48 protein-coding genes and 2 pseudogenes are annotated in these 54763 nt (G+C 64.2%); 12 read left to right on the forward strand and 38 right to left on the reverse strand.

What is annotated here, in order from left to right; genetic code table 11:
• Positions 1 to 363, reverse strand: a 363-nt coding sequence (locus tag CON77_RS06685) for a hypothetical protein (RefSeq protein WP_157826860.1), incomplete at its 3' end; no start/stop codon positions are given.
• 93 nt (positions 364 to 456) lie between these two features.
• On the opposite strand from CON77_RS06685, the gene argA reads away from it, so the two are divergent.
• Entirely contained in the window at positions 457 to 1806 is a 1350-nt protein-coding gene (gene argA / locus CON77_RS06690; RefSeq protein ID WP_101048372.1) for an amino-acid N-acetyltransferase, read from the forward strand.
• A gap of 561 nt (positions 1807 to 2367) precedes the next feature.
• On the opposite strand, the gene CON77_RS06700 is transcribed toward argA, so the two are convergent.
• Both CON77_RS06700 and CON77_RS06705 read right to left on the reverse strand, forming a co-directional pair.
• Positions 2368 to 2871 carry a hypothetical protein gene (locus CON77_RS06700; protein WP_101048376.1) on the reverse strand — a complete coding sequence of 168 codons (504 nt, stop codon included), beginning with the start codon at positions 2869 to 2871 and terminating at the stop codon, positions 2368 to 2370.
• A complete protein-coding gene (locus CON77_RS06705; RefSeq protein ID WP_101048377.1) occupies positions 2864 to 4036 on the reverse strand; it encodes a JmjC domain-containing protein in 1173 nt (390 codons plus the stop codon). The genes CON77_RS06700 and CON77_RS06705 overlap by 8 nt, the downstream gene beginning before the upstream one ends.
• Before the next feature lie 14 nt (positions 4037 to 4050).
• Here CON77_RS06705 and CON77_RS06710 point away from each other — a divergent pair, with 14 nt between their 5' ends.
• Positions 4051 to 4554 (forward strand): FKBP-type peptidyl-prolyl cis-trans isomerase, encoded by a 504-nt coding sequence (locus tag CON77_RS06710; protein WP_101048379.1) that lies wholly within the window; start codon positions 4051 to 4053, stop codon positions 4552 to 4554.
• Positions 4555 to 4617: 63 nt separating this feature from the next.
• Here the strand turns inward: CON77_RS06710 and dut are convergent, their stop codons facing one another.
• The 7 genes from dut to xseB form a co-directional block, all read right to left on the reverse strand.
• Positions 4618 to 5067 (reverse strand): dUTP diphosphatase, encoded by a 450-nt coding sequence (gene dut, locus CON77_RS06715; RefSeq protein ID WP_101048381.1) that lies wholly within the window; start codon positions 5065 to 5067, stop codon positions 4618 to 4620.
• Between the two features lie 8 nt (positions 5068 to 5075).
• Positions 5076 to 6884, reverse strand: coding sequence for a TRAP transporter large permease (locus CON77_RS06720; protein WP_101048383.1), 1809 nt, complete (start codon positions 6882 to 6884; stop codon positions 5076 to 5078).
• Positions 6881 to 7483: a TRAP transporter small permease subunit gene (locus CON77_RS06725; RefSeq protein ID WP_101048385.1), complete on the reverse strand. Its 603-nt coding sequence runs from the start codon at positions 7481 to 7483 to the stop codon at positions 6881 to 6883. The genes CON77_RS06720 and CON77_RS06725 overlap by 4 nt, the downstream gene beginning before the upstream one ends.
• A gap of 155 nt (positions 7484 to 7638) precedes the next feature.
• Positions 7639 to 8766: a TRAP transporter substrate-binding protein gene (locus CON77_RS06730; RefSeq protein WP_101048387.1), complete on the reverse strand. Its 1128-nt coding sequence runs from the start codon at positions 8764 to 8766 to the stop codon at positions 7639 to 7641.
• Between the two features lie 158 nt (positions 8767 to 8924).
• Positions 8925 to 10817 carry a 1-deoxy-D-xylulose-5-phosphate synthase gene (gene dxs, locus CON77_RS06735; RefSeq protein ID WP_101048389.1) on the reverse strand — a complete coding sequence of 631 codons (1893 nt, stop codon included), beginning with the start codon at positions 10815 to 10817 and terminating at the stop codon, positions 8925 to 8927.
• Between the two features lie 31 nt (positions 10818 to 10848).
• The gene (locus tag CON77_RS06740; protein WP_101048391.1) at positions 10849 to 11763 is read right to left on the reverse strand and encodes a polyprenyl synthetase family protein; all 915 of its coding nucleotides are present in this window, start codon (positions 11761 to 11763) and stop codon (positions 10849 to 10851) included.
• Positions 11760 to 12002, reverse strand: a complete 243-nt coding sequence (gene xseB / locus CON77_RS06745) for an exodeoxyribonuclease VII small subunit (RefSeq protein WP_101048393.1) — start codon at positions 12000 to 12002, stop codon at positions 11760 to 11762. The genes CON77_RS06740 and xseB overlap by 4 nt, the downstream gene beginning before the upstream one ends.
• A gap of 208 nt (positions 12003 to 12210) precedes the next feature.
• Here xseB and CON77_RS06750 point away from each other — a divergent pair, with 208 nt between their 5' ends.
• The 3 genes from CON77_RS06750 to CON77_RS06760 are packed head-to-tail and all read left to right on the forward strand — an operon-like array spanning position 12211 to position 15158.
• A complete protein-coding gene (locus CON77_RS06750; RefSeq protein ID WP_101048394.1) occupies positions 12211 to 13362 on the forward strand; it encodes an aromatic ring-hydroxylating oxygenase subunit alpha in 1152 nt (383 codons plus the stop codon).
• Positions 13363 to 13410: 48 nt separating this feature from the next.
• Entirely contained in the window at positions 13411 to 14289 is an 879-nt protein-coding gene (locus tag CON77_RS06755) for a DMT family transporter (protein WP_101048396.1), read from the forward strand.
• Entirely contained in the window at positions 14286 to 15158 is an 873-nt protein-coding gene (locus CON77_RS06760) for a sulfurtransferase (protein ID WP_101048398.1), read from the forward strand. Before CON77_RS06755 ends, CON77_RS06760 begins: the two co-directional genes overlap by 4 nt.
• Before the next feature lie 4 nt (positions 15159 to 15162).
• Here the strand turns inward: CON77_RS06760 and CON77_RS06765 are convergent, their stop codons facing one another.
• From CON77_RS06765 to CON77_RS06775, 3 genes are all read right to left on the reverse strand, one after another.
• Positions 15163 to 15894, reverse strand: a complete 732-nt coding sequence (locus tag CON77_RS06765; protein WP_101048400.1) for a LuxR C-terminal-related transcriptional regulator — start codon at positions 15892 to 15894, stop codon at positions 15163 to 15165.
• A gap of 40 nt (positions 15895 to 15934) precedes the next feature.
• Complete coding sequence (locus CON77_RS06770; protein ID WP_101048402.1) at positions 15935 to 17038, reverse strand: nucleotidyltransferase family protein; 1104 nt, start codon at positions 17036 to 17038, stop codon at positions 15935 to 15937.
• A 94-nt stretch (positions 17039 to 17132) separates the two neighbouring features.
• Complete coding sequence (locus CON77_RS06775) at positions 17133 to 17693, reverse strand: cyclic nucleotide-binding domain-containing protein (protein ID WP_198552285.1); 561 nt, start codon at positions 17691 to 17693, stop codon at positions 17133 to 17135.
• Between the two features lie 145 nt (positions 17694 to 17838).
• Between CON77_RS06775 and epsA the strand changes: the two genes are divergently transcribed.
• On the forward strand, positions 17839 to 18651 hold the full coding sequence (gene epsA, locus CON77_RS06780) for an XrtB/PEP-CTERM-associated transcriptional regulator EpsA (RefSeq protein ID WP_101048405.1): 813 nt from the start codon (positions 17839 to 17841) through the stop codon (positions 18649 to 18651).
• A gap of 18 nt (positions 18652 to 18669) precedes the next feature.
• On the opposite strand, the pseudogene CON77_RS06785 reads toward epsA, so the two are convergent.
• From CON77_RS06785 to CON77_RS06890, 22 genes and pseudogenes are all read right to left on the reverse strand, one after another.
• Positions 18670 to 18756 (reverse strand): annotated as a pseudogene (locus CON77_RS06785) (hypothetical protein); the annotation flags it as partial.
• Between the two features lie 33 nt (positions 18757 to 18789).
• Positions 18790 to 19809, reverse strand: a complete 1020-nt coding sequence (gene galE / locus CON77_RS06790) for a UDP-glucose 4-epimerase GalE (RefSeq protein ID WP_101048407.1) — start codon at positions 19807 to 19809, stop codon at positions 18790 to 18792.
• 18 nt (positions 19810 to 19827) lie between these two features.
• Positions 19828 to 20226 carry a PIN domain-containing protein gene (locus tag CON77_RS06795; protein WP_101048408.1) on the reverse strand — a complete coding sequence of 133 codons (399 nt, stop codon included), beginning with the start codon at positions 20224 to 20226 and terminating at the stop codon, positions 19828 to 19830.
• 14 nt (positions 20227 to 20240) lie between these two features.
• A complete protein-coding gene (locus tag CON77_RS06800) occupies positions 20241 to 20489 on the reverse strand; it encodes an antitoxin (RefSeq protein ID WP_198552286.1) in 249 nt (82 codons plus the stop codon).
• A gap of 57 nt (positions 20490 to 20546) precedes the next feature.
• Positions 20547 to 21716, reverse strand: coding sequence for a nucleotide sugar dehydrogenase (locus tag CON77_RS06805; protein WP_101048410.1), 1170 nt, complete (start codon positions 21714 to 21716; stop codon positions 20547 to 20549).
• Positions 21717 to 21734: 18 nt separating this feature from the next.
• Positions 21735 to 23183 (reverse strand): mannose-1-phosphate guanylyltransferase/mannose-6-phosphate isomerase, encoded by a 1449-nt coding sequence (locus tag CON77_RS06810; RefSeq protein WP_101048412.1) that lies wholly within the window; start codon positions 23181 to 23183, stop codon positions 21735 to 21737.
• 92 nt (positions 23184 to 23275) lie between these two features.
• A complete protein-coding gene (locus CON77_RS06815) occupies positions 23276 to 24304 on the reverse strand; it encodes a glycoside hydrolase family 5 protein (RefSeq protein WP_101048414.1) in 1029 nt (342 codons plus the stop codon).
• Positions 24291 to 25544, reverse strand: a complete 1254-nt coding sequence (locus CON77_RS06820; RefSeq protein ID WP_101048416.1) for a lipopolysaccharide biosynthesis protein — start codon at positions 25542 to 25544, stop codon at positions 24291 to 24293. Before CON77_RS06820 ends, CON77_RS06815 begins: the two co-directional genes overlap by 14 nt.
• Before the next feature lie 53 nt (positions 25545 to 25597).
• Complete coding sequence (locus tag CON77_RS06825; RefSeq protein ID WP_157826861.1) at positions 25598 to 26641, reverse strand: acyltransferase family protein; 1044 nt, start codon at positions 26639 to 26641, stop codon at positions 25598 to 25600.
• A 93-nt stretch (positions 26642 to 26734) separates the two neighbouring features.
• The gene (locus CON77_RS06830) at positions 26735 to 27853 is read right to left on the reverse strand and encodes a glycosyltransferase (protein WP_198552287.1); all 1119 of its coding nucleotides are present in this window, start codon (positions 27851 to 27853) and stop codon (positions 26735 to 26737) included.
• A 44-nt stretch (positions 27854 to 27897) separates the two neighbouring features.
• A complete protein-coding gene (locus CON77_RS06835; RefSeq protein WP_101048422.1) occupies positions 27898 to 29733 on the reverse strand; it encodes a WecB/TagA/CpsF family glycosyltransferase in 1836 nt (611 codons plus the stop codon).
• A 3-nt stretch (positions 29734 to 29736) separates the two neighbouring features.
• Positions 29737 to 30639 (reverse strand): glycosyltransferase family 2 protein, encoded by a 903-nt coding sequence (locus tag CON77_RS06840; RefSeq protein ID WP_101048424.1) that lies wholly within the window; start codon positions 30637 to 30639, stop codon positions 29737 to 29739.
• A complete protein-coding gene (locus tag CON77_RS06845; RefSeq protein ID WP_101048426.1) occupies positions 30636 to 31919 on the reverse strand; it encodes an O-antigen ligase family protein in 1284 nt (427 codons plus the stop codon). Before CON77_RS06845 ends, CON77_RS06840 begins: the two co-directional genes overlap by 4 nt.
• A gap of 118 nt (positions 31920 to 32037) precedes the next feature.
• Positions 32038 to 32715: an exosortase-associated protein EpsI, B-type gene (epsI, locus tag CON77_RS06850; protein WP_101048427.1), complete on the reverse strand. Its 678-nt coding sequence runs from the start codon at positions 32713 to 32715 to the stop codon at positions 32038 to 32040.
• Positions 32712 to 33587: an exosortase B gene (gene xrtB, locus CON77_RS06855; RefSeq protein ID WP_232788430.1), complete on the reverse strand. Its 876-nt coding sequence runs from the start codon at positions 33585 to 33587 to the stop codon at positions 32712 to 32714. Before xrtB ends, epsI begins: the two co-directional genes overlap by 4 nt.
• Before the next feature lies 1 nt (position 33588).
• Positions 33589 to 34503, reverse strand: coding sequence for a chain length determinant protein tyrosine kinase EpsG (epsG, locus tag CON77_RS06860; RefSeq protein ID WP_198552288.1), 915 nt, complete (start codon positions 34501 to 34503; stop codon positions 33589 to 33591).
• Entirely contained in the window at positions 34500 to 35849 is a 1350-nt protein-coding gene (gene epsF / locus CON77_RS06865) for a chain length determinant protein EpsF (RefSeq protein WP_101048430.1), read from the reverse strand. The genes epsG and epsF overlap by 4 nt, the downstream gene beginning before the upstream one ends.
• Positions 35850 to 35852: 3 nt before the next feature.
• On the reverse strand, positions 35853 to 36749 hold the full coding sequence (gene epsE, locus CON77_RS06870; protein WP_101048431.1) for a polysaccharide export protein EpsE: 897 nt from the start codon (positions 36747 to 36749) through the stop codon (positions 35853 to 35855).
• A gap of 40 nt (positions 36750 to 36789) precedes the next feature.
• Positions 36790 to 37623: an EpsD family peptidyl-prolyl cis-trans isomerase gene (locus CON77_RS06875; protein ID WP_157826862.1), complete on the reverse strand. Its 834-nt coding sequence runs from the start codon at positions 37621 to 37623 to the stop codon at positions 36790 to 36792.
• 41 nt (positions 37624 to 37664) lie between these two features.
• A complete protein-coding gene (epsL, locus tag CON77_RS06880; protein ID WP_101048433.1) occupies positions 37665 to 38903 on the reverse strand; it encodes an XrtB/PEP-CTERM-associated polysaccharide biosynthesis outer membrane protein EpsL in 1239 nt (412 codons plus the stop codon).
• Positions 38903 to 40312, reverse strand: a complete 1410-nt coding sequence (locus CON77_RS06885) for an undecaprenyl-phosphate glucose phosphotransferase (protein ID WP_101048434.1) — start codon at positions 40310 to 40312, stop codon at positions 38903 to 38905. Before CON77_RS06885 ends, epsL begins: the two co-directional genes overlap by 1 nt.
• 121 nt (positions 40313 to 40433) lie before the next feature.
• Positions 40434 to 40886 (reverse strand): annotated as a pseudogene (locus CON77_RS06890) (FxDxF family PEP-CTERM protein); the annotation flags it as partial.
• A gap of 335 nt (positions 40887 to 41221) precedes the next feature.
• On the opposite strand from CON77_RS06890, the gene CON77_RS06895 reads away from it, so the two are divergent.
• Positions 41222 to 41905, forward strand: coding sequence for a hypothetical protein (locus CON77_RS06895; RefSeq protein ID WP_157826864.1), 684 nt, complete (start codon positions 41222 to 41224; stop codon positions 41903 to 41905).
• A gap of 25 nt (positions 41906 to 41930) precedes the next feature.
• Here the strand turns inward: CON77_RS06895 and polA are convergent, their stop codons facing one another.
• The gene (gene polA / locus CON77_RS06900) at positions 41931 to 44729 is read right to left on the reverse strand and encodes a DNA polymerase I (protein ID WP_101048437.1); all 2799 of its coding nucleotides are present in this window, start codon (positions 44727 to 44729) and stop codon (positions 41931 to 41933) included.
• Between the two features lie 56 nt (positions 44730 to 44785).
• On the opposite strand from polA, the gene CON77_RS06905 reads away from it, so the two are divergent.
• The 5 genes from CON77_RS06905 (at position 44786) to CON77_RS06925 (ending at position 51375) form a co-directional block, all read left to right on the forward strand.
• Positions 44786 to 45127 (forward strand): hypothetical protein, encoded by a 342-nt coding sequence (locus CON77_RS06905; protein WP_157826865.1) that lies wholly within the window; start codon positions 44786 to 44788, stop codon positions 45125 to 45127.
• 2 nt (positions 45128 to 45129) lie between these two features.
• Positions 45130 to 46083, forward strand: coding sequence for a homoserine kinase (locus CON77_RS06910; protein ID WP_101048439.1), 954 nt, complete (start codon positions 45130 to 45132; stop codon positions 46081 to 46083).
• A complete protein-coding gene (locus CON77_RS06915) occupies positions 46080 to 46862 on the forward strand; it encodes a BPSS1780 family membrane protein (RefSeq protein ID WP_101048440.1) in 783 nt (260 codons plus the stop codon). The genes CON77_RS06910 and CON77_RS06915 overlap by 4 nt, the downstream gene beginning before the upstream one ends.
• Before the next feature lie 101 nt (positions 46863 to 46963).
• On the forward strand, positions 46964 to 49123 hold the full coding sequence (locus tag CON77_RS06920) for a PhoX family protein (protein WP_101048441.1): 2160 nt from the start codon (positions 46964 to 46966) through the stop codon (positions 49121 to 49123).
• A gap of 134 nt (positions 49124 to 49257) precedes the next feature.
• The gene (locus tag CON77_RS06925; protein WP_101048442.1) at positions 49258 to 51375 is read left to right on the forward strand and encodes a diguanylate cyclase domain-containing protein; all 2118 of its coding nucleotides are present in this window, start codon (positions 49258 to 49260) and stop codon (positions 51373 to 51375) included.
• Here the strand turns inward: CON77_RS06925 and CON77_RS06930 are convergent.
• Both CON77_RS06930 and CON77_RS06935 read right to left on the reverse strand, forming a co-directional pair.
• Complete coding sequence (locus tag CON77_RS06930) at positions 51362 to 53809, reverse strand: UvrD-helicase domain-containing protein (RefSeq protein WP_101048443.1); 2448 nt, start codon at positions 53807 to 53809, stop codon at positions 51362 to 51364. The genes CON77_RS06925 and CON77_RS06930 overlap by 14 nt on opposite strands.
• 48 nt (positions 53810 to 53857) lie before the next feature.
• Positions 53858 to 54763 (reverse strand): OmpA/MotB family protein (locus CON77_RS06935; protein WP_232788431.1); only part of this gene is annotated, 906 nt, incomplete at its 5' end.

The following is a 54763-nucleotide window of genomic DNA, read 5'->3' on the forward strand; positions in this document are numbered from 1 at the left end:
CTCGGCGATGCGCGTGGCCACCGAACGGGCGGCGATGCGGCGAGGCGGGGTGGGGCCGATCAGCTGGGGGCGTGCGGGCCGCCCGCCGCTGCGTCCACCGCGCGCCCCCCGCGCACCGCCCTCGGCCTGGGCCTGGGCCGCCGCAGCCCCGGCCACAGCGCCCGCGCCCAAGGCCTGGCGCTGCGCCTGCCCGCCCCGCCCCATGGCCAGCGCAATCTTGGGCAACTGGGTGGTCTTGCCCGACCCCGTTTCACCGCAGACGATGACGACCTGGTGCTCACGCAGCGCGGCCTCGATCTCATGGCGCCGGCCAGAAACGGGCAAAGACTCGGGGAATTCGATCTTCAAAGCGGGAGCGGTCAAAGTGCAGCGGGGGTCGAAACCGAAAACGGCGGAGCTTGCGATTATCCTAGGGGTCCGGGCCACACCGTGGCCACACGATTTCCCCCACCGAACATGTCCACGGTTTTCAACTTCACCTTCGTGCCCTGGTTCCGCTCGGTCGCGCCCTACATCCACAAATTCCGCAACCAGACCTTCGTCGTCGGCATCCCGGGCGAGGCCATTGCCGCCGGCAAGCTGCCCAACCTGGCGCAAGACCTGGCCTTGATCCAGAGCATGGGCGTGCGCGTGGTGCTGGTGCACGGCTTCCGTCCCCAGGTGAACGAGCAGCTGCGCGCCAAGGGACACGAAGCGCGCTACCACCTGGGCACCCGCATCACCGATGGCGTGGCGCTGGACTGCGCCCAGGAGGCCGCCGGCCAGCTGCGCTACGAGATCGAGGCCGCCTTCAGCCAGGGCCTGCCCAACACCCCCATGGCCGGCGCGACGGTGCGCGTCATATCGGGCAACTTCATCACCGCGCGGCCGGTCGGCATCGTCGACGGCATCGACTACCAACACTCCGGCCTGGTGCGCAAAGTCGACGTGGCCGGCATGATGCGCGCCCTCGACATGGGTGCCCTGGTGCTGCTCTCGCCCTTCGGTTTTTCGCCCACCGGCGAGGCCTTCAACCTGGGCATGGAAGAGGTGGCCACCAGCGTCGCCATCGCCCTGCAGGCCGACAAGCTGGTGTTCGTGACCGAGGTGCCCGGCATCCGCACCCAGCCGCACGAACCCGAGGGCGAAGACAACCCCATCGACACCGAACTGCCGCTGGCCCAGGCCGAAAAGATCCTCGCCGGCCTGCCCCCCAGCCACCTGCCCACCGACACCGGTTTCTACCTGCAGCACTGCGTCAAGGCCTGCAAGGCCGGGGTGGAGCGCAGCCACATCATCCCCTTCGCGGTCGATGGCGCCCTGCTGCTGGAGGTGTACGTGCACGACGGCATCGGCACCATGGTGGTGGACGAAAAGCTCGAAAGCCTGCGCGAAGCCACCCCCGACGACGTCGGCGGCATCCTGCAACTGATCGAGCCGTTCGAGAAAGACGGCACCTTGGTCAAGCGCAGCCGCACCGAGATCGAACGCGACGTCGCCAACTACACCATCGTCGAGCACGACGGCGTGATCTTCGCCTGCGCGGCGCTCTACCCCTACCCGGAGGCGAAAACCGGCGAAATGGCGGCGGTCACCGTCTCGCCCCAGGCGCAGGGCCAGGGCGATGGCGAAAAGATCCTCAAACGCATCGAGCAACGGGCCCGCTACATGGGGCTGGAAAGCATTTTCGTGCTCACCACGCGCACCATGCACTGGTTCATCAAACGCGGCTTCCAGCCGGTTGACCCGGACTGGCTGCCCGAAGCGCGCAAGCGCAAATACAACTGGGACCGCCGTAGCCGCGTGCTGGTTAAAAAGCTGAACTGAGGCTGACACCCGAGCGGGACGCTCGGGCACTGCCCGGTGCCCAGGCGGGCCCGGGCACAAAAAAACCGCCCGGCGCGAGCGGGGCGGTTTTGGGAGGCGAGTGCCTCGGCAGAATTACTGCTTCTTTTCTTCGGCAGGAGCAGCGGGAGCGGCGGCCGGAGCAGCAGCGTCGGCAGCGGGAGCAGCGGCCGGAGCGGCAGCGGCGTCGGCCGGAGCAGCGGCGGGAGCGGCAGCAGGAGCAGCGGCTTCAGCGGCGGGAGCAGCAGCAGGCGCAGCGGCTTCTTCTTTTTTGCCACAAGCGGCCAGAACAGCAGCAGCCATCAGAGCGGCGATAACGAGAGACTTGTTCATTTTGATTCGCAGTAATTGGACCCGGGACCGTGTGCTTGCACCGCATACGCCAGCCCGATGGACGTATGCAGCGGAACCAATGCACCACAGTGACCTAGACATGCACCAGCTCGGAGCGCATCATAAAGCGCAAATCAGCAGGGGTTAACCCTGAAACCAATTTTTTTCAAACGGTTGCGATTCCGTTGCTGCGCAGCAACACCTCGTGGCTCACAAACCCAAGGTGGATGCGGGAAAGGCCGACACCGCGGCTTGCCACCAGGAATCCAGGGTTTGCTCGGTCTGGGCGCGGCGGGCGCGCTCGGTGCTGACGACGAAGACGCCTTGCTGGGCATCCAGCCGCAGCAGGGCGTGATCGCCCGCCAGCAGCACCGAAGGCAATTCGCTGGCGCGGGCCTTGCCGCAGGACCGGGCCTCGAAGCGGTGGTCCCATTGCCGGCGCCAGTGGACGAAACGGGCGCAGTGGGCCTGCACGCCCCGGAAATCACTGGCCAACATGCGCAGACGCCCTCCCCCCAGGGCCCAGGTGTGCAGGGACGCGACCACGCCCGGCTCCGTCAAGGGCCAGTCGGCAAAGTCGGGGTCGCACCAGAACATCTGCGGCACCCCCAGGGTGGCCGCGTGGGCGACCGTGGCGCGCACCGCCTGGCGAAAGGCCTCGCGCCCGTGCTGGCGCCCTTCTGCGGGCCAGGCGGTGGTCGGGGTGTCACTCACCGTCGGGCTCCGCCGGGTGCAACCAGCCGGCGTCGTGCCAGTCGGCCAGCAGGGCCTGCGCTTCCGCACTCGCCTGGTGCACCGCTTGGGCACTCAGGCCGCGCGCATCGGCCAGTTCGCGCATCAGGCGCGCGTCGCGGCCCCCGGCCCGGAAGGCCTCGCCGTTGATGAAGATGTGCCGCTCGTCGTAGAGCATGCGGGTGCGCCGGTCCAGGCGCACGGCACCGGGCGCCCAGTCCGTGTCGGGTTCTTCGAACCACACCTTGGGTTTGGGCTCGGTCAGCACCTCGCCCAGCACACAGCCCAGGGCTTGGTCGTCGGCCAGCAGGCGCTGCAGCCCTTCGCGGGCAAAGTCCAGCAAACCGGGGGGCACCGCGGCGGGCTGTTCGGTGGCGGGCTGCTGCGGGTCGCGGTAGAGCGCCTCGTCCTCGTGTTCGTCGGCCAGGCGCAGGGCCAGTTCGCCGGCCAGGCCACCGCGTTGGGGCGCCCGAAAGCCGACGGAATACGTCATGCACTCGCCCTCCACCGCCACGCCGTCGTGGGCCCATTTCGGCGGCAAGTAGAGCATGTCGCCCGGCTCCAGCACCCATTCCTCTTCCGGCTCGAAATGGCGCAGGATTTTCAGCGGCACGTCCTCCTGCAGCGACAGGTCTTTCTGCCGGCCGATGCGCCAGCGGCGCTTGCCCTGGGCCTGCAGCAGGAACACGTCGTAACTGTCGAAATGCGGCCCCACCCCACCGCCTTCACTGGCCCAGGAGATCATCAGGTCGTCCAGCCGGGCGTCGGGCACGAAACGGAAACCCTGCATCAGGCGGTGGACGGCGTCCACGTGCAGGTCCACCCCCTGCACCAGCAAGGTCCAGGCCGGCTGCTTGAAGGGCGGCAAGGCCTTGCGCGCCAGCGGCCCGTGGTTCAGGGTCCAGCTGCCGTCGGGGCGCTGGACGATCGCCCGCGACTCGACCCCTTCGCCACCGGCCAGGGCAAACAGTTCGCCCCGGTCCAGCAAGGGCTTGAAGTCGGGGATGGCCTGGCGGATCAGCAGGGGTTTCTTTTGCCAGTGGCGCCGCATGAACTGTTGCGGGGTCAGGCCACCCAGCAAGGGCAAGGGGGCATCGGCAGGGAGCCCGGTCGGGCCCGGGCGGTGGCGGGTTTGGGGGGAAGTCATGGGACAATTGTCCGATGAAAATCACCCCGCAATGCGTCGTCTCGCTGACCTGGACGCTGAAAGACACCCTGGGCGAAACACTGGACGAACTCGACGAGCCCACCGAGTTCCTGGTCGGTGGCCACGACCTGCTGGACCAGATCGACGAGGCCCTGCAGGGCCGTGGCGCGGGCGACACGCTGGAGCTGCACCTGGAGCCGGAACACGCCTTCGGCGACTTCGACGACCAGTTGCTCTACCTGGAGCCGCGCACCTGTTTCCCCGCCGAACTGGAAGAAGGCATGGCTTTCGAAGGCCTGCCGCCGGGCTGCACCGCCTCGGCCCCGGCCGACCGGCTCTACTTTGTGAGCGAAATCTACCCCGAGCACGTGGTGCTGGACGCCAACCACCCACTGGCCGGCATTGCCCTGCGCATCGCGCTGAAGGTGCACGCGGTGCGCGAGGCCACCCTGGAAGAGATTGGCCAGGGCACCCTGGGCACCGGCTTCTTCAAACTCGGCGGCCCCGCGGGCGATTGAGTGTCCCGGCACGGGCGCCGGGCCAGCGCGCACCGGGCCCTGTGTGCGGGGCCCGGCTCGGCTTCAGCACCGGCCGGTGGAGCCGTAGCCCCCCACGCCGCGCTCGGTGGTGCTCTCGAACGCCTCCACCCAGTTGAACTGCGCCTGCACCACGGGCACGATGACCAGTTGTGCGATCCGCTCCATCGGCTCGATGGTGAAGGCCACGTCGCTGCGGTTCCAGGCGCTGACCATCAGCTGGCCCTGGTAGTCGCTGTCGATCAGCCCCACCAGGTTGCCCAGCACGATGCCGTGCTTGTGACCCAGCCCGGAACGCGGCAGGATGAGCGCGGCATAGCCCGGATCGGCCAGGTGGATGGCCATGCCGGTGGGTACCAGCTGCCAGGCGTTGGGCGCCAGGGTCAGCGGCGCCTCCAGGCAGGCCCGCAGGTCCAGCCCGGCGCTGCCGGGAGTGGCGTAGGCCGGCGGCTGCGCACGCAGCCGCTCGTCCAGAATTTTCACGTCGATCTGCATGGGTGGCCTCAAGGTTTTCGCAGGGACTCTTGCAGCGCCTTCAGCGGGTCGATGGTCTGCTCCATCGGCGGCGGCTGGGTGCCGTCGGTGCCGGCCGGCGCGGGCGCGTCCGGGGCCACCGGATCGGCCGCCTCTTCACCCCAGGGCGAGGCACCGAAACCGCCACCCAGACCCGGCATGTTCTGCAACTGCTCCGTCACCGCGGAATTGTCCACGGCCTTGGCTGGCTTGAGCTGCCCGGTCACCAGGCTGGGTTGCCACATCAGCAAACCCACCATGATGAGCTGGAGCACGATGAAGGCCACCGACCCCTTGTAGATCTGCTGGGTGGTCACCGCCGGAATGCGCTGGCCGGTCACCTCGTCGGTGTAGTCCTTGCGGGCGGCCACGCTGCGCAGGTAGAACAAGGCAAAACCGAAGGGCGGCGTCAGGAAGGAGGTCTGCAGGTTCATCGCGATGATGATGCCGAACCAGATCAGGTTGATGTCGAGCTTCTCGGCCACCGGCGCCAGCAGCGGGATGACGATGAAGGCGATTTCAAAGAAATCGATGAAGCAGCCCAGGCCGAACACCAGCAGGTTGACCACGATCAGGAACCCGATCTGGCCGCCAGGCAGCTTGTCGAACAGGTGCTCCACCCAGATGTGGCCGTCGGCGGCGTTGAAGGTGAAGCTGAACACGGTCGAGCCGATCAGGATGAACAGCACGAAGATCGACAGCTTGGTGGTGTTTTCCAGCGCCTGCGTGAGCAGGCCCAGATTGAGGCGGCGGCGCGCCAGGGCCATGATCAAGGCCCCCACCGCCCCCATGGCACCGCCCTCGGTCGGGGTGGCCACGCCCAGGAAGATGGTGCCCAGCACCAGAAAGATCAACACCAGCGGCGGGATCAGCACGAAGGTGACCTGCTGCGCCAGGCGCGACACCAGGTTCAGGCGCAGGGCCTTGTTGAACAAGGCCAGCACCAGGGCGGCCAGCGCGGCCACCAGGGCCGCGACGATGAAGACCTCGTCCGCCGCGGCCTCGCCCGTGCGGCCCAGCCAGGCCTGCATCAGCCCGCTGTGCACCTGTGCCCAGCCATAGCCAATGCCCAGGGAAATGGCCAGCAGCACGAACAAGGAGGCGTGGCCGCTGCTGCCATTGGCCTCGTTGTAGATGCGCGCCTCCGGCGGCAGGGCCGGCACCCAGGCGGGTCGGACGAACGCCAGCACCACGATGAACAGCAGGTACAGGCCCACCAGCATCAGGCCCGGCAGCAGGGCCGCGGCGTACATGTCGCCCACGGAACGGCCGAGCTGGTCGGCCAGCACGATCAGCACCAGCGACGGTGGAATGGCTTGCGCCAGCGTGCCCGAGGCGGTGATGGTGCCGGTGGCCACGGCCCGGTTGTAGCCGTAGCGCAGCATGATGGGCAGGGAAATCAGGCCCATGGAGATCACGGCCGCGGCGACCACACCGGTGGTGGCCGCCAGCAGCGCCCCCACCAGAATCACCGCGATGCCCAGGCCGCCGCGCAGCGGGCCGAACACCTGGCCGATGGTTTCCAGCAGGTCCTCGGCCATGCGGCTGCGCTCCAGGATGATGCCCATGAGCGTGAAGAAGGGAATGGCCAGCAAGGTGTCGTTCTGCATGATGCCGAACACCCGCAACGGCAGGGCATTGAACAGCGTTTGCGGGAACAGGCCCAGCTCCATGCCGATGAGGCCGAAGAACAGGCCTGTGGCCGCCAGCGAGAACGCCACCGGGAAGCCAATCAGCAGAAAAGCCAGCAACCCCACGAACATGAAGGGCACGAATTGGGCGGTCAAGAGTTCGGTCATTTCTGGGCTCCTGCGGCGGCGGCCTGTTCGGCCGCGGCAATCTCTTTGGCCAGTTGTTCGGTTTCACTGGGACCCGTGTGGCTCAGCGGATCGGGGCCACCGCAGAACAGGAAGTCCAGGCGCTTGATCAGCTCGGACACGCCTTGCAGGGCCAGCAGCGCAAAGCCAGCGGGGATCAAGGCAAACACCGGCCAGCGGATCAGGCCACCGGCGCTGGACGACATTTCGCCGCTGACCCAGGCGCGCTCGAACACCGGCCAGCCCATGCTGGCCAGCATGTAGCACAGGGGAAACAGGAACACGAGGATGCCGACCACATCCACCCAGTTGCGCGCCCGGTCCGACAAGCGGCTGGACACCACGTCGATGCGCACGTGCGCGTTGCGCAGGAAGGCATAGCCACCGCCCAGCATGAACACCGCGGCAAACAGGTACCACTGGATTTCCAGGAAGGCGTTGGAGCTGAGGTTGAAGGCCTTGCGGGAAATCGCATTGCCGGCGCTGATCAGCGTGGCCGCCAACACCAGCCACATGGCCAGTTTTCCCACCAGGCCATTGATCCAGTCAATGCCGCGGGCGATGCGCATCAGAAAATTCATGGTCGGGGTCCTCCGCATGGGGTGGTGGACGGCAGCGGGCTTCTGGCCCGCCGCCCCCGGGCTTGGTGGGGTGGCCACCGCGCCTCGGGTCAGGGATCAAACAAAAAACCCCGCACGGCGGCGGGGCTGGGCTCGGACGGTCGGTCCGCCGGCCCTCACAGGCGGGTGTTCTGCATGTAGTTGTCGAACAGCCCTTCGGTGAAACGGAACCACAGGTTCTGATCGCGGCGGAATTCCGTGTAGTCGCCGTAGATCTTCTTCCAGTTGGCGTTGGTGTCGCTCAGCTCGGTGTACAGCTCGTTGGCGGCCTTGAACGCGGCGTCCATGGTGCTCTTGGGGAAAGGCAACACCTTGGTGCCCGCCGCCACCAGGCGCTTGAGGGCCTGCGGGTTCAGGGCGTCGTACTTGGCCTGCATATCGCTGTGGGCCATGGCGGCCGCGGCCTCGACAATGGCCTTGTTCTCGGCCGACAGCTTGTTGTACGCCTCTTTGTTGATGTAGAGGTCGATCTGCGCGCCGCCCTCCCACCAGCCGGGGTAGTAGTAGAACGGGGCCACCTTGTTGAAGCCCAGTTTTTCGTCGTCGTAGGGGCCGACCCATTCGCAGGCGTCGATGGTGCCGCGCTCCAGGGCCTGGTAAATCTCGCCGCCCGGAATGGCCTGGGGCACGGCGCCCAGACGCGACAGCACCTTGCCGGCGAAGCCGCCCAGGCGCATCTTCAGGCCGTTGATGTCGCTCACGCCCTTGATTTCCTTGCGGAACCAGCCGCCCATCTGGGCACCGGAGTTGCCGCAGGGGAAGTTGACGATGTTGTACTGGTCGTAGAACTCGCGGAACAGCTTGAGGCCGTTGCCGTGGTACATCCACGACGACAGCTGGCGGCTGTTGAGGCCGAAGGGAATGGCCGTGCCGATGGCAAAGGTGTCGTCCTTGCCGATGTGGTAGTACGCACAGGTGTGGGCGGCTTCCACGGTGCCTTGCTGGACGGCATCGACCACGCCGAACGGCGGCACCAGTTCGCCACCCGGGTGGACGGTGATCTGGAACTTGCCACCCGACATGACGTTGACGGCCTTGGCAAACACCTCGGCACCGCCGTAGATGGTGTCCAGCGCCTTGGGGAAGCTCGAAGCAATGCGCCAGCGAACGGTGTCACCGGTGGCCACCGCGGGGGCGGCGGGTGCTGCGGCCGGGGCGGCGGCTTCTTCTTTTTTGCCACAGGCGGCCAGCAAACCGGCCAGGCCAATCGCGCCAGAACCGGCAATCAATGAACGGCGATCCATAGGTGGTGACTCCAAAATTGGGTGGTGGGGTGTCCGATTCCTGCGCGACCAACTTGTCGTCAGGATGACAGGCGACGACGATTGTAAGGAATGGAAGGCGTGGGGTTTGCCGGGTTTACCCGGCGATCCGGGGCGACCGACCGAAAAGATTTCAATCCTCAGGCGTCGGCGCCAACGATTTTCAAACTGGCGCCCGTTTTCAGCAGCTCGGCGAAGCGTTCGCGCACGCTGCGCTCGATGCCCGCCGCGTCCAAGCCCAGCAGGGACAGGAGTTTGACCGGATCGCCGTGCTCGACGAAGCGGTCGGGCAGGCCCAGCGTCAGCACCGGCAGGGTCAGGCCCTGGGTCTGCAGCGCTTCCAGCACCGCACCGCCCGCCCCCCCGGGCAAGGCGCCCTCTTCCACGGTGACCAAAGCCTCGTGCGAACCGGCGAGTTCGTGCAGCAGGTCCAGGTCCAGCGGCTTGGCCCAGCGCATGTTGGCCACGGTGGCGTTCAGGGTTTCGCCGGCTTGCAGGGCCGGGTACAACAGCGTGCCGAAAGCCAGGATGGCCACACCCCGACCGCGGCGGCGCACCTCACCCTTGCCAAAAGGCAGGCCCGCCAGGGTCGCAGGCAGTGGCGTGCCCGCCCCCGAGCCGCGGGGGTAGCGCACGGCCACCGGGTGGTTCTGTTCGTGTGCGGTGGACAGCAGGCCGTAGCACTCGGCCTCGTCGGCCGGGCAGGCGATCGACACATTCGGCACGCAACGCAGGAAGGGGATGTCGTAGGCACCGGCGTGGGTGGGGCCGTCGGCACCGACGATGCCGGCGCGGTCCAGCGCGAACACCACCGGCAGGTTCTGCAGGGCCACGTCGTGGATCAACTGGTCGTAGGCGCGCTGCAGGAAGGTGGAATAAATGGCCACCACGGGCTTCAGGCCCTCGCAGGCCAGGCCGGCGGCGAAGGTCACGGCGTGCTGCTCGGCAATGCCCACGTCGTGGTAACGGTCGGGGAATTTCTGGTGGAACTCCACCATGCCCGAGCCCTCGCGCATGGCGGGGGTGATACCGACCAGCCGCGGGTCGTGCGCGGCCATGTCGCACAGCCACTGGCCAAACACCTGGCTGAAGGTCGGCTTGGGCGCCTGGGCGGGCTTTTGCAGGCCCACGCTCGGGTCGAACTTGCCGGGGCCGTGGTAGGCGATCGGGTCGGCCTCGGCCAGCTTGTAGCCCTGGCCTTTTTTGGTGACGACGTGCAGGAATTGCGGGCCGTCGAGCTGGCGGATGTTTTCCAACGTGGGAATCAGGCTGTCGAGGTCGTGGCCGTCGATCGGGCCGATGTAGTTGAAGCCAAACTTCTCGAACAGCGTGGCCGGCACCACCATGCCCTTGGCCTGTTCTTCCAGGCGCTTGGCCAGCTCGAACAGCGGCGGCGCCACGCTCAGCACCTGCTTGCCCACGTGCTTGGCGGCCGAGTAGAAACGCCCACTCATCAGCTGCGCCAGGTAGCGGTTGAGCGCCCCTACCGGCGGGCTGATCGACATGTCGTTGTCGTTGAGGATGACGAGCAGGCGGCTGTCGCTGACGCCGGCGTTGTTCAGCGCCTCGAAGGCCATGCCGGCGGTCATGGCACCGTCACCGATCACGGCGATGGCGTGGCGGTGCTCGCCCTTTTGTTTGGAAGCCAGGGCCATGCCCAGGGCGGCCGAAATGCTGGTGGACGAGTGCGCGGTGCCGAAGGCGTCGTACTCGCTCTCGCTGCGCAGCGGGAAGCCGCTGACGCCGCCCAGCTGGCGCAGGGTGTGCATGCGACCGCGCCGGCCGGTCAGGATTTTGTGCGGGTAGGTCTGGTGGCCCACGTCCCAGACGACGCGGTCGTGCGGCGTGTCGAACACGTAGTGCAGCGCCACCGTCAGCTCCACCGTGCCCAGGTTGGAGCTGAGGTGCCCGCCGGTCTTGGCCACGCTGTGCAGCAGGAACTCGCGCAGCTCGTCGGCCAGCGGACGCAAGGCGGTGCGCGGCAGGCGCCGCAGGTCGGACGGGGCGTGGATGGTGTCGAGCAATCCGGTCATGGTGGGTGCCTCGTGCGGGTTCGGGCCGGGGTCAATGGGTGCGGCGCACCACGCTGTGGGCCAGGTGCTCCAGGGCGTGCGGCGCGGGCAGGCCACCGCCGTGCAGGGCCTGCAAGGCCTGTTCCAACAGGCCTTGGGCGTAGGCCTGGGCCCCCGCCAGCCCGAGCAGGGCCACGAAAGTGGGCTTGTCGGCGGCGGCGTCCTTGCCCGCGGTTTTGCCCAGGGTCGCGGAATCGGCGGTCACGTCGAGCACGTCGTCCACCACCTGGAAGGCCAGGCCCAGGGCCCGGCCATAGGCGTCGAGCGCGGCGGTCTGCGCGGCACTGGCGCCGGCGGCCAGGGCCCCCAGGCGCACGCTGGCCAGCAGCAAGGCCCCGGTCTTGCGGCGGTGCATGTCTTCCAGTTGGGGCTGGGACAAGACCTGACCCACGCCAGCCAGGTCGATGGCCTGGCCGCCGGCCATGCCTTCGTGGCCGGACGCACGGGCCAGCACCCGGCACAGGCGGGCGGCGAGGGCTTCGTCCAGGCCCGCTTCGTCGGGCAGCAGCAGCTCGAACGCCAGGGCCTGCAGGGCATCGCCGGCCAGCAGCGCCTGGGCTTCGCCGTAGCGCACGTGCACGGTGGGCTTGCCCCGGCGCAGCACGTCGTTGTCCATGCAGGGCATGTCGTCGTGCACCAGGGAATAGGCGTGGATCAATTCGACCGCACAGGCCCCGCGCAAGGCCAGAGGCGGGGCGTCCGATTCGGTGTGTCCGCCCACGGCCTGGGCGGCCGCGATGGTCAGCAAGGGGCGCAGGCGCTTCCCGCCGTCCAGCACGGCGTAGCGCATGGCATCCCCCAATCCGGCGGGTGCGTCCCCAGGCACCCACGCCTCCAGGGCGCGCTCCACCGTGGCCAGTTGCTGGTGGGACCAGGCGGCAAAATCCCAGGCGGCAGGCGCGCTCATGCCCCGGCCGTCCAGTTCTTCAACTCGCCGCCGTCCATCACCTGGATCTGCTGCTCCACGGCGTCGAGCCGTTCGCGGCAAAACGCCAACAGGGCGGCACCGCGCTGGTACTGGCCCAACAGCTCGTCCAGCGGCAGCTGGCCCGCGTCCAGGCGCGCCACCAAGGCTTCGAGTTCCTGCACCGCGGCCTCGTAGCTGGCGGGCAGGGCCGGGGTCGTGGAAGTGGGCGTCTTGGGCATGGGGCGGGACTGACAAAACCTGCGATTTTAGGCGCTTCCGGGCCACCCTGCCCGGCCCACAGCCCCCGAAAACCACCCCCGGGGTACAATCCCGCTCCTTTTTCAACTCAATGGGAGTTGTTTCACCCTTCCCGCGCTGATTCGTTCACTCGTCTCATAAAGCGCTTCCCTGCCCCTTCATAGGGGGAGTCTTTAGGTCAGGACCGTCATGTCTGATTTGAGTCTTCAATTGCAGCAGGCCGCAAGCCAATTGCCCGTTTCCAGTTACTTCGACGAGGCGCTGTTCCAGCGCGAACTGGAGACCATCTTTCAGCGCGGGCCCCGCTATGTGGGGCACACCAACGCCGTTCCCAACGTCGGCGACTACCACGCCTTGCCCCAGGAGGGCGAAGGCCGCGCCCTGGTGCGCACCGCCAACGGGGTGGAACTGGTCAGCAACGTCTGCCGCCACCGCCAGGCCGTCATGCTCAAAGGGCGCGGTAACCTGGGTGAGGCCAAGGCCGGCCACGCCGCCGGCAACATCGTGTGCCCGCTGCACCGCTGGACATACAGCGGCGGCTCGGCCATGGGCCAGTTGGGCGAACTCATCGGCGCGCCCCACTTCGCGCAAGACCCCTGCCTGAACCTGCAGCGCTACCCGCTGCGCGAGTGGAACGGCCTGCTGTTTGAAGACAACGGCCGCGACATTGAAGCCGATCTGGCCCACATGGGCCCCGCGTCCACCCTCAGTTTTGACGGCATGGTATTGGGCCACGTGGAGTTGCACACCTGCCACTACAACTGGAAGACCTTCATCGAGGTCTATCTGGAGGACTACCACGTCGTGCCCTTCCACCCCGGGCTGGGCAACTTCGTGACCTGCGACGACCTGAAGTGGGAGTTCAAGCCCGAATACTCGGTGCAGACGGTGGGCGTGCAAAACCTGCTGGGCCAAAGCGGCAGCCCCACCTACCAGAAGTGGCACGACGTGCTGATGGCCTACCGCAACGGCGAACTGCCCGAGCAAGGCGCCGTGTGGCTGACCTACTACCCCCACATCATGGTGGAGTGGTACCCGCACGTGCTCACCGTGTCCACCCTGCACCCCCTGGGCGTGGACAAGACCATGAACATGGTCGAGTTCTACTACCCCGAAGAGATCGCCGCCTTCGAGCCCGAATTCATGGCAGCGCAACGCGCCGCCTACATGGAAACCTGCATCGAGGACGACGAAATCGCCGAGCGCATGGACGCCGGCCGCAAGGCCCTGTTCGAGCGTGGCACCAGCGAAGTCGGCCCTTACCAGAGCCCGATGGAAGACGGCATGCAGCACTTCCACGAGTGGTACCGCGCCAAGCTGGGCGAACACCTGCAGGGGTAAGCCATCGGCCCACGGCACGCGCAAGTCCGCCCGCTCCAGTCCCTGTGGATGGTGCTGGGCGCCTTCCTGTTTGCCACCATGGGGGTGTGCATCAAGTACGCGTCGGTGCACTTCAACACCTTCGAGATCGTGGCCTACCGTGGCCTGATCGGCGTGCTTTTTCTGGTGTTCGCCACCCGGGCCCGCGGCGTGTCGCTGCGCACCCAGGTGCCGGGAATGCACCTCTGGCGCAGCGTGGTCGGCGTCACCGCGCTGCTGACGTGGTTCTATTCCATCGCCCTGCTGCCGCTGGCCACGTCCATGACGCTGAACTACATGAGCAGCATCTGGATTGCCACCTTCCTGCTGGGCGGCAGCCTGTTGCTGCAGAAAGCGCCTGCGCCCTTGCGCCAGCAAGGGCCGCTGTTTGTCACGGTGCTGGCCGGTTTTGCCGGGGTGGCCCTGGTGCTGCGCCCCACCTTCGGGGCCGACCAGGTGCTGGGCGGACTCTCGGGTTTGATGTCGGGCCTGGTGTCGGCCCTGGCCTACCTGCAGGTGGCGGCTTTGTCGCGCGCCGGCGAACCCGAAAGCCGCACCGTGTTCTATTTCTCCCTGGGGGCGGCCGGCGTTGGCCTGCTCGGCATGGCCGTGGTTGGCGCCCACGCCTGGACCTGGCCCACGGCCCTGTGGCTGCTACCCATCGGCCTGCTGGCGGTGCTGGGCCAGCTGTGCATGACGCGCGCTTACGCCAGCGGCGCCACCCTGGTGGTGGCCAATCTGCAATACTCCGGCATCGCGTTCGCGGGCCTGTACAGCCTGGTGATCTTCGGCGACGCATTGCCGCTGGTCGGCTGGCTGGGCATGGCGCTCATCGTGGCCAGCGGCATCGCCGCCACCTTCCTGCGCGAACGCGCCGTGCCCCAGATGCCCGCCGAGGAACACGCATGACCACCCCCTACACCACCCTCATCAGCGCCGAACAGCTCATGGCCCTGCACGCCAGTGGCAGCCCGCCCCTGGTGTTCGACTGCAGCTTCGACCTGACGGCCCCCGACGCCGGCGAACGCCTGTACGCCGAGGCCCACCTGCCGGGCGCTGTGTACATGCACCTGGACCGTGACCTGAGCGACAAAACCGGCGCGGCGGACGCGGCCTCGGGCGGACGCCATCCCCTGCCCAGCCGCGAACGCTTCGCCACCCGCCTGCGCGAACGCGGCCTGGACCTGGACCGCCAAGTGGTGGTGTACGACCGGCAAGGCGGCCATTTCTGCGTGCGACTCTGGTGGATGCTGCGCTGGTGCGGCCACACCGCGGTGGCCGTGCTCGACGGCGGCCTGCCCGCCTGGCAAGGGGCCGGTGGCGCCCTCGAAACCGGCACGCCCATCAAGGCGCCGGCTCACGGCACGTTCATGCTGCGGCCCAGCACGGTCACGGCCCACGGCGCCCAGCACCTGCTGCAGCGGCTGGGCCAGCCCGAACAAACCGTGGTGGACGCCCGGGCCCGGGCCCGCTTCACCGGCGAGGTGGAACCGCTGGACCCGGTGGCGGGCCACATCCCCGGGGCCTTGAACCGCCCTTTCACCGACAACTTCCTGCCCGACGGCCGCTTCAAGCCCGCCGCCCAACTGCGGGCCGAATTCGAAGCCTTGCTGAACGGTCGCCCCGCCAGCAGCGTGGTCCACCACTGTGGCAGCGGCGTCACCGCCACCCCCAACGTGCTGGCCATGGAAATTGCCGGCCTGGGCCACACGGCCCTGTTCCCGGGCAGCTGGAGCGAATGGTGCCAGACCCCCGGCGCACCCTGCGCCCGGGGCTGAAGGATCAGGCCTCGGCGGCCAGGCCGTGGCGGTGGGCGAAGGCGTACAACTCGACCCGGTTGCCCAGGCCCAGCTTGCTGTAAACCGAGGTCAGGTGGTTGCGCAAGGTGTTTTCGCTGATGCGCATGCGCTGCGCCAGCACCTTGCCAGGGGCCGAGGCGTCGGCCGCGAGCGCCGCCACCATCTGCCGTTCACGCGCCGTCAGCAAGCCCAGCCGGGCTTTCTCGGGATCGTCGTTGCGCCCGGTCTTCTGGCGGGCCAGTTCCAGAAAAATGCGGCCGGTGGCGGTGCGGTCGATCCAGACCTCACCGGCCTGCACCTTGGCAATCGCCTTGAGCAGCACGTCGGGGGCCTCGCGCTTGCCCACCACGCCGCGTGCGCCGGCCAGCACCGCGCTGTCGTACACCGTCGTGTCGCCCGAACTGGTCACGGCCAACAATTTGGCAGAAGTCTGGGCGTGCAGATGGGTCAGGGCTTCGCTGTCCTCCTCGCCATCCAGGTCGTACACCACCACATCGGGGCGCCATTCGGCTGCCCGCAACACCCCCTCGGCGGCGGAGGACACGCAGCCCACGCAGGTCAAGCCCTGGGGCTCCGATGCCAGCAGACGTTCCAGGCCCCAGGCCGACAGAGGCAGTGCCACCACCATCACCCGGGTGGGGGCCGCGGCACGCCCTGTGGGGGCGCTGTGGCGCTGGGACGATTGGACCAAAACAGGGGCGATGAAGTCGTTCATTCCAACCATACCGAACCAGCCGCGAAATGGTTTCAAACGCTCAGGCGCGGGCGTCGCCCCAGCGCAAGGGGAAGCGGTCGTCACCGACGTAAGTGGCGTTGCCCAGTCGGTCCACGCAGTAGCTGGGCGAGACGATCATGTCCTGGAACAGCATGCCGGCACCGATGCGGGTGTATTCGAACAACACGCTGCGCTCCACCCGGGAACCGGCCCGCACATGGCTGCCGTGCCCGATCCAGGCCGGTCCGATGATGCTGCAGCCCGGCTCCAGCTTGACGCTGGAACCCAGGTACACCGGCCCCTGCACGTGCACCGTGTTCCAGTCGACCTTGGTGTTCAGTCCCACCCACACCCCGGGCTTGACCTCGGTGCCCGGCATGCGCATTTCGGCCACCTCGCCACGCAGTACCCGCTGCAGCACCGACCAGTAGTCGCTCACCCGACCGATGTCGATCCAGTTGAAAAAACGGTCCTGGGCGTAGAACGGCAGGCCCTGCTCCACCAGCATGGGAAACAGCTCGCTGCCGATGTCGAACACCTTGTCCTGCGGCACCAGGTCGAGCACCGCCGGCTCGAAGATGTAAATACCCGTGCTGGCCAGGGTGGACTTGGCCTCGGCGGGCTTGGGTTTTTCCTGAAAGGACTGCACCTTGCCGTCTTTGTCCGCCACCACAATGCCGTAGTTGTTCACCTGGTCGCGCGGCACGTCCAGCGTCACCACGCTGGCCAGGGCGCCCTTGTGCTTGTGCTCGTGCAGGGCCGCGCCAATGTCCAGGTCGATCAGTGCATCGCCACAGATGACCAGCGTGGTTTCATCGAAAAAGCCGCTGTTGTCCTGGATGTGGCGCATGCCCCCGGCCGAGCCCAGGGGACGGGGCAGGATGTCGCCGTGGTCGTAGACCCCTTCATAAGAGTAGCCAATCTCCACACCCCAGCGGTGCCCATCGCGGAAGTACTCCTCGATCTTGCGGTGGTTGTAGGCCACGTTCACCATGATCTGGGTGATGCCGTGCCGCGCCAGGTGCTCGATCAGGTACTCCATCACCGGCTTGCCCAGAATCGGCACCATCGGTTTGGGCAAATCCTTGGTGAGTGGTCGCACGCGGGTGCCTTGCCCCGCGGCCAGAATCATGCCTTTTGCCATTGCGTTTGCTCCCATTGCCACGCCCTCCGAAGGGTGGCCTAGGGCGGCATCATACGGGCTAAATAACAGGCACTTAGTCCATTCAGACCATGCGTCACAAATCCGCCGGACGCGTGGCACTCCAAGGCAAGCCAAGCGCCGGCCGCTTGTGCGCCAGCTCATCTTGGGCGCGGTGCAAGCGCTCTGCCAACGAATGCATCACCGCCAACAGCAGCTTGTTGCCCAAGCGCGGGGTCGTCAGCAAAATGTCGCGAAACGCCTGCCGCGTCAACACCGCCACGTCCACCGGCTCCAGCGCCACACAGGTCTTGCTGCGTGGCGTCTGGTCAATCATGGACATTTCCCCAATCGTGCGCCCCGGCCCCAAAGAAACCATCCGGTGGATTTGTCCAGCTTCGTCCTTGATCTGTAGTTCGACCCGACCTGTCATGAGGATGAGCATGAAAGACGAGTCGTCCCCCTCGCGCATCAGCACACAACCGCGCGGGGCCGAAAAACAGGTCATGTGGGCGCACAGCAATTGCGTGTCGGCTTCGTCCAAAGCCTCCAACAAGGTGGTGCGACTCAAAATTTGATGGATGTCGTCCGCAAAAGCCAACGCCGACCCCAAACACTCGCACTGTGGGGGCAACAAATCGGGAGGCGTCGCTTTCATGTGTTCAAGTTTAACCATGCGTTAAGGTTTTTTGGAATCGTCCGTTCAGACAATCGTCACCCCCTCAGTTGGCGGAATCCATGGACCGGTCAACCATGCCGTTTGGTAACATGACCGTGCTGTCACGCGCTCATCCAAAAAATCCATGTCTTACCCTGCAGATTTGACATTTTCCGAAATCGTCAAAACGCTGAAAATCATCAAAGAGTCGCTGCAAATTCGCAGCCATTATCAACTATTCAGCTGGCTACAATCGGATATCCAGCACTTCATTCCCCACGACCTGGTAATTGCGGCCTGGGGGGATTTTTCCCTGGGCTTGGTGTGCTACGACGTGGTTTCGCCCCTGCCCGGCTTGCGTACCGAATCGTTTGACGACCGGGCCATCCAGCCTTTTTTCGTCGATCTGTTTCAGCGCTGGATGCATTGCAGCCACGCGCCGTACGCCATGACGTCGGAACATGGCTTCAAACTCAACGCCCTGCGCGATTCGGAAGCCACCGCCATCATGCAAGGCATGCGCGCGGCCTTGGTGCACGGCATCAAGGACGAACGCGGTCGCCACGACTGTCTGTACCTGTTCATGGGCCCCCACACCACCGGGGACGAGCGGTCGCGCGAAACCCTGCGCTACCTGCTGCCCTACATCGACACGGCCTTCCGGCAAGTGGCACACCTCCCCGACCAATACCTCGTGCCCAAACCACCACGCCCAGCGGAGTTGAATGCCGGTGCCCAGGCCAGCGCCACCCCGTCGGACACCGGCCTCAGCAGCCGGGAACTGGACATCATGGAGTGGATCCGCAAGGGCAAGACCAACCAGGAAATTGGCCTCATCCTGGACATCAGCGCCTTCACGGTGAAAAACCACGTGCAGCGCATTTTCAAAAAGCTCGATGTGGTCAACCGCGCCCAAGCCGTGGCCAGGATAGAAAGCCTGCGCACGGGCATGCGCTGACGCCCGTGCGCCGCCCGCTCAGGGTCTGGGCACGCGCCCGTAGCGGTCCTCAAAGCGCACAATGTCGTCTTCGCCCAGGTAGCTGCCCGACTGCACCTCTATCAGCTACTCCTTGGTTGTCGGCCAAGCCCCAACGGGTCAGCGTGCGGCCGAATGGGCCTGCCAGCGCCAGGCGTCGGCGCACATCTGCTGCAAAGTGCGGCGGGCGCGCCACCCCAGCACGCGTTCGGCCAAGGTGGCATCGGCCCAATACTGTGCCACATCGCCGGGGCGGCGGGGGCCCACCTGGTATGGCACCGGGCGGCCACTGGCCTGCTCGAAGGCGCGCACCATCTCCAGCACCGAAGCGCCCTGCCCCGTGCCCAGGTTCACCGTCAGTAGGCCGGCGTTCTGCTGCAAATGGCGCAAGGCGGCCATATGGCCTTCGGCCAAATCCATGACGTGGATGTAATCGCGCACACCCGTGCCGTCGGGCGTCGGGTAGTCGTTGCCCCACACGTTCAGGTAGGGGCGCTGCCCGGTGGCCACCTGGGCCACATAAGGCATCAGGTTGTTGGGCACGCCCTGTGGGTCTTCGCCCATCAGGCCGCTTTCGTGGGCGCCCACCGGGTTGAAGTAGCGCAAGCGCGCCACGCGCCAAAAATCGGGCTCGCTGGCCACGGCATCGGCCAGCACCTGCTCGGTCATCAGCTTGCTCCAGCCATAGGGGTTGGTGGCTGACAGCGGAAAATCCTCGCGGTAAGGCACCACCGGCTGGTTGCCGTACACCGTGGCCGACGATGAAAACACCACCGTGCCCACCCCCGCCGCGCGCATGGCCTGCAACAGCACCAAGGTGCCCGCCACGTTGTTCTGGTAGTAGCGCAATGGCTGCGCTACTGATTCACCCACCGCCTTAAAGGCCGCAAAGTGGATCACGGCCGTCACGCCGTACTGCTCCAGCACACGCGTCACGGTGGGCAAGTCGGCCACATTGGCCTCCACACAGCGCGGGCGCTCGCCGGTGATGCGCGCCATGCGCTCCAGCACCTCGGGGCGGGCGTTGCTGAAGTCGTCCAGCAGCACGTAGGGCACGCCGGTCTGGGCCAGGGCCACCGCCGTGTGCGAGCCGATGAAGCCCGCACCACCCGTCACCAACACACAACCTTTACTTGTCATTCTCAATCACTCTGTCGTTCAATCTGCCCACTCCTCTACCGCCAATCCGGGCACCCGGTGAAACTCCCGGGCGTTGTTCGTGACCAGGGCACAGTCTTCGGCCAGGGCATGGGCGGCAATCAGCATGTCCATGCCACCTATGGGTTGGCCCGCCCTTTGCAAGTCAGCGCGCAAACGGGCGTAATGGTGCGTGGCCTCCACAGGCCACGGCTTGATGGTGAAACCCGCCAACCAACCCTCTACCGCAGCACTGAAGCGGGGCGAGCCCAACTTGCTGGCGCCAAAACGCAACTCCGCCGCCACGATGGCCGAAAGCCATACCTGTGAAGGGTGTAGGCGTGCAAAGCGCTCCAACATGCTGGCGGGGTGACGCCGCAGGATGTAGCTGCAAATATTCGTGTCCAGCGTTCGTATCACAGGCGCGGCCTCTCTCAATCCCAGTCCCGCTCTTGCGGAGGCAGATCATCCCGGTCGCCCAAAAAATCATCTGGCAGCGGTGGCGTGGCGGCATAAAAGGCCTGCAACCATGCGCCCAGGTTTTCGGGCTCTGTGACAGGCTGCACCCACAGCGCAGAACCTACCTGCTCTATGCGCACTTCTTTAGACCGCATTTGCAAACGCGCCGGTAACCGAATGGCCTGGCTGCGCCCACTCATGAACACTTTGGCTGTTATGGACATGGCAAAACCCCATCATGAATATGACAACGTCATATTACAACAAGGTGTGCTTGTGCATCACGCATCCCCACCAAACAAGTCGCGGGTGTACACCTTGTCCACAACATCTTGCAGTTCGTCGGTCAGGCGGTTGGCAATGATGATGTCTGCCTCTTGCTTGAAAGCGGCCAAATCGTTCACCACGCGGGAGCGGTAAAACTCCGACTCATCCAGCACGGGTTCGTACACGATCATCTCAATGCCCTTGGCCTTGATGCGCTTCATGATGCCCTGAATGCTGCTGGCGCGGAAGTTGTCGCTGCCCGCCTTCATGATCAACCGGTACACGCCCACCACGCGCGGGTTGCGGCGCACCACATCGGCGGCCACAAAGTCTTTGCGGGTGGTGTTGGCTTCCACAATCGCGTTGATCAGGTTCTGCGGCACGTCTTTGTAGTTGGCCAGCAGCTGCTTGGTGTCTTTGGGCAGGCAGTAGCCGCCGTAGCCAAAGCTGGGGTTGTTGTAGTGGCGGCCAATCCGCGGGTCCAGGCCCACGCCTTCAATGATCTGCCGCGTGTCCAGCCCATGGGTGGCGGCGTAGGTGTCCAGCTCGTTGAAGTAGGCCACGCGCATGGCCAGGTAGGTGTTGGCAAACAGCTTGATGGCTTCGGCCTCGGTGCTGTCGCACAGCAGAATGGGCGCATCGGGCTTGTGGCTGGCCTGGCGCAGCGTGTCGGCAAAGCGCTGGGCGCGTTCGCTGCGTTCGCCCACCACAATGCGGCTGGGGTACAGGTTGTCGTGCAGGGCCTTGCCCTCGCGCAAAAACTCCGGCGAAAACACCAGGTTCTGCGTGCCCAGGTAGCCACTCAACTTGGCGGTAAAGCCCACCGGCACGGTCGACTTGATGACGATCAGCGCCTGCGGGTTCAGGTCCACCACATCGGCCACCACCGCTTCCACCGAACGGGTGTTGAAGTAGTTGGTTTCGGGGTCGTAGTCGGTGGGGGTGGCCACAATCACCACATCGGCGCCTTGGTAGGCCAGCGCTTTGTCCAGCGTGGCCACCAAGTTCAGCGGCTCGTGGGCCAGGGCATGTTCAATGTCGGCATCCACAATGGGCGAGCGCCCGTTTTGCAGCATGGCCACCTTGTCGGCCGAAATGTCCAGCGCCACCACTTTGTGATGGCGGGCCAGCAATACCGCGTTAGACAGGCCTACGTAGCCTGTGCCTGCAATGGCGATTTTCATGATGACTCCCTCTTGATTTCAGCTTCGGCCGTACGTGTCTTCCAACCGCACAATGTCGTCTTCGCCCAGGTAACTGCCGGACTGCACTTCAATCATCTCCAGCTCCAGCTTGCCGGGGTTGTGCAGGCGGTGCACCGCACCAATCGGGATGTAGGTGCTCTGGTTTTCTGAAAGCAAGAACACCTTGTCGCCGTTGGTCACTTCGGCGGTGCCTTGCACCACGATCCAGTGCTCAGCGCGGTGGTGGTGCATTTGCAGGCTCAGGCTGGCGCCGGGTTTCACGCCAATGCGCTTGACCTGGAAGCGTTCGCCCAGGTCGATGCTGTCGTACCAGCCCCAGGGCCGGGCCACACGGCGGTGCAGCGTGGCTTGTGGCAGTTGGGCTTGTTCCAAGTGGGCCACCACGTCTTTCACCTGCTCTGCATGATCGCGGTTGGCCACCAGCAGGGCGTCGGGGGTGTCGATGATGAGCAGGTCTTGCGTGCCCAGGGCCACCACGGTGCGATCGGGCGCGTGGATGAAGGTGTTGCGGGCCTGCAAGGCATGGCCTTGGCCGGCAATGCGGTTGCCTTGGTCGTCGGCAGGGGTCAGGTCGGCCACGGCGTTCCAGCTGCCCACGTCGCTCCATTGGCCCACAAAGGGCACCACGGCCACGTCGGCATGGTGTTCCATGACGGCGTAGTCAATGCTTTGCGAACGGCAGGCCAGGAAGGCTTCTTTCTGCGGGCGCACAAAGTGCAAGCCGTTGCCTGGCGGCGTTTCGGTGACTGCGCCGGCCATGGCGGCCTGGCAGCTGGCCAGAATGTCGGCCGCGTGGGTGCCCAGTGCGGCCAGCAACACGCTGGCGCGGGCCAGGAAGATGCCGGCGTTCCACAGCACGTTGCCTTGCAGCAGCAGGGCTTGGGCGGCAGCGGCCTGTGGCTTTTCAATGAAGCGGGCCACGGTGCGGCTGCCATCGGTGCGGGCAGCGCCTTGCTCGATGTAGCCATAAGCCGTGCTGGGGAAGCTGGGCAGCACGCCAAAGGTGACTATTGAGCCCGCTTCTGCTGCTGGCACGCCCTGCTGCACCATGGCAGCGAAGGCGGCAGCGTCAGGAATGTGGTGGTCGGCCGGGCAAAACAGCAGCAGTGGGTCAGCGCCCTGTGCCGCGTTAGCACTGGCGTGGATAGCGGCCAGGGCCATGGCGGCAGCGGTGTTGCGGCCTGCGGGCTCCAGCAGCAAGTCACCGCGCAGGCCAGCGGCCTTCAGGTCGTCGGCCACCAGAAAGCGGTGGTCTTCAGCGGCCACGCACAGGGACGCACCACCCACCAGCGCCAACCGCTCGGCCGTCAGGCGCAGCAGGCTTTTGTTACCAATCAGTGGCACAAACTGCTTGGGGTAGCTCTTGCGGCTCAGCGGCCACAGGCGGGTGCCGGAGCCGCCGCAGAGGATGATTGGAGTGAGATAAGTTGCAAAAGGGTAATTCATGAACTATAAGCCTTCAATAGGTAGAGTGAAATGCAAAGTCTATTTCATCAAAGACAACACAAAATCTAACGCTGAGCATTGCCCCGCACAATCTACTTAGCCAAGCGCTCTCGAATTTTTGTCATCTGTGGTCTATCCCTACCACCGATAGGCTCCATCGATAATTCATATGTCGGACGCCATCCACCACCTGCCCAAACAAACCAGTCTAAACACGCAGCATCGGCCAAATCCAAGAATCGTTCCTGCGCCTCTATCCAACGTGGATCATCCATAGGCACGCCGAACTCACCGATCGCCCCCTTTTGACCAGTACGTCGCAGCCAATCCAAGAACGGCTGCAATCGCTGCTCTGCCCGCAATGCCATATTAACATTACCCACTGGGTTGCGATAACGGCCGCTGAAATCGTCGTCAAAATAGGTATGAGCCTCATAGACCACCTTTTTAGCAATATCTGAAACAAACGTTTCAGGATTAACTACTGGCCACCTCTGAGAATTACTCCAACTTTCCCCGGCGACATAAATCCAACGATCCATATCGACCGAGCGAACACCATCGACCCCCGCTTGCGCCACCTTATGCCAGTAGCCTTGCGTATCGTGTGGCTCATTCATCAAACCAAAGGCGTAAACGGCTCTTTTGTTCTTCATAACCTTCGCTATACGAGCCCAGACATCTCCAAAGGCATCTGCTGGTACATCAGGGGTACCAACAATCTTCTTTTGGTAGCGGCCATAGTTGTGCAAGTCGATTAAAACTCTCATGCCCTGCAATTCAGCTGCATCAAGAAAATCAAAAACACGTATCAAATAACGAAGATTGAGCTCCCCAAACAGCACCGGCTGAAGAGCCTCCCATGCCAAAGGTAGGCGAATTGCATTCATTCCGACACTTCGGTAATAAGCAATATGATCTGGCATCGGAAAGACCAAATCAGGCGCCCCCTTATACCATCCGGAGGGCAGCGGCACCAAATTAATGCCTCGCATCTGAGACTCGCACGTTGGCGCGGCCCATACTTTCGACACAAAACAAATAAAAGCCAGAAATAAGAGATTTAGAGAAAGTCTTATAAATCCAGGCCACTCCCAACCAAGGAAATTATGATCTTTCATTTGCGGCGCCTGATTTCAAGTAAGATTTCAAAATAGCTAAAATTACGGAAATTGCTACGCACTCCCCAACTATCACAGACGCAATAAGCCATGACGACCATTCCAGCACAGATGCCGAAACAACAATCAACATCGAAACCACAGCGCCGTAAATAGTCCCTGCCGTCAACTCACGGAAACGACGCAAAGACTGAACACCAACGCTTAGGCAAGAACGGACCTGAAACACGAAGTTGGCCAGACCCCAGCCTGCAACGATATAACCCATGCTCTGATATTTGTCACCGAACACAATGCCTGAAAGGTAAGGCCAGAACCAATAAAGGCCAATCAGGAAAACAACGTTGAAAACCACGAAAGCAGCTATAGCATGGCCAAGTATGGTTTTAAAGCGAGGCAAGTCGCCGTTACCGAAATCGCGAGCCAGCTGGGGCCGTGCCACCCTGGCCCATGCACTGGTCAAAAGGTTCAATGGCCCAAAAAATATGCGCCCAGCCTGGAGGTGTGCCACCGTGGTGGGCCCAAAATATGCAGCGGCTATGAACAAGTACCCCCGGTTCTGAATGTCGGTGGTGATCACACCCAGCAAGCTCCAGCGAATCTCGTGCGCCTGGCTCCCAAACACAGACCGAATTTCACCTAGCAAAGACGTCAACGATGGCATGGCGCGTGGCCAGAGGTACACAAGCACCGATACCAGACCCCAGCCGCTGAGGACCAGCAGCACAGCCGGCACCGATTGCAACGCAGGGTATCCGCCGAACCAGAAGACCGCAAGCGTGAGCACTGACAACAGCACGTAGGCCACATCCACAGCCAGCAAAGCTTTAAGGTCGCCATCCACCGCCAGCAGGGCACGGTGGTACTCCCGCAGGAATTGCGAGGCAATGTACAGACCTGCGGCCACCGCTAGATCCGCCTGTGACGCATCCAGCCACAGCCACAGACCACCGGTGGCTCCGCATAACAGCAGCAGCGTCAACGCTGCATTGCTGGCAGTGAAAACGCGGCGCAGTAGTGCCTTCTCCTCCGCCGAAGCCACCACCGGCATGTGCACCGCCAGCGGGGTGTTGATCAGTGCGTTTTGCAGCATAACTGCTAGCAGAGCTGCCGCCAACACAACGGCGAACACGCCAAAGTCCTCCGGCGACCAAAGGCGGATCAGATACAGGTTCAGGGCGAAGTTGAATGCGGAAATGATCGCTTGATCGAGAACAGATAAGGCAACCTTAGATCTCATAGAAATTCCAGAGATCTTTCAACTCGTCAATCACACAAAAATCAACACTCATCTCAAGCAGCCCTACCTACAGAGCGCACACGAGAGACCAAATAATCCTCAATACGAGCCAACACCTTTTTCAACTTCAATGCTGGCTTCTCAACACAATGCCATGAGAATGCCGCAAACATAACCACAACAGCTAGGGAAAATATCGTATTCAAGTACCAATGACGCGCCCACGGCACAACATCCATCAAAGCCTGCTGCACAACAAACCCATAAAGAAACACCCCATAGGAATAATCAGCACCATCTATCAATCGTATCCGACGGAAATTTGTTAACCCAATATACACACAAGAATATCCCACAAAGCATTGAGCCAAATAGTCACCACCAGGAACGTACGCAAGCAGAATAACTGACACCGCCAAGGAAAGCCAAAAGAGTGAAGCACTAAACACAATTTGATCTCTATACATATAAATAGAGACACCCACCAAAAAACTAACCACAAGCAAAGTTCCAGATACTGGTCCGCTAGGCATCAGGCTAAGCGTACCTTCAGAGTATCGAAAAGCAAAGTGCCCAATAGACAGAACTAAGGCAGCGAGAGGATAAACAATCTTCCATCGGCGCCCTCCCATCAAAACAAGAACCAACAGAGATACGTAGCAAAATAACTCAAAAGGCACGGTCCAAAGCTGACTATTGACAGTAGCAGGCTGAGGATTAGACTCAAAAACACCTGGCAAAGCATAAGAAATATGCCCCGTAGCATTTAGCAAGTATCGATGAAATACCGGACTTGAGAAATACTCACCCAATGAAACTGTCGTCAGCAACGGTCCAACGATTAGCGCAGCCAACAAAACCTCTACAACCAGAGCAGGATAGATACGAATGACGCGCAGACCAAGAAACATCCCAATCGTGCGAGTCCGAAGCAGGCTTCCTGCCACCAAGAATCCACTTAGAGCAAAAAACATAGGCAAAATGAGGCGAACCCCACCTCTTGCCTCTGACTGGAAAAATGCCTTATCAGCTTCAAGCCCGTAGCTCGTCCCAATCGAGTGAACAACTACAACCATAATCGAGAGGACGATCCGCATATAGTCAAATCCGGATGGCCGCCCTGATGTATCCACTAATCTCTGTCCAATTGAGTACATTTTAATCCCTAAAAATATTCGCCAAATACACAATCAATTTTTAATCAAATCAACATACGAACAAACATGAGTATCTCTACCAAAAAGACAAAGCAAAGTTGATCGATGGCAAGCAATTCGCAAACCAAAAGACTGATGATTTCCCAGCAATTCATTCAAACCTCGTGTGATAGAGGATTGATCCAACGGGTCAACAGAAACGCGCACATCCAAATGCTCAAGGAATCCATCTATGCCAGTCCCAGCGGAGTGCAGAATGGGCACCCCTGCCAGCAGCGCCTCGACATAGATCATTCCGAAGGTCTCGTTGTGACTGGGCAGGGCCATGCCGGCGTATCCAGGCAGGCGGTCCAGCAGTTCGGCGTTGGGCAGGGGGCCGAGCAGGCTCACTCGGTCCTGCAGACCCAGCTGGATGATGAGCTGCTGCACCTCGGCCACCACGGCGGGTTCGCCGCGGCCGATCACGTCTAGCCGCGCGTCAGGGTAGGTCTTGAGGCATTCGCGGAAGGCGGGCAGCAGCCGGTTCAGGCCCTTCTTGCGGTATACGTTGAGGTCCATCACCGTGACTAGGTGCCCTGCCCTGGGCTGTGGCCGCTGCGCCTGGGGCTCGCGCACCGTCACGAAGTTGGGCAGCAGGCTCTGACGGTCTTCGCTGATGCGAAAGCGGCGGTTGAGGATGGGCTTGAACCAGGCGGACACGTAGTAGACCCGCTTCGCATCGCTGAGCAGGCGTTGCAGCAGCGGCCAGTAGTGGGGCTTGAAGCGCAGGACCTTGGATTCGGCCTCGCCGCGCACCGACACGATGAGGGGTAGACCCCAGCGCCGGGCCAGAAACCAGCCGGCGATGCCTTCGAAGGTGAGCTTGTGGGCGTGGATAGCCTGGGGCCGCCACTGGCGGCGGCGCGCCTCGCGGGCAACGCGCCACGACACGAGGTACATCGACAACGCCAGCAAGAAACCGAAGGGCAGCCCCCAGTAGCGCATGGAAAGGACGTTGGGGTCGCCTTTGCCGTCGCCGTCGGCCTGGGCGACGGCGAAGGGGTTGGCTGTGCGCGTGAGGGCCACGACACGGTGGTCCAGCGCGTCACAGGCCTTGACGAAGTTGCGCACGGCGGCGGTGTTTTCAGGGCGGTAGACGTTGGGGTAGTCCACCGCCAGGTGGAGCACGAGAGGCCGCACCGTGGCTGGGCTGTCGCTCATATGCGGTCCCCCCGGGCGGCCCAGAGGAAGGTGACGTTGCCCACCAGGTAGCGTTGCCACATCCGGCGCGGTTCCTGTGCAAGCCGGTACAGCCATTCGCAGCGTAGCTGGCGCACCCACAGTGGCGCGCGCTGCACGGCGCCAGCGGTGAAGTCGAACAGCGCCCCCACGCCGACGCAGACGGTGGCGGCGGTCTGGGCGGCGCAGCGGGCGATCCACTCTTCCTGCAAGGGGTTGCCTTTGGCGACGAGCAGCAGGTCGGGCGCGGTCTGTCGGATGCGGGCGCACAGGGCGGCTTCGTCTTCAGGGCGGCCGTAGCCGTCTTCAAAGCCGACCCACTGGTGGCGTGGGTACTGCTGGCTGAAGCGGGTGTGGGCCTGGGCTACCACGTCGGGGCGGGCACCGAGCAGGAACACGCGCAAGCTGTGGGTGGATTCGGCCAGGTAGCGCGGCACGAAGTCGGTGCCGTTGAGGTTCTCTGCGAACGGTTTGCGGTACTTGAGCTTGCTGGCGATGTTGACGCCCGCTCCGTCGTTGAGCACGAGGAAGCGACCGAGTAGCTGGCGGTAGGCTGCGTTGTTGCGCGCGAGGTTGACGGTGTGCGCGTTGGCGATGGCCAGTTGCAGGGGCTGGCGCCGGGCAACGGCATGGTCCAGCGCCTTGACGACGGCGTGACCGTCGCGGCTGTCGATGGCCACGCCCTGGATGACGCGGGTGCGCAGGCCGAGCACGGCTTCGTATTCGCGCATGAAGCGTTCGGCCGTGCCCACCCAGCCGTAGCGCTGGGCGGCGCTGATGGCCTGCGCGCGTGCAGCGGGGTATGCGGCCTCCAGCCCGGCCAGGTAGCCGGCGATGCTCTGCGCGGCCTGCGCAGGCTGGTGGAAGTCCACCAGATGGCCGACACCGGCCTGCTCCACGATGGTCTGGAAGCTGGCGATGGGCGAGGCAATCGGCACGAGGCCGGCGGCCATGCCTTCGACCAGGGTCATGCCGAAGCCTTCGTAGTCGGACGCGCTTGCGATGAAGCAGTGACGGCCGACTTCGGTCTGGATGGCGGCATCGTCGAGGTTGAGCAGGATGCGCACCACCTCGTCGCCCAGTGCCAGCTCGGTCATGCGCTGGCGCAGGCGCTGGAGGTTGTCGTCCCAGTCGCGGCCAATGATGGTCAGGCGCACGTCAGGGCGGCTGGCGCGGAGGTGGGCCACGGTTTCGAGCAGCAGGTCCAGGCGCTTGTTGCTGGAGAAGCGGCCGATGAACAGGAGGCTGGGCGAGAACTGGCGCGCGCCGAGGTCGGCGAATTTTTCGACGTCGACGCCGTTTTCGATCAGGCGCATCCAAGGCCGGCACAGGGGTGCGAACATGGTTTCGTCACCTTCGCTGCAGGCTATGACGCGCTGGTAGGCGCGCACGGTGCGGCGGGTGACGGTGTTGAAGAACACCCGCTTGAGCGTGGACGCGTAGGTGGAGTGGAAGAAGCCGCCGTGGGTGGAGAGGACCATGGGCGTTTTGTGCAGGGACTTGAGCAGGGCAAGGTAGTCCGCGAAAAAATCGACCGCGTGCACATGGATGAGGTCGAAACCCGCTAGGTGCGATTGAGCGGAAAGCGACAGCGGGTATTTGTAGCTGCCAGACCAACTGATGCGGGTGACGGGTATACCCTCGATCGTGTCTTGGGCAGCCAGCTTCTTCCCGGTCTGGTGAAAGACGGTATTAAGGGTGAGGACGCGTGCGTCGAGACCAGCGGCGCGCTGTGCACGCGCGAGACAGAGGACGAAGTTTTCCAGCCCACCAATGGCGGGACTGAACTGGCGAACGATGTGGAGAACTCGCACGGATCAGCCTTTGTAGAGTTCGACTGCTGATTGACCCAGGGCCGCGCGAAGCTTGCCCAGATTGGCCGCTGCCTTGATCTGGTAAACCATGGAGTGGCCTAGGCCGAAGGGCAGCAAGATCAGGGCCATCAGGCTGGCCAGCAAGCACTGGGCGGAGGCACGGGCGAGCAAGCTGGCACGGGCGAAGAGGGGTGCCTCAGCAAAGAAGATGCGGAAATAGGTCTCGCCGACCCGTACGGCCTTTCGCATGAGAAAGTGGCGATTGAGCCGGTGGGACTCGATAGTTTCGCTGACCACGGCCTCACGACAAGTCACCATGACCACACCTTGGGCTGAGAGGCGTTTGAATAGTTCGGTGTCTTCCCCTCCGGTGGTGCCGTAGCTGAGGTCGAAGACATGGGGCTGTCCATCCAGTGCATGGCGCCACAGCAAGGTGTTGCAAGTGGGGCCGTGCTGGACGCGGGTGCCGGTGGGCGCGGTGTATTTGCCGAAGAGATCAACGTCGCGGATCCAGGCAGGGCAGCCATCAGGGTAGCGAGTCTCCACCGTCCCGAACACTACCTGAGCTTGGTGGCATTCCGCACATGTGACCAAAGCCGACAACCAATTGGTGGCGGGAACTTCGTCATCATCAAGGAATGCTAGCCAAGGTCCAACAGCATTGGCCACTGCAAGATTGCGTGCAGCAGCAACGCCAGCAACATCCGCACGGACATACCTGATGGAAATGGGCAAAGTGGATTGAGTACGCTCGACCACAGACTGTGCTGATCCCTGAAGGTCACTGTCAACCACCACCACGTCAAAAGTAATGCCCGCCTGCAGTTTTTGGGCAGCTAGACCGACCAAGGTATTAACTAGGCTAGCGCGACGGAAAGTACAGAGACAAACCGATACATGAGTCATGCCGACTTCTCTTCCTCCGTGGCTAAACGGTATGTGACCGCCAAAGCGATTAACTGAACCACCCAGACAAAGGCATAACCGCGCATGATGGAAGATTCGGTTAGATTGTGAAACAAAGAGAAAACCAGTAAGCACCAGCACAACAGGTATACGTTGTCATGCTTGGTTTTACGATTGGGCACGGCAAAAAAGAACGTCCCCAAAATCGCCAAATAAGCAACAACTCCGAGAACTCCAAGGTTAAGAAGAATATCCAAATACCCATTGTGAGCTTGATTAATCATAGGCACATAACCCGTACCATAAATTAAGTTTGGCGATTTAAGCCCAATATCCCAAAAGCCGCCATACCCGTAACCCAACCAAATATTATCGGACAATCGAGAGACCAAGAATTTCCAGATTTCATCTCGCCCCGTAAAACCTACTCCGTCAATCCACTCAGTAAGCACGCGACTCACATCGACACCAGAAATAAATGCGACGGCAAAGACTGCATAAACGAATCCAATCAAGACAACTATTGGAACCCAAAGCCCAACCTTTACCAAACGAGAAAACCGCCAAAAAGACAATGCAACAAGAGGTGCAACAAGGGCAAGTGCAATCGACGTTTTTGAAAATGCAAGAGCCAACAAAACACCCCAGAAAAAAATATAAAAATTATTCCATCGAAACGACGTCAAACTTCCGGAACGGCGAACCCAAAAACCAACAATGACCGAAATAGCCCCCAAATACCCCACCACGTTTTTATGTGGATGTATCCCACGAAAAAGTCCGGCCTCATCAAACCCGTTATGACGCAACAACATAAACAGGTTAAGCACAAGAACAATAGAGGCAACCCGGTATATTATGAAAAACACCTGATCAGTTCGAGGCAGCCAAAAAATTGAAAGCAGGACACTAAAAACTACGACACACTGCAGTATTGATCGACGCAATGTAATAAATGAATCCAATGACCAAATCGCACTCATCAACATCAAAAGACAAAGTGCAACCAATGGCCACACATAAAAAGCCACACTTGACTTTAACTCTCTAAATACAGGCTTTGCAGAAATGACCAGCAGAAAAACACCAAACCAAAAGGCCTGCTTAACTACACTACCGGACTCACCAGAAGGAGAATTCCCATCAAAAAAGAAGTTCGGCGGCAATGCGTTATAGCAGAAAGCAACAATCAGAAAAAGCGCAAGGATCGACCGGCCTTGATTGGATGAAAATTTTATTCCAGACTCACTCAAGAGAAAGAACCCGACGCGACCCAACATAAGCACCTCTAAAATTCCATGAAAATATTAAATAAAAGCTGGCACAAGGATCAAAAATTTAATCCAATGAAAATACAAATAAAATAAAGAATTAATACATAGAAATTTAGATAGACAACTATGGCAGCAGGCGACCAGCGAATCTATTTCTAGCCTCAGGATCCATGGCAACAAAAAGTTGATCGGCAAATCGACCTTGAATGGCGTAAGCCCTATCCGAATTAGAATCAATAGATGAAAATCTTACCAATATACCGTCCGGTATCAAATTCATAAAAAAGGCATAACGAATTTCTTTAAATTTCTTCTCAAATCCTCCGCGAGATATTTGATCTCCCAAAACAACCCAATAAGTAACAGGCTCGAAACGTCCACCCAAACGTGTCATCAAACGTGTGACTGGTATTACACGATCTAAAAAACTCAAGTTGACATGACTCAAACCGTTTAACTGAAAACCCTGTGTTTGATAACAGACCTCAGGTTTATGGACATCCAAACCGTCACGTTGATTACGTCCATACGCAATCGAAAGCATGATCGCGTAACCGCTTTGGTTCACATACACTCTGTTCAAAACATCCTGGTACAAAGTGTTCACCAGCGCTTTTGCTTGGGGGTTGATCACCTGCAATGTGCCCTGCTCCACAGCACGCCAATCGCCAAACGCCTTGGGCACCATGGCTTCTAAATTGATGGGCGGCAACTGATCTGCCAGCAACATGGTCGGCTTAAGCGCATAGGCGCCCAGTGCAGCAGCGCACATCAGCACCAGCAGAACGACGCCGCGCTTCATGCCTTTGGCCTCCAACGCTCAATCGCGTGCAAGCCACTGTCCAGCGCCATAATCAACAGCAGCGCGCTCAAAAACAGCACCATCCCCGCAAACCCATGCAAAAAGCCCTGCCCTGCGGCATCGCCCCAGTGGTAGGTGATCAGGCTGAGTGCGGCCACCCGTATGACGTTGGCCGTGAGTGATATGGGCACAATCAACACCCCAATGGTGACATTGCGGAACAAGGAATTGCGCCGCACCAGGTTCAGGTACAGCAAGCCCATGGCTTCCAGCGTCAGCAGGGTGTGCAGGCCCGCGCAGGCGTCGGCCACCAGCAGGGTGTATTGGCCAATTTGCAGCGTCACGCCGCTGCGGCCTATGGGGTAGCCCGCCATGTCCAGCACGTATTGCGCCACGTGGGACACAAACATTTTCATGGGCATGGTCACGGCGTCCACCACCGCACCGGGCAGCGGCACCATGAACAGCATGAAGAACAGCGCAAACCACTGCGCTTTGATGGCAGACCACCCGCCGTGCAGCAGGCCCAGGCCCAGCAGTAGCCAGATGAGTGAGCCCATCTCAAACATGAGGATGTCCATGGCCCGGCCCACCACATACAGCAGCAGTGCAAACACCACCACCGGCCAGCCCCAGACGCTGCTGCGCTGGTGCTGCGGGCAGGTGGCCACGGCGGCTTGCATGTTGGGCCAGTTGCTGTAAAGCAGCCACAGCGATAGGCCAAGCACCATGGGGCCGTGCATGTATTCGGTTTTACCCCAAATGCCGTGGAACAAGTCCCACAGGCTGGGGCCGTAAAGCACGGCCAAGCCCAGCGCCAGCGGCGCCCAGGTGGCCAAGGGGCCCACTTGGGCCCAGCGCGGGGCTGGCACGTTAAGCACCGTTGATGATGCAGCCGGCCAAGTGCACGCCCGCGTCTTGCAGGCGCTGCGTCAGGCTTTGGCAGTGCTTGACGGCGGTGGCGTTTTGCCGCGCCACCAGCAGGGCGGCGCCTGCGCGGCTGGCCACCAGTTCGGCATCGGCCACTTCGGCGCTGGCCGGGGTGTCGATGATGATGACGTCAAAGCAGGTGCGGGCGTGGTGCAGCAGCGGGCCAAAGGCGGCACCGGCCAGCAGTTCTTGCGGGTTGGGTGGCTGCGCGCCAGCGGGCAGCACGCTCAAGCCGGTCAACTGCGGCACGGTTTGCCACAATTCGCCTTCGGCACGGCCTGCCAGTGCGGCGGCCAGGCCGGGGCTTTTGGCGGTGCCGTTGCCCGCTGGCTTGAACCACTGGTCCACCTGGGGGTGGCGCAGGTTGGCGTCCACCAACAGAGTGCGCTGGCCTTGCTGGGCAAACACCACCGCCAGGTTGGCGGCGACGAAGCTGCGCCCATCGCCCCGCTGCGCGCTGACCACGGCCAGGGTGTTGGCCAGCGCTTCGGGCTTGTACCAGCGCAGCAGCAGTTGGCTGCGCAGGGCGCGAAACTGCTCGCCCACCGGGCCAAAGGGTTTGTAGGCCGTCACCACCTGAGGGGCCACGCCAGCGTCCTGCGCGGGCAGGTAGCTGTAGTTGAATTGGCGAGACAGGGCAAAGTCCAGATCGTCGCGCTGCAGCAGGCCCAGGGCAATGGCGGCTTCGCCAAAGGGCATAGCGGCTTCGCGCTGCTTGGCTTCAATGCGGGCAATGTCCTGCGCTTGCAGGCGGCCGGTGGCCACCAACAGTTGGCCGATGCTGGTGGCCACAACGGGCGCGGTGCTGCCGGGGTTGGTGTTGCCGGGGTTGGGCAGAGGCATGTCGGGGTGTTTCATGCGCGAACTTTCGCTTGGGCAATGGTGGCCAGCAGGGGCAAGCCCAGGGTTTCGGTCAGGTCTTCGGCGCTGCGCACGCGGCGGTCGATCAGCTCCAGCACCAGGGCCAGGCCCACGCCCAGCAGCGTGCCCAGAAACACCGACACCAGCAGGTTCAAGAACACTTTGGGTTTGGAATGGTCCAACGGGGCCACAGCCGCCGTGAGCAGGCTGACGTTGGTTTGGTTGGCCTGGCTTTCCACATTGGTTTGGGTGGCGCGGGCGCTGACGGCGTCGAACGCGCGCTGGGCGGCGTCCACCTCGCGCTGCAGCACCAGCACTTCGTCGCGCTGCTGGTTGAGCTGCAGCACGCGGCTGCGCTGCGCGGCCAGGGCGGCTTGCAGTTGCTGTTCGCGCTGGCGGCCCACCTGGTAGCTGGTGTTGACGGAGCTGATGACCTGGCGGGTTTCAGCGTCCAGTTGGGCTTTGAAGGTGGCCAGCTCTTGTTGCAGGCGCTGGGTGGTGGGGTGGTTGGGGCCTTGGTGAATGCTGGCTTCTTGCAGCTTGGCCTCGGTACGGGCCACGTCGGCCTTGAGGTTGTTGATGAGGGGGTTGCTGATGACCTCCACCAAAGTGTCGGCCTGGCCGCTTTGGCGTTTGCTGCCACTGTCGGTGGTGAGGCCCTGGATGGTGGTGAGCTGGCTGGAAATTTCGTTCAGCCGGGCAGTTTCAACGTCCAGCCGCTGGTCAGCGGACGTCATGCCGCTTTCGCGCAAATAGTCGGACAAGGTTTTTTGGGCGCCTTCCAGGCGAACGCGGGCGGCCTGGGTTTGCTCTTCAAAAAACGCGGCAAACTGGCGGGCGGGGGCCACCCGCAAGTCGAGGTTGACGGCAATGTAGGCGTTGGCAAAGGCGTTGGCCACCGCAGCGGCAAAGGCCGGGTCAGCACCGGTGTACTGGATGCTGATGACGTTGCTTTCGCGCGAGGGGCGCACTTCCAGGTTGCGGCGCAGCAGCGGGGCCAGCCAGTCCACCAGTGGCATCTGGCCGCGAGTGGCTTCTTGCCAATCGGCACGGATGGCGGGCGATTGGTCCATGCGCAGCTGTTGCACCACGGTGCGGGCCACGCGGTCGCTGTTGATGATGTCCACCTGGGTGGCCATGTAGCTGGCGTTGACGTTGCCGCCCAGGGCAATGCCGGTGATGGCATCGGGCGAACGAACGTCCACCACCACGGCGGCGCTGGCGGTGTACTGCTTGGGCAGGTACAGGCTGACGCCCAGCGTGGTGAGCACCGTGAGGGCCAGCGCCAGCAGCGCCACCCACCAGCGGGCCTTGAGGATGAGGAGGAATTGGGTCAGCGTCATGGCTTAGAACAGGCTTTCACGCACAAAAAGCACGTCGTTGGGCTGGATGGGGTCGTTCAACTCGGGCGTGGCTTGTTGCACGGTCCCGTCGGCCAGCTTGCGGTGCAGGCGCAGGCGGGTTTCGCTGCCGCGCAAGGTGGGGCCACCGCCCAGCGCCAGGGCTTGCATGACGGTCATGCCGCGTTCGATGCGGTAGGCGCCGGGGCGCTGGGCCGAACCGTAGATGTAGAACACCGGGGCGCGGTGCACGTACACCACGTCGCCGCCCTGCACCACCAGGTCGTTTTGCCATTCGTGGGCGAGGAAGAGTTGGGCCACGTCCACCCGCTGCTGGAAGGGTTGACCGTTGCGCACGCCACTGACGATGGCGACATCGTCACCCGCAGGGGTGGCGCCACCGGCTGCGGCCAGCACGTCGCTCAGGCGGGTGTTGGCCGCTTCCAGCGGGTAGCGGCCCGGCCGACCCACCAGCCCCAGCACCGACACCTGGTTGCCGCGCACTTGCAGCAGGGTGATGGAGACTTGCGGATCGCGCAGGAAACCGCCGTTGCGCAGGGCGTCGGCAATTTTCTTTTCAGCGGCGGCGATGGACAGGCCGCCCAGGTCCACCAGCCCAATGAGCGGGTATGTGAGGGTGCCGCTTTCGGAGACGCGGGTTTCGAGCGTGAGGTCGGGGTTTTGGAAGACCTGGATGCGAATGGCATCGCTGGCGGCCAGGGCGTAGTCGGCATAGCCCTGACCGGCTTTGGCGGCGGGGGCGGCTGCAGGGGCTGCGTTGGGCTGGGTTTGTGCCCAGGCGGGCAAGGTCAGACAGGTACCGCCCAGCACAGCGGCAGCCAGCAGGTGGGCGCTGCGCTGCAGCGTGTGGCGAAGGGGTTGGCGTGGGGTGTGAAGGCTCATGGCAAGGGGCTTGGCAGGTGCTTGACTGTGGTGCACAGGATCAGCGGTCGGCCGCAAATTCGCCCTGGTAGGCGATGGGGGTGGCGGCGCGCAGGTCTTTCAGCTTGGCAGTGACTTGCTCGTTCACCCGCTGGTTGAACAGGAAAGCTTCTATGCGAGGCAGTGCCTCGGTTTTGGCAAGGGGCAGGCGTTGCGAGGACACCACTTGCACCAGGGTGAGGTTGTTGGGGGCTTCGAGCACGGTGCTTTGGCCGTCGGACAGGGCGTGCACCTGCGGCAACGCGTTCAGGGGCAACTGCTCGGCTGCACGGGTGGCGGTGCCACTGGCAAACCCAATGTTTTGCGCCTGCAGCCATTGCGCGGCCTGCTGCAAGCCGTTGGGGCTTTGGGCCAGGCGGCGCAGCTCGGCCAGCACGTTGGGCGCAGCTTGTTGTGCGGCGCTGAACGGCACCACCAGTTCCTGCACGTTAAACACGCGGCGTTCGGCAAACAGGGCGGGGTTGCTGCGGTAGTAGGCTTCCACGTCGTCAGCGGTGGGGCGGGCCACGGTGGCGCTGATTTGCTGCAAGTAGGCGCGGGCCAGAATGTCGCGCCGGGCGCTTTCGATTTGCACCACCACTTCGGGCGAGCGGTGCAGCTTGGCTTCGGTGGCCTGGTTGACGGCCAGTTGCTGGTCGATCAACTTGTCGAGCATGGCCCGGCTGAGGACTTTGGGGTCTTGCCCCTCCATGGCGGGCATGCCCTGCAGCAACTGGTTGACCTGGTGGATGGTGATTTCTTCTTGGCCCACCTTGGCGGCCACCTGGGTGGCTTTGGGCGCATCAGACCCGCCGCCGCAGGCAACGAGCGCCACGGCCAGCGCAACGGCGGACACAACTTGAAGAGAGCGGGCAAGGTGCAGGTGCATGGACGGATTCAGTAAACAACGTCTAACAAAAGGGCGGCGGCGCGGTAGTCGTAATCGACCCCGGCCTGGGTGGACTGGCGGCGCCCTTGGTTGAGGGTGGCCGTGAGGCTGACTTTTTGGTGCAGCTGCCAGGCGGCGGTGAGTTGCGCGTCGCGGGTCGTGTCTGCACGCAGCAAGGTGCCGGGCAGGTCTGGGCTGCCTTGGTAGGTTTTGCGGCTGTGCTGCAGGTTGGCGCTGAGGCGCGTTTTGGCGGTTACCTGCCACACCGGCCCGACCGACCAGCGCTGGGTGATGCTGTAGTTGCTACCCAGGGTTTGGAAGTTGGCCAGGTCCCGCTGCCAGCGGGCTTGCCAGCGCCAGGCGCCCGAAGGTTGCCACCCCACACTGAGGCTGGCGTTGTGGCCGCTGAAGTTGCGCACCGCAAAGTTGGGGTGCTGGCGGCTGAGGTGCGCCCAGTCCGCCGCCAGGTTGGTTTTGCCGGTGAGGGGCCACTGCAGGCTGATGCCCTGCTCTGCCTGGCGGTATTCGGTGTCCAGCAGCGCAGGGGCTGACAGGGTGCGCCCCAGAAAACGTCCCTGCACCTGGCGGTGGGTGAGGCTGAGCGCCGTGCCCGAAGGCCACACATGCTGCACCCCCAAGCCGGCGGCTTGGGTGGTGGTTTCGCCTTCTTGCGGCAGGCTGATGGTGCGGGTTTCGTGGGTTTGCGAACCATCGGCCAGCAGCCGCCAGGCGGCGCCCAAACGGTAGCTGGCGTTGAGCCGGGTGTTGGTTTGGGTGAGCAGGTTTTGCTGGCTGTAGTTGGTGGTGTCGGCAAAGCTGTTGAGGGTTTGCCGCTGGTCGTGGCTGAGGCTGCCTTGCAGATCGGCCCCCAGTTGCCAGCGCCAGGCGGCGCGCCGGTTGTGGGCGGTGTAGTCCAGGAACTGAAAATGCTGGTGGGCGTGGTCGGCCCAGGTCAGGTCCAGCTCGAACCGTTGGCGGCCCACGGTCTGGTCCAGCTGCACGCCCACGGTGGTGATGGCCAGGGTTTCGGCGGCATCGGCCCGGCCCAGCGGAAAGGCAGTAACGGCGCTGGACGCACGCAGGTAGTTGCTGTCGTGCAACTGGGTGCGGTTGGCCACCAACCGGAAAAATTCTTCGGGCTCGTCCTGTGTTTGGGCTTGGGCCACGCGCACCAGCCCCGGGCAGCCCACCATCAACAGCGAGCCGCCAACCAACACCAGCCAATGGGAACAGGCGCGCAAGGTCATCAGTAGGCCTGGGCGTCCTTGCTGACGAGGCGCACCGTCTTGAGGATGATGAGCAGGTCGAGCCGCAGCGACCAGTTGCGCAGGTAGTCGAGGTCGAAATCGATGCGACCTTGCATTTTTTCGAGCGTGTCGGTTTCGCCGCGGTAGCCGTTGACCTGCGCCCACCCGGTGATGCCGGGCTTGACTTTGTGGCGGATCATGTAGCCCTTGATGAGCTTGCGGTACAGCTCGTTGTGGGCGACGGCGTGCGGGCGCGGGCCGACGATGCTCATGCGGCCTTGCAGCACGTTGATGAACTGGGGCAATTCGTCGAGCGAGGTTTTGCGCAGCACGGCGCCCAGCGGGGTGATGCGGCTGTCGTTCTTTTGGGCTTGCTTGATGATGGCGCCGTCTTCGGTGACCGACATGGAGCGGAATTTGTAAACCAGGATTTCTTCGCCCCCCAAGCCATAGCGCCGCTGCTTGAAGATGACCGGCCCCGGCGAGGTGAGCTTGACCGCCACCGCAATGGCCAGCAGCACCGGCGAAATGAGCAACAGGATGAGGAGCGACAACACCACGTCGCTGCCGCGCTTGATGAGGCCGTTGAGCCCGACGAAGGGCGACTCGCACACCGAAATGACGGGCACGCCGTTGACGTTGGACATGCTGCCCTGGATGAGGTCCGTGACGAACATGTCGGGCACGAAGTAGATGGACGCGGTGGTGTCTTTGAGGTCATCCAGCAACTGCAGGATGCGCGGCTGCGACGCCATGGGCAGGCTGAGGTAGATCTGCTGGACGCGGTGGGTTTGCACCAGTTGGGGCAGCTCTTCCAGCTTGCCCAGCAGCCGTTGCTGGCCCTGTAGCTGGAGCCGCTCGGGGCTGCGGCTGTCTACAAAGCCCACCAAATCAATGGGGTCGTACCGGGCGGACTGCATGCGCTTGGCCAGCAACTGGCCTTGGTGGTTGAGCCCGACGATGAGCGCACGGGGCGGCGGGCCCTGCAACGTGACCAGGGCCGGCGCAGACGCGCGCAGCAAGAGGCCCGCGGCGTATTCACTGGCGGGCGAGACCCCCAGCCAGAGCATGAGCACGTCGTGATCGAACTCGCGCAGGTAGCCGGTGACGTAGCCCAGCGCGTACATGAGGGCGAACACCCAGCTCCAACTGAACAGGATGTTGAACAGCAGAACCAGCACGCCGCTGGCCCGCAAATAGCCCCGGCTGGGATAGGCCAGCACAAACACCAGCAGGGACAACAGCAGGTAGCTGGGGTACAGCGCCCCTTCCACATAGACCGCCAACAGCCACAAGGTGAGCACGGACAGCAAGGGCCCAGCCAGACCATCCAGCAAGACCAGCAGGTTGCCGGTGCCGGCGGACGAACTGACCTCTACGCCGTTTTCAGCATAGGCGGTCGGCGCCATGCGACGTGTTCGGAACATTGACTTTGGCCCACCCTGTTGTTGGATTTTTTAGAAACACGGAACCGAAACCGGAAACGAAAACGGCCGGGACATGCCCGACCGCTGGCGTGACAGCCAAAAATCAGGCGGCAACGGCGGCCGGTTGACCAGTGCGGTTGCGACGACGCACCACTGCACCAATGACACCCAGACCGGCCAGCATCATGGCGATGGACTCGGGTTCCGGAACCGGGGACACGGCAATCAGGCTACCCGAGAAGCCGGCAGCGATGCTTCCATTGCGGGTACCAGTAATGGTCAGCACAAACGGAGAGGTGCCGTTGTAGGTGATGGAGCCGAATGAAAAGGAGCCCAGGTTGGCGGTGTTCAGCACGGAACCGTTGAAAGTAGCGCCAGTGACGTTGAAGTTGTAGCCAGAAAAAGCGCCGACCACGTCGTAAACACCGCTGACCAAGCCGTCAAAAGAGAAGGTATAGGTGTCGCTGCCACGAGCCGTGATGGATTTTGCAAACGACGCTTCACCGTCCACAAAAGAGATGTTCTGGGCTTGAGCCTGGCCCAACATAGTGACCGCCATCAAAGACGTGGCCAAAAATTTCTTCAACATAGAACCTCCGCAGTTAGGGTTTGTACGACTTGAATCCTACGGATCAACACCAAGATGGTCGATAGCTACTTTGGTGCGGTGCAATAATTGAAGTTAACAGACGAAAAGCAATTTAATTTTAATTATCATTAATTAAATTGATATTTGTAATATTTTTACGCGAAAATAATGATGTAGGCATCGAGCAGTCCATTCGAACTAATCACACGAAAAACTGTTGGAAGATTGTGGTAGCGACGCATTCTCGGCACACGCCTACTCAGTAGGCCTTGCAACGTCACAATGACGCGAGGAACCCACGAATGACACCGACAACGAAAACCGCTTACACCCTGGCAGCCTTGACGCTGGCCACCCTGCTGACCGGTTGCAGCACCCCACCCACCGGCAGCAAAGCCGCGAGACCCTCCGCCCACACCCCAGGCACCCAAACCCACCCCTACGAGGGCGGCACGCTGGTGACCGACACCCGCACGGCGGCCTGCACCCTGACGTTGAACGGCGAAATCCACGCCGGCACGGTGCGGCGCATGGGTGCGGCCCTGCAAGACTTGGAGCGCGCCGCGTGCACCCGCAAGCGCCTGGTGCTGAATGCGGGCCCGGCCCTGCTGGGCGACGCCATCACCCTGGGGGCGATGCTGCGCAACCGCGGCTATGACACCCAGGTGCAGGCCGGCAGCACCTGCGACACGCCCTGCCTGCTGGTGTTTGCCGCCGGAGCGCAACGGGTGCTGGCCGAAGGGCCACCCGCGGGGCGCATCGTGTTCAGCCCGCTGCCGCCCGACCACGACTTTGGTCACCAGACCTGCCAGAGCGAACCCAGCCGCGCCCAGCAACTGACGGTGACGCGCTACCTGCGCGCCATGCTGCCCAGCGCGACGGCCACCGCCGTGTACCAGAAACTGTTGGCGGCCGACTGCCGCAACGCAGACAGCTACGGGCCGGCCCAAGCCCTGGCCATGGGACTGGCCACCGCCACGCGCTGACCACCCCGGCGCAGATGGCGGCGCGTCAGTGCGCCTGCTCCCAGTTGGCGCCCACGCCCACTTCGGCCAGCAGCGGCACTTTCAGCTGCGCCACACCGGCCATCAGGCGCGGCACCTCAACTTTCAGCCAATCCACCTCCGCCTCGGGCACCTCGAACACCAGTTCGTCGTGCACCTGCATGATGACTTTGGTGGCCCTGCCCTGCGCGTCCAGCGCGGCTTGCACCGCCACCATGCTCATCTTGATGAGGTCGGCCGCAGTGCCCTGCATGGGGGCGTTGATGGCGGCGCGCTCGGCCCCGGCGCGGCGCGGGCCGTTCGGTGAATTGATTTCCGGCAGGTACAGGCGCCGGCCGAACACGGTTTCCACGTAGCCGCGCGCCTTGGCCTGGGCCTTGGTTTCGTCCATGTAGTGGCGCACGCCGGCAAAGCGCTGGAAGTAGCGGTCGATGTAGTTTTTGGCCGCGGTGTTGTCGATGCCCAAGGCCTTGGCCAGGCCGAAGCTGCTCATGCCGTAGATGAGGCCGAAGTTGATGACTTTGGCATAGCGGCGCTGCTCGCTGCTGACCTGGTCGGGGGCCAGGCCGAACACCTCGGCGGCGGTGGCGCGGTGCACGTCCAGCCCCAAGGCAAAGGCTTTCAGCAAGGCCTCGTCGCCGCTGATGTGGGCCATGATGCGCAGCTCGATCTGCGAGTAGTCGGCGCTGGCGATCAGGCAGCCCGGCGGCGCCACGAAGGCCTCGCGCACGCGCCGGCCCTCCGCCGTGCGGATGGGGATGTTCTGCAGGTTCGGCTCGTTGCTGGACAGGCGCCCGGTCACGGCCACCGCCTGGGCGTAGTGGGTGTGCACGCGGCCGGTGCGCGGGTGCGCCATGCCGGCCAGCTTGTCGGTGTAGGTGCCCTTGAGTTTCGACAGCGAGCGGTGCTCCAAAATCTTGGCCGGGAGCGGGTAGTCCTCGGCCAGCTTTTCCAGCACCTCTTCGTCGGTGCTGCGCGCGCCGGTGGCGGTTTTCTTCACCACCGGCAGGCCCAGCTTGTCGAAGAAAATTTCGCCCAGCTGCTTGGGTGAAGCCAGGTTGAAGGGCTGACCGGCGATCTCGTAGGCGTCCTGCTCCAGCTGCACGATGCGCTGGCCGATGTCGTGGCTTTGCCGTGCCAGGGTGGGCGCGTCGATCAACACGCCGTTGCGCTCGATGCGGAACAACGCCTCGCTGCTGGCGATTTCCAGCCCGTAAATGGCGCGCAGCTTGGCATCGGCCTGGAGGCGCGGCCACAGCACACGGTGCACGTCCAGGGTCAGGTCGCTGTCTTCGCAGGCATATTCGGCGGCCTTGGCCACGTCCACCTGGGCGAACGGGATTTGCGCCGCGCCTTTGCCGCACAGTTCCTCGTAGCTGATGCCGCTGCGGCCCAGGTGGCGCTCGCCCAGGCTGCCGAGGTTGTGGGGTTTGTGCACCTCCAGCACGTAGCTTTGCAGCATGGTGTCGTGGGCGTAGCCGCGCACCTCGATGCCGTGGTTGGCGAACACGTGGCGGTCGTACTTGATGTGCTGACCCAGTTTGGCGGCGGTGGGGTTTTCCAGCCAAGGCCGCAAGCGCGCCAGCACCGCGTCGCGTGGCAATTGCTCGGGCGCGTCGGGGCCGTTGTGCGCCAGGGGGATGTAGGCCGCCTCGCCCGGTTGCACGCTGAAGGAGATGCCGACGATCTCGGCCCGCATTTCGTCGAGCGAGGTGGTTTCGGTGTCCAGCGCCACCAGTTCGGCGGCCTGCAGCCTGGCCAGCCAGGCGTCGAAGGCGTCCCAGCTCAAAATGGTGTCGTAGTGGCGCGTGCCGACCACCGCCGCAGCAGGCGCCGGGTCGGCGAACAAATCGCCGGTGCCGCCGTCGGCGGCCGGTGCGGTGGTTTGGGCCGTGGCCGTGGGGGCCTCTGCACCAGGGCCTTCGGCCAAGGCACGCGCCAGGCCCTTGAAGCCGTATTGCTCGTAAAACGCCCGCAGGGCCGGCACTTCTCGTTCGCGCAGGGCCAGGGCCTCCAACGCCGGCAGGCCGGGCACAAAACCATTCAGATCGCAATCGGTTTTCATGGTCACCAACTGGCGGCCGGTGGCCAGCCAGTCGCGCGCCTTGCGCAGGTTCTCGCCGGCCACGCCCTTGATCTGGTCGGCCGCCGCCAGCACGCCGTCCAGAGAGCCGTGCTCGGCCAGCCACTTGGCGGCGGTTTTGGGCCCGACTTTCTCCACACCGGGCACGTTGTCCACCGTGTCGCCCACCAGGGTCTGGTAGTCCACCATCAGGCTGGGCGGCACGCCGAATTCGGCGGTCACGCCGGCCACGTCGCGCACCTTGCCGCTCATGGTGTCGATGATGGTGATGTGTTCGTTCACCAGCTGACTCAAGTCCTTGTCGCCGCTGCTCACCACCACGCGCACGCCCTGCGCGGCGGCCACCGTGGCCAGGGTGGCGATCACGTCGTCGGCCTCCACGCCCGGCACGTCCAGCACCGTCCAGCCCAGCAGACGCACCACCTCGTGGATGGGCGCGATCTGCGCGCGCAGGTCGTCGGGCATGGGGCTGCGGTGGGCCTTGTACTCGGGATAGAGCGCGTCGCGGAAGGTCGGGCCGGAAGCGTCGAACACGCAGGCCACGTAGTCGCCCGGCTGCTCTTTTTGCAAGGCCTGCATCATGTTGATCATGCCGCGGATGGCGCCCGTGGCCGGACTGGACGGATCGCCCGGCACCGCGCGCAGGTCGGGCATGGCGTGGAAGGCGCGGTAGAGGTAACTGGAGCCGTCCACCAGCACCAGGGTTTTCTGCGATTCGGTCATGCCCGGGATTGTGCGGCCAAACCGGGGCCGGACCGTCGATTGCCTACAATCGGGGGATGCACAGCACACCCGCAGTTTCCCCCTTGTTCTGGCGCGGCCTGGCCCTGGCAGCGGCCTTCGCCGTCAGCGGCACCGCCACGACCGTTCTGGCCCAGCCCCCGGCCCCCGCCGCGGCCCGCGAACCGGTGAAAACGCTGGAACAAAAAACCGAACGCATCACCCACGAGGACGCGGGCAGCCGCATTGAAGAACTGCGCGTGGGCGGACAGACCCGCAGCATCGACGTGCAGACCAACACCCAGGTGCCGGGCTACCGGGTGCAACCCATCGACGCGGGCCAACAACCCGACGCCCCAGGGAATGCCGGCAAAAGCAGCTGGCGTGTGCTGAAGTTCTGACCATGGCCGTCTTCACCGAAGTCTCCCGGGACGAGGCGGCGGCCCTGCTGCGCCAGTTGCATTTGGGCGAACTGACCGACATGGCCGGCTGCGCCGGCGGCATCGAGAACACCAATTACTTCGTCAGCACCCGCCTGAACGGCGAACCCCACGACCACGTGCTGACCCTGTTCGAACGCCTGAGCTTCGAACAACTGCCCTTCTACCTGCACCTGATGAAGCACCTGGCGGGCAAGGGCATTCCGGTGCCCGACCCCGCCGCCGACGAGCAGGGCAACATCCTGCACAGCGTCCAGGGCAAGCCGGCCGCCGTGGTGAACAAGCTGCGCGGCAAGAGCGAATTGGCCCCCAGCGCCGACCACTGCGCCCAGGTGGGCGCCATGCTCGCACGCATGCACCTGGCCGGACAGGACTACCCGCGCCAGCAGCCCAACCTGCGCGGCCTGCCGTGGTGGAACGAGACCGTGCCCGTGGTGCTGCCGCACCTGGACGCGGCCCAGGCCGCACTGCTGACCAGCGAACTGGCCTACCAGAACCACGTAGCCGCCAGCCCGGCTTACGCCGCCCTGCCGCGCGGCCCGGTGCACGCCGACCTGTTCCGTGACAACGTGATGTTCGACCAGGGCCGCCTGAGCGGCTTCTTCGACTTTTACTTCGCCGGCTGCGACAGCTTCGCCTTCGACCTGGCGGTGTGCCTGAACGACTGGTGCATCGACCTGGCCAGCGGCGTGGCCGACGCCGCCCGCACCCAGGCCATGGTGCAAGCCTACGAAAGCGTGCGCCCGCTGACGGCCGCCGAACGCGAACTGCTGCCGGCCATGCTGCGCGCCGGAGCCCTGCGCTTCTGGATCTCGCGCCTGTGGGACTGGCACCTGCCGCGCGAAGCCGCCGTGCTGCAACCGCACGACCCCACGCATTTCGAGCGGGTACTGCGCGCCCGCTTGGCCGTACTATGAGACTGAACCACGTCCCGGCCCGCACCGGCCTGCTGTGGGTGCAGTTGGGCATGCGCATGTTCGCGCGCCAGCCCCTGGCCCTGGCCGGCCTGTTCTTCCTGTTCATGATGGTGGTGTCGGTCCTGGCCATGGTGCCCTGGGTGGGCCAGGCCCTGGCACTGGCGCTGCTGCCCGCGGCCACCCTGGGCCTGATGGCCGCCACCCGCGACGCGCACAGCGGCCAGTTCCCCATGCCCGCGGTGCTGGCCAGCGCCTTCCGGGCCGGCCAGTCGCGCCTGCGGGCCATGCTGACGCTGGGCGCCCTGTACGCGCTGGGCTCCTTCGTCGTGACGGCACTGTCGGCCCTGCTGACCGGTGGCGAACCGGTGCCCGCCGCTGGCGAGGCCAACGAAGTGGGCGCCGCCTTGCTGAACCAGCCGGAAATGGTCCGGCACCTGCTGGTCAACACCGTGCTGTACCTGCCGCTGGGCCTGCTGTTCTGGCATGCCCCGGCCCTGGTGCACTGGCACGGCATCGCCCCGGTGAAAAGCCTGTTCTTCAGCGCCCTGGCGTGCTGGACCAACCGGGCAGCCCTGCTGGTCTACTTCCTGGCCTGGAGCGGGGTGTTCCTGGGCGTGTCACTGACCGTGGTGCTGCTGGCCTCGGCACTGGGTGGACCAGAAGTGCTGGGCGCCATCGTCTTCCCCATGGCCATGCTGATGAGCGCGATGTTCTTCAGCTCGCTCTACTTCACCTTCCGCGACAGCTTCGTCACCGACGACGGCCAGGCGCCGGCCTGAGCCGGGCCCAGCCGTCACACCCACGACACCGATCCGTCACGGCAATTTCACACAACAGCGGCATGCTGGGAGGGTTGTTCAACCCCTTGTGAGATTGCCCCGTGACACACGACCTGCGCCCTGGCGACATTTTCAACGACGAAGACTCCAACACCTCGAACAACCCCGCGTTCGAACAGGTGCTGGACACCCGCCTGAGCCGGCGCAGCCTGCTGCGCGGCGGGGCCGGTGTGGCCGGCGCCGCTGCCCTGGGCGCCACCGCTTTGGGCGGCTGTGCCACAGGCGCCCCGGCGGCGGTCCGCGGCCTGGGCTTCCAGGCCGTGGCCAAGCACGTTCAGGACGTGGTGAGCGTGCCCGAAGGCTACACCGCCCAGGTGCTGTACGGCCTGGGCGACCCGCTGAGCGCCAGCACCCCGGCCTTCAAGAACGACGGCACCGACACCGACTGGGGCAACCGCGCCGGCGACCACCACGACGGCATCGAGTGGTTCAGCCTGGACGCCCAGGGCCAACCCTCAACCACGTTCAACTCGCGCGGCCTGCTGGCCATGAACCACGAGGCCACCACCGACGAAAAGCTCACATCTTTCTTCATCCACGCCGACGGCGGCAAGGCCAGCCTGCCCCGCCCAGCTGCCGAAGTGGACAAGGAGTTGATGATCCACGGCCTGTCCGTGGTGGAAGTGCAATCCGACGGCAAACGCTGGGCCTACAAGCCCCAGTCCGCCTTCAACCGCCGCGTCACCACCATGACCGAAGCCGTGGTCCACGGCCCGGCCCGCGGCAGCGAGCACCTGGTCACCAAATACAGCCCGGACGGCACCCGCGCCCGCGGCACCCTGAACAACTGCGGCACCGGCAAGACGCCCTGGGGCACCTTCGTTTCGGGCGAGGAAAACTGGTTCGGCTATTTTTTCCGCGACGCCGAAGACGACGGCCGCCGCAAGAAGGACAAGCAGGTGCAAGCCCTGAACCGCTACGGCCGCAAGGCCGGTGCGGCCAGCCGCCACGGCTGGGAAAGCGCCGGCAGCGACGACCGCTTCGTGCGCTGGAACAACGGGGCCCTGGCCGCCAGCGCCCAGGCCGACTACCGCAACGAGATGAACACCTTCGGCTACGTGGTGGAACTCGACCCTTACGACAAGCGCCAGACGCTGCGCAAGCGCACCGCCCTGGGCCGCATGGGCCACGAGAACGTGACCTTTGCCCCGGCCGTGGTGGGCCAGCCGGTGGTGGCCTACATGGGCGACGACGCCCGCGGCGAATACATCTACAAATTCGTCTCCAGCGCCCGCTGGGACGCCGCCGATGCGCAGCCGGCCCACCGCCTGGCCGCGGGCGACAAATACCTGGACCAAGGCACGCTGTACGCCGCCCGCTTCAAGGACGACGGCAGCGGCGAATGGCTGGAGCTGTCCCTGGACAACCCGGTGATCGCCGGCAGCTCCTACTTCGAGTTCAAGACCGCCGCCGACGTGGCCATTTTCACCCGCCTGGCGGCCGACGCCGTGGGCGCCACCAAGATGGACCGCCCGGAATGGGGCGGCGTGAACCCGCGCAACGGCGAGGTCTACTTCACCCTGACCAACAACAGCCAGCGCACCGAAGCCACCGTGGACGCCGCCAACCCGCGCGTCTACACCGACCTGAAGGCCGGCAAAGCGCAAAAGGGCAATGTGCACGGGCACATCGTGCGCTTCATCGAACCGAACCCGGCCGCCACCAACTTCCGCTGGGACATTTACCTGTTCGCCTCTGAGGCCAGCGCCGACCGCGCCACCGTCAACCTGTCGAACCTGAGCGACGAGAACGACCTGTCCTCGCCCGACGGCCTGGTGTTCAGCAAGGCCACCGGCATCTGCTGGATCCAGACCGACGACGGCGCCTACACCGACCAGACCAACTGCATGCTGCTGGCCGCCCTGCCCGGCCGCGTCGGTGACGGCGGTACCCAGACCCTGGCCTACGGCGACAAGCGCGTGACCACCCACCTGGGCCAAGCGCAATCGCCGGCCACGCTCAAACGCTTCCTGGTGGGCCCGCGTGGCGCCGAGATCACCGGCATCACCGAAACCCCAGACGGCCGCGCCCTGTTCATCAACATCCAGCACCCGGGCGAAAACACCAAAATGGCCGACGTGGGCACCCCCGCCAAATACGAGAGCCAATGGCCGGCCAACGCCGGTTACGGACCGGGCCAGCGCCCGCGCTCGGCCACGATCGTCATCACCAAGAACGACGGCGGCCAGATCGGCACCTGACGCCCCCACCCCATCGGGAAAGTGCGTGGGTCCCGCCCACGCTTTGACACCGCCGGCCCCTCGGGTCCGGCGGTTTTTTTCATGGTCACCGGGGGTGCGAACTGCTAACATGGGTGTCAGTTCGGTAAGCGCGCATGCAGCTCCATGTTCCCACCCTCTTCGCGGTGATCATCGCGGTCAGCGCAGTCTTGGCGCTGGCCACCGCCTACCTCGGCCACCGCCGCCACGCGGACATGTTCCTGTGGTCGATTGCCCTGGGCCTGCAGACAGTGGCTTACACGCTGTTCGCCCTGCGCGGCCATGTGGCCGACGTGGCCTCCATCGTGCTGGGCAACCTGGCCCTGGCGTCCTCTCTGGCGATTTACGCCCAGGCCGTGCTGCGGTTTCGCCGCCGCCGCTGGCCAGTGCGGTGGGTCTGGTCTCCCGTGGCCGTGGTGGGGGTGGCCTTTCCGCTGCTGATGGACGAATTCCAAGTCCGCCTGGTCCTCGGCGGTCTGGTTTACGGCGCGCAGTGCCTGCTGGTGGTGGGGACCTTGTTGCACCGGCGCCGTGAACCGCTGGGACGTGGTGAATACCTGTTGATCCACGGCGCGTTGCTGGTGGCCACCCTGATGGCCGTGCGGGTCTGGGCCGTGGGCAGCGGCTATTTGACGGTGGAGTTCGTCACCGACGGCGGCGTCCTGCAAGGACTGACCTTCATGGCCTCGATCACCGGCACCCTGCTGCTGGCCCTGGGCATCATCATCATGAACGAAGAGTCGGCCGAACGCTCGCTGCTCGAAAACGAACAATACCAGGCGTTCCGCAACCAGGTGCTGGAAATGCTGGCCCAAGGAGCACCGCTGCAGGCCTTGCTGCAAACCATCGTGCGCGGCATTGAATCCCTGCACCCCCAGATGATGTGCAGCATCCTGCTGCTGGACCGACAGGGCAAACACCTGCAGGAAGGTGCCGCCCCCAGCCTGCCGGATTTTTTCAACGCGGCCGTGCACGGCCTGGCCATCGGGCCTGGTGTGGGCTCCTGCGGCACGGCGGCCTACACCGGCCAGCGGGTGGTGGTGACCGACATCGAGCACCACCCCTACTGGCAACCCTTCCTCGACATCGCCCGGCAGGCCGGGTTGGGGGCCTGCTGGTCGCAACCCATCCTGTCGTCGGACCAGACGGTGCTGGGCACCTTCGCCATCTACCACCACCAACCCCACACCCCCAAGCCCACCGACATCGCCCTGATCGAACAGTCGGCGGTGCTCGCCGGCATCGCCATCGAACGCAGCACGGCCGCCAGCCAGTTGCTGGAGCGCGAGCGACAGTACCGCCTGCTGATCGAAACCGCGAACGAAGGCATCGCCGTGTTCCAGGATGGGGTGCTGCGCTTTGGCAATCCCCGTTTTTTCGAAATGATGGGGTACGCCGCCCCCGAGATCCTGGAGCGCCACTTCGACCTCCACATCCACGAGGACGACCGGACACGGGTACTGGCCAGCCACCGCCGCCGCATGCAGGGCGAAGCCGTGGAGCAGCAACAACCTTTTCGGGTGCTGACCAAGCACCGGGGCATGCGCTGGTTCGAGATCAGCGGTACGCTGTTCGAGTGGCAGGGACAAACCTCCGTGCTGGCCTTCCTGAGCGACATCACCGAACGGCGGGAAATGCAGGAACGCATCCAGCAACAGGCCCTCCACGACAGCCTAACCGAACTGCCCAACCGGCGGCTGCTGACCCACAACCTGGGGCTGGCCATGGCCGGGCACAAGCGCAGCGGCCTGCACGGCGCGCTGATGTTTCTGGACTTGGACAATTTCAAACCACTCAACGACACCCACGGCCACAAGGTGGGAGATCTGCTGCTGGTGGAAGTGGCGCACCGTTTGCGCCAGGGGGTGCGCGAGAACGACACCGTCGCCCGCTTCGGTGGCGACGAATTCGTGGTGCTGCTCGGCGACCTGGACACCGACCTGGCCACGTCAAGCACACACGCCCACACGGTCGCACAGAAGCTGCTGGCCGCCCTGGCGCAGCCTTACCGCCTGGAAGTGACCCAGTCCACGGGCGCACTCAAGACGGTGGAACACCGCTGCACCGCCTGCATCGGGGTGGTGCTGTTCAACGGCCGAGAAACCGAGCCGGACGAACTGCTGAAACAGGCCGACATGGCCATGTACCGCGCCAAACAGGCGGGCCGCAACACGGTCTGCTTCGGCACCGACGGTGCGGCCCCCTTGCAGGAGGCCGTGCTCACACCGGCGTGAGCTTGGCCACGCTGAGCGCCAGCCACTTGGTGCCGTGGCGCGCAAAGCTGACCTGGGCGCGGGCGTCGTCGCCACTGCCCTCGACGGTGAGCACCTTGCCCTCGCCGAATTTGTTGTGGAACACCTGCTGCCCGGCCCGGATGCCGTGGGCCGGCTCGGCCTTCTGTGCCGGCACGGTCCCGCCCCCGGTGTAGGCACTGCCCGGGCCACCGGCCAGGCCGCTGCGACCCCAGGCCGGTTGCGCGTTCCAGCCCTGGCCGCTGCCCGCGCGCCCCGGCGCCGCCGCGCCCAGGCCGGCGCCCCAGCCCCCGGACACGGGTGTGAGCCATTTCAGGCTGGTCTCGGGCAGCTCATCGAAAAAGCGGCTGCGCAAGTTGTAGCGGGTCTGGCCGTGCAGCAGGCGCGACTGCGCGTGGCACAGGTACAGGCGCTGGCGCGCGCGGGTGATGGCCACGTACATCAGGCGCCGCTCCTCCTCCAGCCCATCCATGCTGCTCAAGCTGTTTTCGTGGGGGAAGAGGCCCTCCTCCAGCCCGGCGATGAAGACGGCGTCGAACTCCAGCCCCTTGGCGGCATGCACCGTCATGAGCTGCACCGCGTCCTGGCCGGCCTGGGCCTGGTTGTCGCCCGACTCCAGCGCGGCGTGGGTGAGGAAGGCCACCAAGGGGCTCAGGGTTTCGCCGGTGTCGGGCTGCACAAAACCCGCATCGGGCGGTGCCAGGGGTGCGTTCGGGTCCAGCCCCTGGCTCACCGGGGATTGGCTGAGACCGGGTGCGGTCTCGTCCAGCGGCAGGGCCACCGCGTCGCGGCCAAAGCCCTCCTGCATCACAAAACTTTCGGCGGCGTTCACCAGTTCTTGCAGGTTTTCCACGCGGTCGGCGCCATCGCGGTCGGCGCGGTAGTGCGCCAGCAGGCCGCTATGCTCCAGTACCAGTTCGATGATCTGGCGCAGCGTGGCGCCTTCGGTCTGCTCGCGCACCACGTCCACCTGGGCCACGAAAGCCGCCAGGTTGGTGCCGGCCTTGCCGCCCACGGCGCTGACCGCGTCGTGCAGCGAGCAACCGGCGGACCGGGCCGCGTCCTGCAGGTTCTCCAGGCTGCGCGCGCCGATGCCGCGCGGCGGGAAGTTCACCACCCGCAGGAAGCTGGTGTCGTCGTGCGGGTTGTCGAGCAGGCGCAGCCAGGCCAGGGCGTGCTTGATTTCGGCGCGCTCGAAGAAACGCAGCCCCCCGTACACGCGGTAGGGCATGCCGGCGTTGAAGAGCGCGCTTTCGATCACCCGGCTCTGCGCGTTGCTGCGGTAGAGCACGGCGATTTCCTGGCGCGGCAGGCCGTCGTTCTTGACCAGCTGCTTCATCTCGTCAACGATCCACTGCGCCTCGGCAAAGTCGGTCGGCGCTTCGTACACGCGCACCGGCTCGCCGGCGCCCTGGTCGGTGCGCAGGTTCTTGCCCAGGCGGCCGCGGTTGTGCTCGATCAGCTGGTTCGCGGCCTCCAGGATGTGGGCGTGGCTGCGGTAGTTCTGCTCCAGCTTGATCTGGTGCTGCACCGCGAATTCACGCACGAAATCGGCCATGTTGCCCACGCGCGCGCCGCGGAAAGCGTAGATGCTCTGGTCGTCGTCGCCAACCGCCAGCACCGCGTTGTGGCCGGGCACGAAACGGCCGTTCTCCTCCTGTCCGGCCAGCTGCTTGAGCCAGGCGTACTGCAGCTTGTTGGTGTCCTGGAACTCGTCCACTAGGATGTGCTGGAAGCGCCGCTGGTAGTGCGCGCGGATCGGGTCGTTGTCGCGCAGCAGCTCAAAGCTGCGCAGCATCAGTTCGCCAAAGTCCACCACGCCCTCGCGCTGGCACTGTTCTTCGTAGAGCTGGTAGATCTCGATCTTGCGGCGCTGTTCGTCGTCGCGTGCGCTCATCTGGTAGGGGCGCAGGCCGTCTTCCTTGCAGGCGGCGATGTACCACTGCAGTTCCTTGGGCTTGAAGCGTTCCTCGTCGATGTGGTGCTGCTTGAGCAGGCGCTTGATGGCGCTGAGCTGGTCCTGGGTGTCCAGAATCTGGAAGGCCTGCGGCAGGTTCGCCTGCTTCCAGTGGGCGCGCAGCAGGCGGTTGCACAAGCCGTGGAAGGTGCCGATCCACATGCCGCGCACGTTCACCGGCAACAGCGCCTGCAGGCGGGTCAACATCTCCTTGGCCGCCTTGTTGGTGAAAGTCACCGCCAGAATGCCCCCGGGCGCGACCTGCCCGGTGCTGAGCAGCCAGGCGATGCGGGTGGTGAGCACCCGGGTCTTGCCCGAACCGGCACCGGCCAGGATCAGCGCGTGTTCGGCCGGCAGCGTGACCGCGGCCAGCTGTTCGGCGTTGAGGGATTGCAGCAGCGGCGATGGGTCGGGTGGCTGGCCGGCCCAGAGACCGGCGGACGGAGAGGCTTCGTACATGCCGGCATTGTAGGAAGTCGGGCGCGCGGCCCGCAGCGGCCGGCGCGCTCAACGCGGCGCGACCGGCGCTTCCATCGCGATCTCGACCCGGCGGTTGGCGCGCCGCCCTTCCGGGGTGGCGTTCGACGCGATCGGCCGCGTGTCGGCGTAACCGGTGGCGCGCAGGCGGGTCGGGTTCAGTCCGCGCGACTCCAGGTGGCGCACCACCCCGCCGGCACGGGCCGCGGCCAGCTCCCAGTTGGACGGGAAGCGTGCCGTGCTGATGGGGATGTTGTCGGTGTGCCCTTCCACCACGATGGTGTGGTCCTGGGCCTGGTTGAAGGCCGGCAGGAGCTGGTCCATGACCGCCTGGCCCGCAGGCGTCAGGGCGGCATCACCCGAGGCGAACAAAATTTCGCTGCTGATGCGAAAGCGCACCACGCCTTCGCCCACCGTGACCTCGATGTTGCTGCCCAGGTCGCCGATCGGCAATGAGGGCTGGGGCGGCTGCGCCGGCCGCGGCTCGCGCGGTGGCCCGTCGGCCGCGGCCGGGGCGGTCACCGGGTGCGGCAAGGGAATCGGCGGTACCACCGAGGTGCCGCTGTCGGCCGCCGACTTGACCACCGGCGACTGGTCGGCCAGGGCGCTTTCCCGGCGCTCGCCCCGGAACTTCTGGCTGACGGGCTCGGAAAACGCCAGCATCACCACCATCATCACCAGCAGCAGGGTCATCACATCGAGGTAGGTGACGAACCAGGTTTCCTCCTCGGCCGCCGGGGGCGCCTCCACGTGCCAGCGGTGGAAGCGGCCACTGTGCAAGGCGCCCAGGGGCTGGATGGCCGGCGGCGCACTGGGGGCGTCCTGGGCGGCGCGCTGGGCCGCCTGCTGCTGCGACACCACCTGCCCCAGCACCTTGTGCAGCAGGGTGTCGCTCATGGCCGGGTGGGCGACTGGCCCGAGGGGGATGCCGGCGCC

It is taken from the genome of Macromonas nakdongensis, assembly GCF_002837145.1.
Classification (GTDB): Bacteria; Pseudomonadota; Gammaproteobacteria; order Burkholderiales; family Burkholderiaceae_C; genus Macromonas_B; species Macromonas_B nakdongensis.

What these genes read in the sequence shown, in the direction of transcription:
- CON77_RS06760 (WP_101048398.1), top strand. Translation starts at nt 14,286, where the DNA reads ATGACCACCCCCTACACCACCCTCATCAGCGCCGAACAGCTCATGGCC.
- polA (WP_101048437.1), bottom strand. Translation starts at nt 44,729, where the DNA reads ATGACCGAATCGCAGAAAACCCTGGTGCTGGTGGACGGCTCCAGTTAC.
- dxs (WP_101048389.1), bottom strand. Translation starts at nt 10,817, where the DNA reads ATGACCGGATTGCTCGACACCATCCACGCCCCGTCCGACCTGCGGCGC.
- CON77_RS06720 (WP_101048383.1), bottom strand. Translation starts at nt 6,884, where the DNA reads ATGACCGAACTCTTGACCGCCCAATTCGTGCCCTTCATGTTCGTGGGG.
- CON77_RS06805 (WP_101048410.1), bottom strand. Translation starts at nt 21,716, where the DNA reads ATGAAAATCGCCATTGCAGGCACAGGCTACGTAGGCCTGTCTAACGCG.
- epsL (WP_101048433.1), bottom strand. Translation starts at nt 38,903, where the DNA reads ATGACCTTGCGCGCCTGTTCCCATTGGCTGGTGTTGGTTGGCGGCTCG.
- dut (WP_101048381.1), bottom strand. Translation starts at nt 5,067, where the DNA reads ATGCAGATCGACGTGAAAATTCTGGACGAGCGGCTGCGTGCGCAGCCG.
- CON77_RS06930 (WP_101048443.1), bottom strand. Translation starts at nt 53,809, where the DNA reads ATGTACGAAGCCTCTCCGTCCGCCGGTCTCTGGGCCGGCCAGCCACCC.
- CON77_RS06815 (WP_101048414.1), bottom strand. Translation starts at nt 24,304, where the DNA reads ATGAAAGATCATAATTTCCTTGGTTGGGAGTGGCCTGGATTTATAAGA.
- epsG (WP_198552288.1), bottom strand. Translation starts at nt 34,503, where the DNA reads ATGAAACACCCCGACATGCCTCTGCCCAACCCCGGCAACACCAACCCC.
- CON77_RS06895 (WP_157826864.1), top strand. Translation starts at nt 41,222, where the DNA reads ATGACACCGACAACGAAAACCGCTTACACCCTGGCAGCCTTGACGCTG.
- CON77_RS06825 (WP_157826861.1), bottom strand. Translation starts at nt 26,641, where the DNA reads ATGCGGATCGTCCTCTCGATTATGGTTGTAGTTGTTCACTCGATTGGG.
- epsI (WP_101048427.1), bottom strand. Translation starts at nt 32,715, where the DNA reads ATGAAGCGCGGCGTCGTTCTGCTGGTGCTGATGTGCGCTGCTGCACTG.
- CON77_RS06770 (WP_101048402.1), bottom strand. Translation starts at nt 17,038, where the DNA reads ATGGCAAAAGGCATGATTCTGGCCGCGGGGCAAGGCACCCGCGTGCGA.
- CON77_RS06840 (WP_101048424.1), bottom strand. Translation starts at nt 30,639, where the DNA reads ATGACTCATGTATCGGTTTGTCTCTGTACTTTCCGTCGCGCTAGCCTA.
- galE (WP_101048407.1), bottom strand. Translation starts at nt 19,809, where the DNA reads ATGACAAGTAAAGGTTGTGTGTTGGTGACGGGTGGTGCGGGCTTCATC.
- epsE (WP_101048431.1), bottom strand. Translation starts at nt 36,749, where the DNA reads ATGAGCCTTCACACCCCACGCCAACCCCTTCGCCACACGCTGCAGCGC.
- CON77_RS06845 (WP_101048426.1), bottom strand. Translation starts at nt 31,919, where the DNA reads ATGTTGGGTCGCGTCGGGTTCTTTCTCTTGAGTGAGTCTGGAATAAAA.
- CON77_RS06910 (WP_101048439.1), top strand. Translation starts at nt 45,130, where the DNA reads ATGGCCGTCTTCACCGAAGTCTCCCGGGACGAGGCGGCGGCCCTGCTG.
- CON77_RS06810 (WP_101048412.1), bottom strand. Translation starts at nt 23,183, where the DNA reads ATGAATTACCCTTTTGCAACTTATCTCACTCCAATCATCCTCTGCGGC.
- epsF (WP_101048430.1), bottom strand. Translation starts at nt 35,849, where the DNA reads ATGACGCTGACCCAATTCCTCCTCATCCTCAAGGCCCGCTGGTGGGTG.
- xseB (WP_101048393.1), bottom strand. Translation starts at nt 12,002, where the DNA reads ATGCCCAAGACGCCCACTTCCACGACCCCGGCCCTGCCCGCCAGCTAC.
- CON77_RS06885 (WP_101048434.1), bottom strand. Translation starts at nt 40,312, where the DNA reads ATGGCGCCGACCGCCTATGCTGAAAACGGCGTAGAGGTCAGTTCGTCC.
- CON77_RS06705 (WP_101048377.1), bottom strand. Translation starts at nt 4,036, where the DNA reads ATGACTTCCCCCCAAACCCGCCACCGCCCGGGCCCGACCGGGCTCCCT.
- CON77_RS06905 (WP_157826865.1), top strand. Translation starts at nt 44,786, where the DNA reads ATGCACAGCACACCCGCAGTTTCCCCCTTGTTCTGGCGCGGCCTGGCC.
- CON77_RS06755 (WP_101048396.1), top strand. Translation starts at nt 13,411, where the DNA reads ATGGTGCTGGGCGCCTTCCTGTTTGCCACCATGGGGGTGTGCATCAAG.
- epsA (WP_101048405.1), top strand. Translation starts at nt 17,839, where the DNA reads ATGTCTTACCCTGCAGATTTGACATTTTCCGAAATCGTCAAAACGCTG.
- CON77_RS06730 (WP_101048387.1), bottom strand. Translation starts at nt 8,766, where the DNA reads ATGGATCGCCGTTCATTGATTGCCGGTTCTGGCGCGATTGGCCTGGCC.
- CON77_RS06750 (WP_101048394.1), top strand. Translation starts at nt 12,211, where the DNA reads ATGTCTGATTTGAGTCTTCAATTGCAGCAGGCCGCAAGCCAATTGCCC.
- CON77_RS06740 (WP_101048391.1), bottom strand. Translation starts at nt 11,763, where the DNA reads ATGAGCGCGCCTGCCGCCTGGGATTTTGCCGCCTGGTCCCACCAGCAA.
- CON77_RS06725 (WP_101048385.1), bottom strand. Translation starts at nt 7,483, where the DNA reads ATGAATTTTCTGATGCGCATCGCCCGCGGCATTGACTGGATCAATGGC.
- CON77_RS06775 (WP_198552285.1), bottom strand. Translation starts at nt 17,693, where the DNA reads ATGAAAGCGACGCCTCCCGATTTGTTGCCCCCACAGTGCGAGTGTTTG.
- CON77_RS06800 (WP_198552286.1), bottom strand. Translation starts at nt 20,489, where the DNA reads ATGTCCATAACAGCCAAAGTGTTCATGAGTGGGCGCAGCCAGGCCATT.
- CON77_RS06915 (WP_101048440.1), top strand. Translation starts at nt 46,080, where the DNA reads ATGAGACTGAACCACGTCCCGGCCCGCACCGGCCTGCTGTGGGTGCAG.
- CON77_RS06820 (WP_101048416.1), bottom strand. Translation starts at nt 25,544, where the DNA reads ATGAGATCTAAGGTTGCCTTATCTGTTCTCGATCAAGCGATCATTTCC.
- argA (WP_101048372.1), top strand. Translation starts at nt 457, where the DNA reads ATGTCCACGGTTTTCAACTTCACCTTCGTGCCCTGGTTCCGCTCGGTC.
- CON77_RS06925 (WP_101048442.1), top strand. Translation starts at nt 49,258, where the DNA reads ATGCAGCTCCATGTTCCCACCCTCTTCGCGGTGATCATCGCGGTCAGC.
- CON77_RS06765 (WP_101048400.1), bottom strand. Translation starts at nt 15,894, where the DNA reads ATGAACGACTTCATCGCCCCTGTTTTGGTCCAATCGTCCCAGCGCCAC.
- CON77_RS06710 (WP_101048379.1), top strand. Translation starts at nt 4,051, where the DNA reads ATGAAAATCACCCCGCAATGCGTCGTCTCGCTGACCTGGACGCTGAAA.